Raw genomic sequence first — 57,671 nt, 5'->3', positions numbered from 1 at the left:
AGGAAAAATTGTTGATGTGCTTAGCGCAGGTTATGACCTGATTGCACGTTTCCAGGGCGGGCCAAATGCTGGTCACACTTTGGAGTTCGACGGTAAAAAGTTTGTTTTAAACACCATCCCTTCAGGTATATTTTTTGAAAACACCATCAACCTTATCGGTAATGGTGTGGTGATTGATCCTATCACCCTAAAAAAAGAACTGGATAAATTAAAAGATGCCGGGCATGACCTGCTGGCTAAGAAAAATCTTTTAATTGCTAAAAAAGCGCACCTGATATTGCCAACCCACCAGTTGCTTGATGCCGCTAATGAAAAAAAGATGGGCGAAGGCAAAATTGGTTCAACCTTAAAAGGTATTGGTCCAACGTATATGGATAAAACCGGGCGTAACGGTTTACGAATAGGTGATATTACCCTGCCCGATTTTAAAGAGCGTTATCAGAAACTGGTTGATAAACACGTATCTATGCTGCTGCAGCTTTACGGAGAAGTAGCTGATTTTTCAGAACGCGAGACACTGTTTTTTGAGGCGCTTGACGTTTTGCGCCAATTTCCGCTGGTTGATTCTGAGCATTTGGTTAACAATTATATTAAAGAAGGCAAAAAAGTTTTAGCAGAAGGTGCACAGGGCGCTATGCTTGATATCGACTTTGGTTCATATCCGTTTGTAACTTCATCAAACACTACCGCTGCCGGTGCTTGCACAGGTTTAGGTATCGCCCCACAGCAAATTGGCGACGTAATAGGTATTTTTAAAGCATACTGTACCCGTGTTGGTGGTGGTCCGTTCCCTACTGAGTTAGAGAACGAAACAGGCGAAGAGCTACGCAAAGTTGGTCATGAATTTGGTGCTACCACAGGTAGGCCACGTCGTACCGGGTGGATCGATCTTCCTGCTTTAAAATACGCCATTATGCTTAACGGTGTTACCCAGCTGGTAATGACCAAGGCTGATGTATTAAGCGGTTTTGAAAAAATCTATGCTGCTACTCACTACAATTATTTAGGCGAACAGATTGATTATATGCCTTATGATATTTGCTCGGTAAAACCAGAGCCAGTGTATAAGGAAATTGACGGCTGGAACGAAGATCTGACCGGTATTACTGAATTAACCGAAATCCCGGCTAAGCTGCAGTCATACATTGATTTTCTTGAAGCTGAACTTGGCGTACCGGTAAAATATTTATCTGTAGGGCCAGACAGGAAACAGACTTTAACATTACATTAATAATGTTTTCCGTGGAGACACGGAAAACTGGATGATAATAAGAGGCCGGATAATACCGGCCTTTTTCATTTACCCAAACTTCCCCCGTTTCGTGTAGACACGAAACGAAACCACCAATACAAATCGATTAACATTAAACCAATCTAATTTCATTTACTTGGTTATTTTTGCAGCGTGATTGTACAGGTACAGGATTTGCCGGAATTTAAACAGAAAGCGCTACAATGGGCTTCAACATTTAATGCCGCCTGCTATCTGGATTCCAACGGATTTAACGATCCCTATTCCAAATTTGATACCCTGATAGCGGCAGGTGCGCGCGCTGAACTTACTGTAAACACAGGTAGCGCATTTAATGAGCTTGAACAGTTTAGGGAAAACAACCCCGGCTGGATGACTGGCTTCCTTGGTTATGACCTTAAAAATGAAATTGAGGCGCTTACATCCGCTAATCCTGATGGTTTAAGATTTCCTGATCTGTATTTTTTTGTTCCCCAACATCTTGTTTTGATCAAAGAAAACGAGGTTGCGATCATTTCAGATAAACCTGAATTGGTTATGAAAGCGATAAACGAACAGGAATTAACCATTCCCGGTCAGCCGCCCGTTATAAGTTTAAAGCCCCGCTTTAGCAGGAAGGAATACATTGATACGGTAAATAAAATAAAAGAGCATATCGGCCGTGGCGATATTTATGTCACCAACTTTTGCCAGGAGTTTTTTGCAGAGGGCGTGGTTCTTGCACCTCTGGATATGTTCAGGAGTTTAAATGAAGTTTCACCTAATCCATTCTCTACTTTTTTCAAATGGAATGGAAACTACATCCTCGGCGCCTCACCCGAACGCTTTTTAGCTAAGAGGGGAAACAAGCTTATCTCTCAACCCATAAAAGGTACCGCAAAAAGGCTGAATGATGTTCAGGCTGACGAACAGGCCAAACAAACACTTCGCAATCACCCCAAAGAGTTACAGGAAAACGTAATGGTGGTTGACCTGGTACGTAATGACCTTACCCGCTCGGCTAAACCCGGTACTGTTAAAACTGAAGAGCTTTTTGGCATTTACAGTTTTAAGCAGGTACATCAGATGATCTCTACTGTTGTTTGCGAGTTGCAGGAAGGCTTATCAAATGTACAGGCTATCAAGAATACTTTCCCCATGGGCAGCATGACCGGGGCCCCAAAAGTGAGCTGTATGCAGCTGATGGAACAATATGAGCGCAGTAAACGCGGCGTATACTCAGGCGCAATAGGCTATTTTAGTCCCGATGGCGATTTTGATTTTAACGTAGTGATCCGTTCTTTACTCTATAACTCTTCAACTAAATACCTGTCCTTTCATGCAGGTGGGGCAATTACCTATCATGCCGTTGCCGAAAATGAATATGAGGAATGTTTGTTGAAGGCTGCCGCGGTGATGGAGGTTTTGGGAGGAAATTGATTGTTTTAAGAACCCAAAAATAACCCGTCATTGCGAGGAACGAAGCAATCCCCAACTTTACAGGGCGGATTTGCATAGCTACTCCGCTGATAGGGGATTGCTTCGTTCCTCGCAATGACGCGTGTGTGGTAGTAAATTATCAATTTTCTGCTATATTAGCTGTAAAAGTATCATCACTCTTTTCTTCTTATCATCATTATGTTAAAACCCCTACAAAACATAAAACTGATTCCCGTTACCCTGTTGTTATTTATTAGCAGCATAACACTCGCCCAAACAAAAAACCGCCCTGCTGATCTCTTTCCGGCGCAACCGTTATTACCGCCGGGCAATTCATATCGTACAGCCACCGGCGAACCAGGCCCTGCCTATTGGCAAAACAAGGCCGATTATGCGATTGATGTGGCGCTTGATGATAAAACCAATGTAATCACCGGCACTGCTACCATTACGTATACTAATAATAGCCTGAAGGCACTTTCTGCCTTGTGGTTACAGTTGGAGCAAAATGTGTTTAAAAAAGATTCGCGGGGGATCCAATCCAAATTGTTCCTTTACCAGGATCCTGAAAAAACTACTCCCGACGGCGGATATCAGGTAGAAGGCGTACAACTTGCAGGTAATAAAGGCGGAAATATTAAATATCATATTTATGATACCCGAATGCAGCTTGAACTGGCGCAGCCCCTTTTAAGCGGACAGGCAATCAGTTTCAGTATCCGCTACCGGTATAATTTCCCTGTAAACTATAAAAATGCCGATTTCCTGGTTAACCGTACCGATATCCTCCCTACAAAAAACGGTAATATTTATGCCGTAGCACAATGGTACCCCAGGATGTGTGTGCTGGATGATATAGAAGGATGGAACACGCTGCCGTATTTAGGTAACGGTGAGTTTTACCTGGAGTATGGTAATTTCAGGGTAAACATTACCGTACCATCAGGACTTATTGTAGAAAGCTCAGGCGATCTGCTTAATCCCGAGGAAGTATTAACGCCATCTGCATTAAAACGCTGGCAAGCAGCCAAACAAAGCGATTTGCCGGTACAGATCCGTACGGCAAAGGAAGTAACCGATCTATCATCAAGGCCTGCCAAGGCAACCTGTACCTGGAAATTTAAGCTTGATAACGCAAGGGATTTTGCCTGGACTGCCTCGCGCTCATTTATTTGGGAAGGGTTAAGTTTTAAGCTTGCCGATGGCAGGCGGGTAATGGGAAGTTCGGTGTACCCGGTAGAATCGGAGAAGCAAGGCAGCTGGAAGCGTTCGTCGGAATATATCAAATTCACCTTGCAGCATTTTTCAGAGAAATGGTTTCCGTATCCCTACAATAAAGCAGTTAATGTGGCTTCAAATCTTGATGGTATGGAGTATCCCGGCATGGTTTTCTGTTCGGCAAAAGATACCGGTAATATGTATTTTGCTGTAGTAAACCACGAGTTAGGCCACACCTGGTTCCCGATGGTAGTGGGCAGCAATGAACGCAAATATGCATGGATGGACGAAGGGTTTAATATGTTTATTGACAAAATAGCTGTCAAAGCCTTTAACAAAGGTGAGTTTATAGGTTACGTAGAGATCGATAGTCCGCTTGATTCCCTGTTTTCAGAAAAGTTATTGCCTATTGTTACCCGGCCCGATGCACTGCCCGGCAACCAGGTTTATCCGTTGCAATATCAAAAAGTGGCTTACTCGTTAAACCTTTTACGTAATCAGATTTTAGGCCAGGAGCGCTTTGACCGTGCTTTCATGAAATACATCCGCGACTGGGCTTATAAACATCCAACGCCCTGGGATTTCTTCAGAAGCATAGACAGCTCAACTGGAGAAGACCTTACTTGGTTTTGGAAATCGATGTTTTTGGAAAACTATCGCCTCGATCAAAAGATAACTAAAGTAGAAAGCCCGGCAGGTACCCAACCCAACATCACCATTGAAAATATGGACAAGGCTGCCATGCCATTAGTGGTTGAAATAACCTATGCCGATGGTTCAAAAGAACACCGTGAATTCCCGGTAGAGATTTGGGAGTATAGCAGCATTTATAGTTTTACAGGGGATAAAAAAGCCACTGTTGCCAAAGTTATTATCGACCCGGATAAGATTTATCCTGATGTTGATAGAAGTAATAATAGTTACGAATTGAAAAAGTAAGCATATACTTTCCATTACGTCATTATAAGGAACGAAGCAATCGCGAACTATACAGAGCGGCCCTGTAGGTCGGGGATTGCTTCGTACCTTCGCAATGACGATTTTTATACCTTGATCTTCTCTACCTTCCCTCGTTACTCCTAATGCCTGTATCAGATAACAGATCAATACAGTAAAAGGGAATTTGCAATGCAACAAACTCATATGTATTTGCAACAAATTCGTAAGCACTTCCTTTGCCTATGACGTTTATTTGCCGGGTAATATTTTCGCTGACGATAGCTATATGATTAGCTTTTTAAGCGATTTATAAAACCACAATAAACCAAAAACCTACCTGTAATGAAAACATCTAAAAACCATTTTACATTCAACAACATTGAATACGGATTACCTCATCCCCAAAAAAATAAAAAAGCAAATGCTATTCCTGAGATAAGAAATAGGAGAACTTACCATCCCGTGCTTTCTGCCTTGTTCATGAGCCTCTTGTTAACAGCTTTGTATGGTTGTAGAAAACCATCTAACATCCCTAATCCAATTGTTGTAAATCCCACAGGATGCGCTATAGCAAGTGATATTGACCAGGCACTTGGAGTCCGTAATTTTGAGTATGATGATAAAGGTCTTCTCACCAAAATGACGGGGCCTAATTACTACTACGGGCCATTTGTCAGAACCATTACCTCTGCTAAAGCTGTTGATGCTTATCCTTCAGCATCGGTTGATGGCAACGGAAATCATTACTATGGCAATATTAATATTACCTATAGTTACACTGGCGGAAGCGGAAATCTTTATGATGGCAATCCTGGATTTATGCATGAGTTGTTTGCCGCTACCAATCCGCCTAATACATTTAGAAGAGATTCATTGTATCAATTTTTGTATGACGACGCGAAGAAACACCTTACTACAGTTTTATTGGCAGGAAGCGGTTCCACAGATGCCGACAACTTTATACTTTTCAGATACGAGCTTAATTTTGTTTATGATGCCAATGACAATGTAACACAAGCGAAGATCATATACGATTGGTCAAAAAAGACGACTGTTTACCCCGGAGGCGAGAGCCGGATCGATTACAAACAGACTTCAGACGAGTTACTGACTATAACCTATGATGATAAACCCTCACCATATATGGCTATCTCAAAATATTGGAAATTTATTGGCGAAGATTTCAGTGGTTTCGGTGCGTATAACCTGGACAAGATTCGTTTTTGGGCCGGACGCTGCGCCATCATGAGTAAGAATAATCCGGTTAAAATTACCGGAAAGCTGAGGCAGGTTGCCGGAGGGGCACCTGCGGATGTTAATGCAGCCCTTACCTATGAATACAACGATAAGAATTTGCCGGTTAGCATGGCAATCAATGGTTCGGGCGTAAATGCTTTCACTTACAATTGCAAATAAGTGCCAGAAAAAAACTATGGATTTTAGGCAACACAGATAATCGCCGCTATGTTAAAATGGATTAAAGTGCACCTCGTTCTTATTTAAGATCAGTTAAAAGTTAGTTACATAAAGCGTTGGTATGGTGCAGCCGACGTTTTATTTCCGTTCCGTCCTATTTTCGGGTCCCATCAGGGTCTCTCGCAGAGGACCCTGATGGTCTGCGCTATGCCTGCTCTTAGATAATCTATGTTCTATTACTGATAATTATCAGCCTCGGGTTCATTTTAGAGATCCCAAGGTCGACAATCACAAATCAGCTATAACTTCACTCCCCTCAAAAAATCTTCTATACCCATACGTTTCTTACCCTCTAACTGAATGTCTTTTAACAATACAAAACCATCTTTAGCTGCAAACTTTAAATAAGTTTTGTTGTCGGTTAAAAAGGCCCCGGGTTGTATGTCTGTTTCCGATAGCTGATATTCGGATGCGTAAACTTTTAAATTTTTGCCATTGAGCTCAGTATAAGCGGTTGGCACGGGGCTAAGTCCGCGAATTTTGTTATAGATTGACAAGGCTGGTTGTGTCCAGTCTATCTGGCAATCATCTTTAAAGATCTTTGGTGCGTGTCTTAATTCTGTTCCTTCGGCCAATTGCGATTGTGGATGTTCATTGTAACGGCCGCTCTCAACCGCTTTAACCGTTTTTACCAGTAAGCCGGCCCCTTTGTTCATCAGGCGGTCATGCAGTTCGCCGGCATCTTCATGGCCGGTAAGGGTTATTTTTTCGGTGAACAGGATGTTGCCGGTATCAATGTCATGTTTTAAAAAGAAGGTGGTTACACCGCTTTCCTTTTCGCCATTGATCAGCGCCCAGTTAATGGGAGCAGCGCCACGGTATTGCGGCAAAAGTGAAGCATGTAAATTTATCGTGCCTTTGGCGGGCATGTTCCAAACTACTTCGGGCAGCATTCTGAAGGCTACTACAACCTGCAGCTCGGCCTTAAGTGCTTTCAATTCGGTAATGAAATCTTCGTTTTTAAGTTTTTCGGGTTGCAGCACTTTCAAGCCATTGGCTACAGCATATTGCTTAACGGCCGATTCACTAACTTTTTGCCCCCTTCCGGCCGGTTTATCGGGCGCTGTAACAATAGCAACAATATCACTGCCGGCTTTAATTAAAGCATCTAACGAGGCAACGGCAAATTGGGGGGTACCCATAAATATAATTCTCATAGTATGTTTAGGTATTTAGATGTGCTTTATTCTGTTATTCGTATAGTAAATATTTTTTACGCGTGGCTTTAAACGCAGTAAGCCCCGGTTGCCAGCTGGCACGGATCTCTTCTTCGGTTTTACCCGCTTCAATTTGTTTCCGTAGCTCGGCAGTACCCGCAAGCTTGATAAAATAAGCGTTAAAAAAATGATCCTTATCTGGGAATGCGTTATATAACTCTAAGAGCCACTTCAGGTTGATAGAGCCCACGCTGGTGATGTCATTTGGTGAAATATTTTGCAGATCGACGCCAAAACACTCCTGGTCTTTCTGTGGCGGGTTCTCACTCATGCCGGGGATGCTTTTCGGGGTGAACGAAAAGCTGTATTTACCTTTCAGCGCCGGGTGTCCTAAAACCGCAAAAGGAACAAGCGTACCCCGGCCTAAACTGAAGGTTGTGCCTTCAAACAGGCAGGTGCTTGGGTATAATAAAATTGATATAGGCGTATTTAAATTAGGTGAAGGGTTTACCGGTAAGGTATAAGGCAAATTATGTTTGTAATTGGCCACTTTAATGATCCTTAATTTGCATTTAACCCCGTTTTTTAACCAGCCTTCGCCATTTATCATCTGGGCATATTCGGCAATGGTCATGCCGTGAGCAATGGGTATGGGGTGCATGCCTACAAATGAGCGGTTAACGGTATCCAAAATAGGCCCGTCAATTAAATAACCATTAGGATTGGGGCGGTCAAATATCATCAGCTCTACATTATTTTCGGCACAGGCTTCCATTACATAGTGCAGGGTTGATATGTATGTGTAAAAGCGTACGCCAACATCCTGGATATCAAATATCATCAGGTCGATACCCTTCAGATCGGCCGCAGTTGGTTTGTAGTGTTTGTTACCATAAAGGGATATTACAGGCAATCCGGTTTTAGGATCTTTAGCATCGCCAACGGTAGCGCCGTTGCTGGCATTACCCCTGAAACCATGCTCAGGGCCGAAGATCTTTTTTACGGTTACTCCTAAATGCACCAAACTATCTACACTGGCAGTTAAATTTTTACCAATAACAGAAGTTTGATTAATAACCATCCCTATATTTTTTCCCTTAAGATAGTTAATATACAATGGAATTTGATCGGCTCCGGGAATAATCGGGCCGTTTTTTTGTTTTTTTGGGATAGATGTGGCCTTGCAGCTCTTACAATCCGTTGCATGGCTGCAGGCTGTGTTTGCAAGTAAAACTGTTATGAGGGCAAATCGTAAAAAAGCACAAATCTTATTCATAAAATATTGAGTTGAAACAATTTTAAAAGTAGCAGGTTTAACAGCAAAACCGCATATTTGCGAAGGTACAAAAAATCAGTCTGCCATTGAGTTTCGCCTCCTTTATATCAGCCCGTATAACATTTAAATCAAAACGCACATTTTCAAAACTGATAGTGCGTATTGCAATTATAGGCATTATGCTGGGCCTTGGCGTAATGATACTGTCCCTTGCTATCGTTAAAGGATTTAAACACGAAATCCGCAATAAAGTTCGCGGCTTTGCGGGCGATATCCGCGTAGTTAAGTTCGACCTGAACAATACATATCAAAGTTCTTCATTCCCCGCCGATAGTGAGTTTGTTAAACGTGCGCTCAAAAGCCCTTTTATTACCCATGTAATGCCGGTGGCCACCAAGCCGGGGATTGTTAAGGCTAATAACGAAATTGAAGGCGTTGTACTTAAAGGCGTTGATAAAAACTACGACTGGAGCTACTTTAAAAAAATGATGGTAGCCGGCGATGTGATCAGCTTTGCTGATTCTGTTGAGGCTCAAAAAGAGATCATGATCTCGCAAACAACGGCCGACAGGCTTAAACTTAAAGTAGGGGATAAGCTGCTGATGTATTTTGTGCAGGAGCCATTGCGTAAGCGCCAGTTCAAGATCAAAGGCATATTCAATATCGGGGTTGAAGAGGTAGATAAAACTTTTGTTATAGGTGCGCTATCACTTATTAACCGCCTTAACGACTGGAAGCCGAATGAAATTGGTCAATACGAACTGCGTGTAGTTGATTTTGATCATATCAATGAGGCGGCCAACGCGCTTGATACCGTTTTGCCTGTAAAATTGAAAGAGTACACTATTGAAGAAGATTATCCCACCATATTTGAATGGCTCAACCTGTTGGATGTTAATTCGGTAGTGATGCTGGTACTGATGGTGGCCGTAGCGGTTATTAATATGATATCAGCACTGCTGATCATGATCCTTGAGCGCACGGCCATGATAGGGATGTTCAAAGCCATGGGGGCCTCTAACTGGGCTATCCGTAAGGTATTTCTCATCAATGCCTCATACCTGATTGGTTTAGGCTTGCTGTTAGGTAATTTGCTGGGAATTGGTCTCGGTTACTTCCAGATGTATACCCACTTCTTTAAACTCGACCAGGCATCATATTACATGACCTTTGTGCCTGTTGAGTTTAATATTTTTGATATCGTTGTCCTCAATATCGGTACGCTGATCATTTGTCTGCTGGTGCTTATCATACCATCAACGCTGGTAAGCAGGATCTCGCCGGTAAAAGCTATTCAATTTAAATAAGACAGTTATTTCTAAATCGGTTTTAAATAAAATGGCAAGGAGGTAATGTATTATTTAAGAAAGTTGCAGGCTGTTTCAGTGGACAGTGTTATTAAGTAAAGAGGTGAAATGTTGCACGAGAGGTGCAAAAGGTTTGTAGGAATAAAAACAAATAAATTTTTAGTGTGCCGGAGGTATACAACTCCGGTGTTCCGTACCTCTGGCATGGTTATTTGTGATATATAATGTACTACTACAAACCTGTTCCCGCTCTGGGGGATTTTTCAACTTGATTTCCTGCTCGGCTGAGTAATATGCAATTGCCTAAATTAAAACAACCGATAACTTAATCCCAATCTAAAATATTCGCTATGCGCGTTAAAGGAGGCATCGCCAATATAATTTTTCATGTAATTGGTCAATCCATGGGCAAAGCTGGCATTTAAGCCATAACGGCCGTAACTGGCTACAGCACCGAGGCGTAACCTTACATCGGTTGGTGCTTTACTTCTTTCGCGGTCAACTTTATAAATTTTGCCATCTTTATCTTTTACTTCGCCTTTATCGCGGCTATTCAGTATCAGGCCGATATCCATCCCCGGTAAAATATCAAGTTTAACTTTATTGAGCTGAAAGCGATAGCCGATATATGGATTAAGATTAATACTCTGGCTTTGAAAAGCAACATGTCCGGTTGCCGCGAAACTTGGATCATTTGCCACTATGGGTAAATAGTCATCATATGTAAGATATGTTATTGGACTATACTTATCAATATCAACCTTACTTCTTAATAATTCATAGCCGCCTTGTAAACCCACAATAAACCCACCTTTTGACACCGTTTGAGCCTGGATGCTGCCACCATAACTAAAGCCATTTTTATTGCCATACGGGTTATTAGCATAGTCCATCGCGTTGCCGGTGGTTGAGCCTTGTAATACCTGGGTGGTAGCTGTTGTTGATTTGCCTGCAAAATGAAATAAGCCGGTATTTGCCTGTACAGAAACTTCTAATTTTTGGGCGCAGAGCTGCAGCCCGCTAAGCATCAACGGGGCAAGGATAAGGAGGTACTTTTTCATTTTTTATGTGTTGTAAAGTTCAGTTTCAGGTTTAAACCGCCTGCTCCAAATTTTATCTGCTGTGAGCCAAGGCCATCAAGCGGGTATTTCAAAAAAGGTTCAATTATTAACTTGTTGCTTTTGCCAAGGGGATAACCAACACCAAATGCCACGTTCAGGGTTTTGGCAAAATAAAAGCTGTTAAAGCTTTTATGTGTTGTTTCGTCGGATGTTTGCGCTTGTACACCGGCAGCCTGCGCTAATCCCGGGTAGCTGTAACTTGCCGTGTAGGCTTCATTGATAAATGTGCCCGAACTTAAACCAGCAGAAATATAAGTGTCATTTTTTTGCGGGTTAAATTCATATTTAAGGTTAACCGGGATATCAAGGCCGATTAGGTTAGCATTGTAGTTTTTGAATGAAGGGCTCGATGATACTTTATTAAAATCAGCCATCACACTGTAAGCGGTGCTTAATGATGGTGAAAAGGACACTGCCGCTGCACCATTTGATGGCTGGTTTTTATTATAATTAAGTGTGTTTTGAGCCAAAGCCAAACCTGTTGAAAGTTTAAGGTTTTTACTCAGTTTAATATCAGATGTAAAACCTGCACCGGCGTTTATCTGGTTTTGACTGCCCTTGGCATAATTAAAGAATGTTGCGGCATAAACACTAAATTTAACCCTGCGCTCGTCCGTTTCCATATCAGGTTTCTTAGGTTGATCATGATCACTGGCAAGCAAAGCTTCCATAGAGCTGGTCTTTTGTTTTACTTTTACAACTGATGGAACAGGATTAACAGAAGGTGTTTTTGCCGGGTTGGTGTTAACCGGAGACTGTACAGCTGGGGCATTGGCAAATTGCTGCGTGTTTGTTTGCGATAAAACAGAGTTTACGCTATCTGCTTTTTTGCCAAATGGCACGTTTGAAACATGATTATCCGCAGGCTGAACGGCAGGAGTGATGGTCTTTGCAATACTGTTGACCGGGTTAATGGCAGCAGGCGTTACAGCTACAGGTGTAAATACAGGTACAGTAGTTGCCGGTTTATTTACAATTGCGTTGCCTGCCGGTTTATTCAAGGCATTATTGTTTGCAAGTACATTGGGCTTATTTGCCAATGCACCGCCGGCCGGGTTCAATTTTGTTGCTGACTGCTGTGCACTATTGTTGGCTGCAAGGTTTGTTGCAGGTGACTGCTTAGTTATCACTGGAGCCTGTGACGGAGCGGCGTTTTGAATGGTACTATCAGCGGCGTTGTTTTGCGGCAACACAGGTTTTGCAGGCTTAACAGCAGTGATCTGGGCATGGTCATTCGTGTTACCTTTGTTTGAGGCTATCCATAAGCCTATACTTAAAAACAGCAAAAGGACAGCAGCGGCGCTTGCCCACCATAGGTAAACCGGGCGGCGCTGTTTTTCCTGAACAGGGAATCGCTCCCTGAGCAGCAGCCAGCCTTCATCAGCAGTAGTGTCTTCGTAATTATCAAACACTTCCCTGATGCGGTCTCTTAAGTCGTTATCCAACTGATCATCCATGGTTTTGTGCTTCTTTTCTTAATATAGTTCTCAATCTTTCTTTCGCCCTGCTAAGGTAAACGCGCGATGAGCTTACCGGAATGCCGAGCGTTGTGGCTATTTCGTCATGATCATAGCCGTCTATCTCATACATGTTAAAAATAGTTCGTTGTATAGTTGGGAGCTCAACCATCAGCTTTAAAATATCCTGTGCATTTAAATTATCAACTGGCCCCATATTACTCCTGATGGGGGCAGCATTTTCCAATTCAACATTAAGCTGGAATTTAAGGTCTTTACGCCGGCGGTCGATGGCTGTGTTAACCAAAATAGTGCGGAGCCAGGCTTTGAACGGCTTATCAATGTTGTAGCCGCCAATAGCGTTAAACACTTTTATAAAAGCGTCATTTACAGCTTCAAGGGCATCGTCGCGGTTTAAACTGTAACGCAAACTAATACCCATAGCATAGCCATAGAACTGCTTATACAGCAATTCCTGATGTTTTAAGCTGCCTTGTTTGCATTGCCTTACGATCTCTTCTTCGGTAATGCGAGGGGGTGGATGCATTAAATATACTTAGTTCCGCTAAATGTTGTTTTAAAAGCCTTTACGCAGTAAAAGATTTAAACGATACAAAAATAAATAAAAAAATATGCCGGTATTGTTTGCCTGTTGTAATCAAAAAAGCCGGTACCCATAGATACAGGTACCGGCATCGTAATTAAAACAATTGAACTTTTAGTTAATTAGCTTTTTTCAAGTTGTATTGAACAGTTAATGTATCGCCATTGCTGTTGCGTTGTAGTTGAAATACATTACCGTCATAAAAATACTGGTAAACGCCTTTCAGGTGAAATTTATTAACACCCGGTACTACTGCCGATGAGTCATTGAACTGAATATAGTATCCGTTGTACACAAATCCGCCGTAGCTTGCTACATGCTTCCTGGTATTGGCGGCTACTTTAAATAATGATGCCGCAGTTAGCTTTAAAGCTATTGTATCGCGAATAGTATCATAACCGGCACCGCTTGCTTTTTTAACAAGAGCACCAAATGTTCCGGTGAAATTGCCTTGCGGCTGGGCTACTGGAACAACTTCGTTTTTGGGTGAACAGGCTACACCTAATGTTAACAGTAATGGCAGCAGGTAAAATAAATTACGTTTCATAAATCTTATCTCGTTATCAATTTTTAACCATTACGCATCTTTTTAATAAAACGATACACCAGGCAACAATATTTTTATAGTTTTTTTGCTTCATCCCAAAAAACATCCATCTCGGTCAGGCTCATATCATGTAATTGTTTGCCATTTTCCTGTGCCTTAAGTTCAAGGTACTGAAAACGTTTGATGAATTTTTTATTGGTTTTTTCGAGTGCATTCTCGGGGTTGATATTGATGAACCTGGCGTAATTGATCAAGGAGAACAGCAGGTCGCCAAATTCGGCTTCGGCCCTTTCATGGTCGATGGCGCTTTCGTCTTCGGCATTAAATTCATTTTTAAATTCCTGCAACTCTTCCTCAACCTTAGCCCAAACCTGGCTTTTCTCTTCCCAATCAAACCCTACACCACGTGCTTTTTCCTGTATGCGCGATGCTTTTACCAGTGCCGGCAAGGATGCCGGAACTCCACCCAAAACAGATTTGTTGCCCTCTTTAAGCTTGATTTGCTCCCAGTTGCGTTTTACATCTTCTTCGTTCTGCACTTCCACATCACCGTAAATGTGCGGGTGGCGGTTTATCAGCTTGTCGCAAACGCTATTCAAAACATCAGTAATGGTGAAGTCGTTGGTTTCGGAAGCTATTTTGGCATAAAAAACCAGGTGCAGCATGATATCGCCAATTTCCTTTTTTATTTCGGGCATATCGCCGCCTAAAATGGCATCGCTTAGCTCGTATGTTTCTTCAATGGTAAGGTGGCGCAGGCTTTCCAGCGTCTGCTTTTTATCCCATGGGCAGTTGGCCCTTAGGTCGTCCATGATGATGAGCAGGCGATTGAACGCTATGGTGGCGGTAGGTGCGGTTTCAGGGGCTTTTAAAGGCATAAATTATTTATAATGAATACTTATGCTGCAAAGGTATGATAACATCTTTAATGAAAACTTACTGTATCATTAATTTTAAGCTAACATTAATTAATTTTATTAGCCAATTGTTAATGCCGCTCAAAAGCACATTTTACCATGAAAAAAATTTACCTGTTTATCTTCCTTTTTGTTTCGATATTTAAAGTAAGCCACGCCCAGCAGTTGCCGGCCGGCGATGTGGCAAACAGTACCTTTAGCCAGCCTCAGCCCTTCCTGTTTACCGTAAGCACGCTTAACCCGCAGGGCCGCAACTGGAGTTTAAATTACTCGGGTGGATATGGCCAGCGTACGGTTACCCCGCTCGGGTTTGATGGTGTTGATCAAAATTTTTCGGCTAAGGGGTACCTGGGCAATAAGTTTACCTTAATGGCCATGCTGGGCACCGGTTTTAGTAATAATGGCGGTGTGCGTACGCTGCAACAAGCCGAAGTACTCCGTGATTTTATCGGCGGAAACCAGCCTATGGGCTTCAGGGCAGGGGCAAGCCTCGGCTTCAGGAGGGAGTTTAACAGTGATGGTGTAGCATTTAGCCGTATAACTGCCGCGTACGAAGTAACAAATTGGAAACTTGGTGCCAACGTTAGGTTTGAAAAAGCATTTGCTACTAACCGTGATGGTTTGGATTTGATAACCAGTGTAGGGGTACACCGTCATATCTCCGGACAACTTTTTGGCGGCTTTGAAGCCGTAGGGCAGGATCTTGAAGGCTTTTGGCAAGCTGATGAGGCCGAAGGTGGCGCCCGTTTATTGATAGGCCCGTCGCTTAATTATGCTCCCGTTAATTCGCGCCTGGCATTTTCACTTTGCGGCGGCCCCATTATTTATGCTACCCGCAGCGCAGCAACACAAGGCCAGTTTGCCTACCGCGAATTGCCAACAACCAACGGCTTTACGCTAAAGTTTAATGTAGGGTTCCGGTTCTTATAAAAAGAAAGACTAAAGCTTAACAGCCCTGAGCATTTCGCGTTTACCTGGTGCTCCGGGTGCCTTTTCTACTTTAAAGCCCATGCTTTTGAGCATGCGTTTCAGGTTGCCTGTGATAGCATAGGTAACAAATACACCGCCGGTTTTCAAAAAGCTAACAGTGTGGCCAATGGCTTCCTCGTTCCACATTTCAGGCTGATGGATAGCGGCAAAAGCATCAAAATAGATAATATCAACCTGCTCATCCGTTTTAAAATCCAGGAGTTTGGTATGTGCAATGTGCAATTGTGTGGAGTTATTAACCTCAACCTTACCGGTTAGGGCAGCCGTGTAAGTGTTGTTGAATTGTTCCCATAGCAATCCTGGAATGTATTGCTGATAACCGGTTTGCAGCATCATATCAGCATTTACCGGGTAAGCTTCAATGCCGGTATAATTAAGCTGTATCTGCTTATCGGTACATGCATAGGCAGTTAATAAAAAGTTAAGCCCTGTGCCGAAACCTACCTCCAATATGCTAAGCTCTGTGGTGTCGTTTCGGTCAAGGAAATATTGTAATCCCGATTTAACGAATACATGCAAACTCTCTTGTAACGCCCCGTGGCGCGAGTGGTAATGCTCGCCAACTTCGGCATTGTAAATGGTATTTGAGCCGTCGGCAGTGGGGACTATGGTTAGTTGAGGCATGGAAAGATATTGTATATGCTATTACATAAACGCGTCATTGCGAGGAACGAAGCAATCCTAAACTGTACAGAGTGGCTCTGCTAATCGGGTATTATTAATAATTATAATTTGATTTTATAGGTATTAATGAGTTTCCCTTGGTTGGTTGTGTTCGTTCTTTATAATGATGTAATTGTAAATTATTAGGTGTATTTTTTAGTCGGTTTGTAAATATGGGCGTTGCCTGCGGCCCGGGCTTTCCGTTACAAGTCCTCGCTTTTCCTGCAAACAAACCCACCGCACGCTCCGGGCTTTTCACTGCAATCCCTAACGCGGCCCCCGCGCAACATCCCTAAAATATATTTTACACGTCATCACGATTTTTTTCAGGTTCCCGATGGTTCCTCGCAATGACGTTGTTATTTGATGTTTTTTAGTGTACTTCTTTCATCATCTCCGTCACAACCTCGCCCAAATCATAAACAGGTACACTTGTAACTACAGCCGAAACAATACTTACGCCAGCGGCCGAGCGGTAACCTGCCGCACAATGTACCACGATTGGTTTATCTGAAGGGATTTCGCCAACGCGCTCGCGCAATTCAGGCAGAGGAATGCTGGTAGCGTTTTTAAATACCTTACCAGCGGCAACTTCACCGTGGTTACGTACATCAACTATGGTGTAATTGTCTTCATTTGCCCTGAAGGCATTTAAATCAAGATCGGGAGATACCTCACCTGCGTTTACAGGAGCCAACAACGCGGCTTTGATATTTTTTTCGTAACCAATTTTGGCTGCTTTTTTAATCAGGATGTCAAGCTTGTCCTCGTTTTCGGCAATGAGGTAAAACTGCTCATCTGGACCTATGATGGAACCCAGCCAGGTTTCAAATTTTTCACCGTCCTGCAGATTAATGGCGCCATGCAGGTGGCCGCTCCTGAACTGTGCTTTGGGACGGGCATCAACAATTAAAATGGCTTTTTCCAAAAAGCTGTCTGCTTCTATATGCGGTACAGTGGCAATGCTCTCCTCAAAACCCGAAACCCCGTTTTTGTTCAGCTCAACATCGCGACCGAAGTATTTAGGCATAAAAGGCTGATCGGTAGTAAGGGTTTTAACAAACTCCAGTTCGTCCATCAGCTGTAAAGCATAGTTTTCACGCAGTTCGCGACCGATGGTGCTTTCCAGGTCGGGGCTCATGCTTTTACCGCATAAGGAGCCGGGGCCATGCGCCGGGTAAACCACGACGTTTTTAGGCAGTGTCATGATCTTCTGCCGTGTGCTTTGGAACATCTGGCGGGCAAGTTCCTCTTTTTTAGCGGTGATATTGCCCACGTTTTCCCGTAGGTCCGGCCGGCCTACATCACCTACAAACAGCGTGTCGCCGGTAAAGATGGCTGTTTCGCGCCCTTCTTCATCTACAAGTAAAATACAGATAGAATCGGGCGAGTGGCCGGGGGTATTGATGGCTTTTAGTTTGATATCGTTAAGCTGGATAACGTCGCCGTCATCAAAAGTTTCGTGCGGGTATGTTGCACCGGTAAGTTTGCTGCAATAAATAACAGCGCCGGTGGTTTGGTGTATTTCAAGATGTGAGCTTACAAAATCGGCATGCGGGTGGGTTTCAATAACCCCCACAATATCGGCATCGTGCTGTGCCGCAAAGTCATAGTAAGGCTGCGGATTACGGGCCGGGTCAATAACTATCATTTTGCCCGTGCGGATCACGGCATATGAACCGTGCGCCAGGCCTTTATCGTAAAATTGCTGAATGATCATATTTGCCGCAAAGATAATGCTTCGGCGGAATGTTTTATTCGTGCAATGTTTGAGTGGTGTAAATATTGATCGTTTTTGTGTAAAGCTGTGAAGTGTATTATTGATACGAAATAGCTAAATTTGAATATGACAGTAGCTGAAATAAAAACAGAGATCAACAAGGCAATTGACAATGTTCCTGAAGACGCCTTGGCAGACGTGCTTTCATATTTAAAACATTTGCAGGCAAAAACCACTGATGATATCAAATTAACCGCTCATTTAAGGCAGATTCTTAATGAAGATAGCGAATTATTGGAGAAGCTTGCACAATGATAAGTGTTGCACAAGCCGAACAAATACATAATGTGCTCATTGAAAAGTTTGGCGGACTAACAGGAATACGTGATTTACCGGGATTGGAAGCTGCTCTTGCCCGGCCATATGCCACGTTTGATCAGCATGAACTATATCCCCTGGCTGTGGATAAGGCTGCCGCTGTTTTTGAGAGCCTGGTTATAAACCACCCCTTTATGGACGGTAATAAAAGAATATCTTATGTGTTAATGCGTTTGATTTTACTTGAAAACGGTTTTGACATTACCGCCAACCAGGACGAAAAATATGAGATGGTTATAGCCGCCAGTAAAGGAGAAATACGTTTTGATGAAATAAGAAAATGGATCGGTAGTAAAATGCTGAAAATGGATTAATTACTAAACTGCCTTAAATGATGGTCAACATGCTTATACGCTAATTGCCCCATCTGCTCCCTGGTCATTTTTCCGAAAAAAGTATGTTCAAAATCGGTTTTGGGAGTCTTGCCATATTCCTCTATGAGCTCAATCCATTGTTTTTTCTGAGCTGCTACGTCGCCGCTTTGTTCAGTTACTTTGCATTGCGGAACGGTTGGGTTGTTCCTTGCTAAGGGACTATCATCCTTGAGCATGCTTTTCAGCGCCACTTTGCCAAACAGGCGACCAATGAACGCGCGTTTATAGACCGTTACGCCTAAATACATTTCTTCAGAAAGGGTGCAATGTTTCAGCATTTGATAAACGTTCATTTTGCCCCATTCCGGTTTGCTGTTTTTATCAAGTAAGTTGATCCTGCTGATCAGGCCGTCGCGGGTTTCTTTATCAAATATTGTTTTCATTGTTTTAAAAGGTTTATGCCATAAAGCTACTACGAAATTACAAACAGGCACAGGCGTTTTTGAGCCATAAGCAGGGAGGATTTATGCCAATAGTTTATAAAACAAAACGGGGCCATACCATAAATCAAATTGACCACCCTTGGTGTTGTGTTACCTATGAATTGAAATTTAGCCGATAATATTTATACAAAAAGGGGGTTAACGCGTTTTTTGTATAAAAGACACTCAATTATCTGATTGTTAGTTATATATGTGGATGTTAACCCCGGATTGTGTTAACCCTGTTAACCCCCTTTTGTTAGTAGGATCAACGCAGCCCGAAACTATATTTCGCTTAAGTATCTGCATAAAAAAAGAGGCTGATCATTACAGCCTCTTTTTTTATGAAAACAAAATCTGATTTACCAGATCTTCGTCCTGTCTTCTGGTTTTTTATACATTTTATCGCCGGGTTTTACGTCAAACGCTTTGTACCAGGCATTGATATTGGTTATAGGCGCGTTGGTACGGAACTGCTCGGGCGAGTGCGGATCTGTCAGGATCCTTTGCGCTGCCGATTCGGGAGTTTGCGAAGCACGCCATACCTGTGCCCATGATAAAAAGAAACGCTGGTCGGGAGTAAAGCTGTCAATAGTATTAGCCGACTGGCCCTGTTTGGTTTTACTGAATGCTTCGTAAGCGATGTTCAATCCGCCAAGATCGGCCAGGTTTTCGCCAAGGGTAAGTTTGCCGTTTACATGCAGGGTATCGATAACAGTGAAAGCATCGTATTGCTTAACCACCTGGTCGGCACGTGATTTAAATTTATCGGCATCTTCTTTTGTCCACCAGTCGCGCAGGGTTCCGTCTGCGTCATACTGACGGCCCGAATCGTCAAAACCGTGGGTCATTTCGTGACCTATAACAGCGCCTATACCACCATAATTAACAGCGTCATCGGCTTTAAAATCAAAAAACGGGAACTGCAGGATACCGGCTGGAAACACGATCTCGTTATTGGTTGAATTATAATATGCGTTAACAGTTGGCGGTGTCATTCCCCAGCGGGTTTTATCAACCGGTTTGCCTAAGCGGCTCACGTTAAAATTGTAACGCCATTTGCTTATAGCACGCAGGTTACCGAAATAGTCATCACGGTTAATTACAATGCCATCGTATTTTTCCCAGTTATCCGGGTAACCAATTTTTACAGTAAAAGCATTCAGTTTTTTAAGTGCGCGTTCTTTGGTTGCAGGGCTCATCCAGTCAAGGCGTTTGATACGGTCGCCAAGGGTTCCTTTTAGGTTGTTCACCAAATCAACCATGTATTGTTTTGCGGCAGACGTAAAATATTTTTCAACAAAAAGCTGCCCCAGTAATTCGCCAAGATTGCCATCAACAAGGGCACTCATACGTTCGGCACGCGGGGTTTGTACTTTTTGCCCACTTAACGCGCTGTTGTAAGTAAAGTTTGCATTAACAAAATCAGAGCTTAATTGACTGGCGCAACCTCTTAACATATTCCAGCGCATGTAAATTCTCCATTTGGCAACGGGAGTGGCTGCAAATGTAGAATCCATGGCCCTGAAAAATGACGGCTGACCAACTATTATGCTATCCTGGCCGCCCATGTTAAGGGCCGGGAGTATTTTTGACCATTTTAAGTGCGGGGTTTGCTTTTCAAAATCGGTAACCAGGAACTTATTATAGGTAGCATGCGGGTCGCGCATGGCTACCCGGCTCCATTGCGCTTTGGCCCAGGTATATTCCAGATCATAAACTATGGCGGTATTTTTCGCTGCCTCATCGGCGCTGCTGCCGCTAAGGGTAAACAAAGTTGTGATCAGCTTTTTTAAGGCTTCCTGTGCTTTTTTTGAACGTGGATCGTTTTTGAGATAATAATCCCGGTCGGGGAGGGTAGTGCCGCCCTGGCCAAGGCTTATTACATATTTATTCACGTTTTTGTCATCCTGATCAACTCCCGACCTGAAAATAGGCGAACCTTTTCCGTTAAGGCGCTCATAAATCAGTTCGTTAATAAAATCGTCAAGCGTTTTTATCTTATCAATACGTTCCAAATCGGGTTTGGCAGGATCATAACCACGTTTTTCGATAGTCAGGCTATCCATGCCGCTGGCGTATAGGTCGCCCACACGTTGTTTCAGACTGCCTTTGGGTTGTGATGCCGATACCCGGCTTACCTCGTTCAGCAAACCGATGAGTTTATCAGTATTTTCCTGCCGCAGGATATTGAAGCTGCCCCAGCGGGTTTCTTTAGCGGGGATGCCGTTTTGTTTTAACCAGCCGCCATTGGCATACTCAAAAAAATCATCGCCGGGCTTTACGCTCAGGTCCATGTTGGCGGGATCAATAAATTTTTTAGGAGGAGTAGCAGTTTTATGCTTCGGCTTTACGGGTTTAGGCCCTTCCACAGCGAAAACATTTACTGATATACCGAGACCGGCAACCAGCAACAAATAGTTAAACTTTAATTTCATGTCAATACTTAAAAATTAAAGTTAACAATTAGCAGGTATTAAGCAAAAATGGCCGGGGCGGGCCGTTAGTGATTGAACCAGTTGATAATGGCGTCGAGCTTTGTTTTTTTCAAAATATCAAGCCAGAAACGGTGTAAGGGTATTGTTTTCATGACAATTTGAATGTTACATATATAATAACTGGTTAATTGTAAAAATATTGTGGGAGTAGATTTTGGTGTGTGGGGGGGATTGTTTATGGTTGATAGGTCATAGTTCATAGTTGTATAGTAGTTTATGGTTGATGGATCACATAGGTCATAGTTGATTGGTGTGTAGATTATAGATTATAGTTGTGGAGATAATGATTTTATAGAAGTACATATTTGCATTAGGGATGGTAGTGGAAAGCCCACAGCGCGTGCAGCGATTGCGGGCAGGAAAGGCGAGGACTTGCAACGTACAGCCCGGGCCGCAGGCAACGCTCGTATGGTGATTAGAGGTTAGGGGCGCTGTTTGCTTTTAGACCAGTATTATTACTACCTGAGACTTGATCTGTAGAACTAAGGATTTTACAAATCAAAAATCCTGAAATCAGAAAAATCCGTTTAATCCCGGTTCAGAATATGGGTATTACCTCCGGCCCAGGCTGTACGCTCATACTGCACAAGGCATTGCCACAGGCCGGTATCCGCTACCATCCCTAATGCGGCCTGCGCTCTTATCCGCAGCTATGAATCATGATCTATGAACTAACCACAAAAAAATCCCTCAACCTTTGGCTATGAACCGCTAACTATCGTATTTTTGCGCGTTATGAGTATTGCTAAAACATATATCCCTAAAGAAACCGAAGAAAAATGGTACAGTTACTGGTTGCAGCACGGCTTTTTTAAGTCGGTGCCTGATGAGCGCGAGCCTTATACTATAGTCATTCCGCCGCCAAATGTTACCGGGGTTTTGCACATGGGGCACATGCTTAACAATACTATACAGGATGTGCTGGTTCGCCGTGCCCGTATGAAAGGCAAAAATGCCTGCTGGGTTCCGGGTACCGACCACGCCAGTATTGCCACCGAAGCCAAGGTTGTTGCTATGCTTAAAGAGCGCGGCATTAGCAAAAAAGACCTTACCCGCGAAGAGTTTTTGACCTACGCCTGGGAGTGGAAAGAAAAATACGGCGGCATTATCCTCGAACAGCTTAAAAAATTAGGCGCCTCATGCGATTGGGACCGTACCAAGTTTACCATGGACGAGAACCTGTCCGAAGCGGTTATCGATACCTTTATCCACCTGCATAAAAAGGGGCTGATCTATCGCGGTATCCGCATGATCAACTGGGACCCGCAGGGTAAAACAGCCGTTAGCGATGAGGAAGTTATTCGTAAGGAAGTTAACCAGAAGCTTTATTATATCAGGTATAAAGTGGCTGGTACGGAGTCGGTTTCCGACTTCCTGACCATCGCTACTACCCGCCCGGAAACCATTATGGCCGATGCAGCTATCTGTATCAACCCTAATGACGAGCGTTATCTGCACCTGCATGGTAAAAAGGTATATATCCCGCTTATTGACCGGGAGATCCCGGTGATACTGGATAACTACGTAACCATGGATTTTGGTACAGGTTGTTTGAAGGTTACGCCTGCGCACGATTTGAATGACTACGAACTGGGCCAGCGCCATAACCTGCCGGTTATTGATATTTTGAATGACGATGGCACGCTGAACGAAAAAGCACAGATACTGGTTGGTGAAGACCGTTTTGCTGCCCGTAAAAAGATAGCAGTACTATTGGAAGAAGCCGGCGTACTGGAAAAAGTTGAAGAATATAAATCACAGGTTGGTTTCAGCGAACGTACGAATGCGGTTATTGAGCCTAAACTATCTATGCAATGGTTTTGCAAGATGGGCGAAATGGCGAAACCTGCTTTGGATTATGTGCTGAATGGCGAGATCAAACTGATCCCTGAGAAGTTTGTGAACACCTACCGCCACTGGATGGAGAATGTAAGGGACTGGAACATCAGCCGCCAGTTATGGTGGGGACAACAGATCCCGGCATGGTACCTGCCAAACGGTGAGTTTGTGATTGCTAAAAATGCTGAAGAAGCATTAAAGGAAGCGCAGCTTAAAAATCCTGCATTTACCGCTGCCGACCTTACCCAGGACGAAGATGTGGTTGATACCTGGTTTTCATCATGGTTATGGCCAATTTCGGTATTTGATGGTTTTAAGGATCCTAACAACGCTGATATCAACTATTACTACCCAACTAATGACCTGGTTACCGCGCCGGAGATCTTGTTTTTCTGGGTGGCGCGAATGATCATGGCTGGTCACGAGTTCAGGGGTGAAGTGCCGTTCCGGAACGTATACCTTACCGGTATTGTGAGGGATAAGCAGGGCCGCAAGATGTCAAAATCATTGGGCAACTCGCCCGACCCATTAGATCTGATCGAGACTTACGGTGCCGACGGTGTACGTGTGGGCATGTTGTTATGCTCGCCTGCCGGTAATGACTTAATGTTTGATGAAAGCTATTGCAAACAGGGTAGTGGCTTTGCCAATAAAATATGGAATGCCTTTAAGCTGGTAAAAGGCTGGGAAGTTGATGAAAGCCTTGCTAATCCTAATGCCGTAGCCATTGAATGGTTTAGCAACAGGTTTAACCAGGCGCTTACCGAAATTGAAGCAAACTTTGCCCAGTACCGTTTATCAGAGGCTTTAATGGACACTTACAAGCTGGTATGGGACGATTTTTGCGCATGGTACCTTGAAATGATCAAGCCGGCTTATCAACACCCTATTGATAAGGCGACTTACACGGCTACTATTCAATTCTTTGAGGACATTTTAAAGGTATTGCATCCTTTTATGCCTTTCCTTACCGAAGAGTTATGGCATGATGAGCTGTTTGGCGAACGTACTGAATCAGACTGCTGTATTGTAGCACAATTACCCGTTATTGGGGAAATAAATTCACGCTTACTGGCTGAGGTTGAGATAGTAAAAGATGCTGTTACTTCTATCAGGAATACCCGCAAAACAAAAAAAATTTCAGACAAAGAGCCGCTCGAATTATTTGTTAAATCAAATTCAGGGATCAACTACGGGGATTACGCAGCTATTATTGCCAGGCTTGCCAACATCAGTAAGTTTGAAACCGTAGCTGATAAAGTGGAAGGAGCTATTAATTTCTTAGCTTCAACGGATGAATTTTATATTCCTTTCAGCGAAGAAATTGACCCGGTTGCCGAGTGCGCAAAACTGAAAAAAGAGCAGGAATACCTATTAGGTTTCCTGAAATCAGTTAATGCAAAATTGGGTAACGAACGGTTTATGGCCAATGCAAAACCCGAAGTTATTGAGGTTGAGCAAAAGAAAAAGGCCGATGCCGAAGCTAAATTAACCATCATTGAAGAAAACTTAGCAGCTTTGGCTTGCTAATTGCAGAACTTACCAGCGTTGCATAACAAGCTACCCTACAGTATAGTAGGGTAGCTTGTTGAATTGCATAGCCAATGTTAAGTTCTGAATATGAGTAATAAAGTAAGTTTTTTTAACTTATCGATCTATAAAATTCTGTCGAAGGAGCAATCGTTCCTTGACCAGGCCCGAATCCGTTTATTGTATTATGGGTTCTTCCTTATTTTTGTTGCCCTCGGTGCGCTTTACCTGAGCGTTTATTTCCAAAACCAAAAGATGCTTGCCTATACCGCCCTGTTTTTGATGGGATCTGTGGTAGTACTCTTTAAGTATTTGACCTGGCGGCCCGACTGGCGCGGCGCAGCGCATGCCCTGCTTATCGTGGGCACCCTTGTTAATTCCAGCCTGGTTTATGCCTCAATGCAAACAGTAAACATCATTACTGTGCAGGTAATTATCATTGTTATAGCGTTCAGCTATTATATGCTTGGCCAGCAATGGGGGCTCATGTACTCCCTGCTTAACACGGTACCGGTTTTGGTATTTATGATCATTGAATATAACAGCGGGTACGTTATAGGTATTAAGCCTAACAAAATTGATCAGTCTACCATTATCATCAGCCTGTTTGCCAATTTTATATTGCTCATTTTTATCCATAGTCATTTTTATACTGCTTTCTTAAAAAACATTAAACACCTTAAGGATAGCAGTAAAGAGCAGGCGCGGCTTTATAATCAGATGGAAACGGCGATTGGAAGGGCGGAGAAATCGGCCCAGGTTAAATCCGAGTTCCTGTCAACCATGTCGCATGAGATCCGTACGCCCTTAAATGCGGTTATAGGGATGAGTAATTTGCTGATGATGAGCAATCCGCGGCCCGACCAGCGCGAAAACCTCGAAGTGCTTAAATTCTCGGCCAACAACCTGCTGGCCATCGTTAATGATGTGCTTGACTTCAGCAAAATTGAATCGGGAAAGGTAGTATTTGAAAACATCCGCTTTAACCTTGTTGAGCTGATGAACAATATTTGCGGCGGGCAGATGCTGAAAGCCGAAGAAAAAGGCCTGCTGTTTAAGCTCGACGTTGATAGCTCGTTGAAAAATAAAGTGCTTTTTGGCGATCCTACCCGCATAACCCAGATCATTTTCAACCTGGTTAGTAACGCAATAAAATTTACCCCGCAGGGAAACATATGGGTAAGGGTTACTTGCGTGGAAGACAGGCATAATACCGTTACTGTGAACTTTTCAGTACGGGACACAGGTATCGGTATCGAAAAAGACAACCTGGGCAATATATTTGAACCATTTACGCAGGAGTCATTAGCTACCACACGTGAGTATGGAGGCACAGGCCTTGGGTTGGCTATAGTTAAGCGTTTGCTTGAACTGCAGGACCTGCAAATAACGGTTAACAGTACAATGGGGTATGGGTCTGAATTTTTATTTCATATGGAATTCCCGGTATCAACAGAAGTAGTAGCAGAAGTAGTGACTGCCCCGGAAACTAAAAAACCGGCAGAAAACCCGTTGGCCTGTTTGCGTGTGCTTATTGCCGAAGATAATATGGTTAATGTGATGCTGATGAAGAAACTGCTGAGTAAGTGGAATATAAACCCAACCATTGCCGAAAACGGGGAGCGGGCAGTTGAGTTTATGCAATATGGCAATTTTGATATCATATTAATGGACCTCCAGATGCCGGTGATGAACGGCTTTGACGCATCTAAAGAGATCCGTAAAATGGCCGATCCAAAAAAATCAGGCGTTCCTATTATTGCGCTTACAGCTTCCGCTCTATTTGATATTAAAGAACAAGTGTACGAAGCCGGCATGAACGATTATGTATCCAAACCATTTAAACCGGACGACCTGCTGGAGAAGCTTAATAATTATGCTTTGAAAAAGGTAGTGTAAGGTTGATCGTATCCTTGTAATTTTCAAATCAAGTCATAAGAAAAGAGGTACTCTAGTGCGATTCTCGTTGGTTATTGTATTCTCTCTATTGTTAGTGACAGCTCCATAGGTGTTCGGAAGATTCAAAAAGCAGTGGATTGTACGATTCCTTCCCTTGAGAACGGGGGTAGGGAAGGGTTTGGACGACAGACTTACCTGTGCTTTAATGACGCATAAACCCCTCCCTGCCACTATATAACTCTGCGTTCCTCTCCCCAAGTGTGGAATTAAAAAGTCTTCCAAACACCTGTGGCGACAACACCAATAACGACCATGTATAAATGTATTTCATTATTTATGATAAAACTGCCAACATACTATATTGAAAAACTCAGATATCGTATATGTGCTTTAATCCTATCTTTGCGAGCGTAACTATTAATTTATAACTATTATAGCTAATATATAATGCTAACATTTGAAACAAAAGTTTGGGAGAAAGATTGGGAATACATTCTTAAAGATGGATATCTTGAAACAATGATTTCAAATTGTAATTACAAATTTGAGAAAAAACACCTAATAGTTAACAACGTAAATAACAGATCTGTTGTAGAAAAGCATTGTAAGGAAAAGATACAAACGGGGGTAATTGATGCTTATTTTTTTGTAGAAGATTTTGCCAATGAAGTTTTGACACATTTTGACATATCATTAGACAGTTTTAAAGGGGGGTACTATTACTCAATAGCTGAATTAGTTGGAATTTTTAAATGCAAAACAAAATTTCTATTGCATTTTTCGAGTGATTCCTATATCGAAGATAAGAGCAATTGGATTTCATCTGCTATAGAAATAATGAATGAAGACAAAAATATTTTTGTTGCGAACCCTACATGGAATAAAAGGTATGATGAAGCAGAAAATGAAAAGGTTGGCGAAATAAAGGATTTTTATATTGGTTATGGGTTTTCAGACCAGTGTTATTTAATACGTACAGATGATTTCAACAATGAAATTTATAACGAAAAAAATATTGAATCCAATAGATACCCTCAATATGGCGGGGAACTTTTTGAAAAAAGAGTAGATGCATTCATGAGGAATAATCAAAAGTTTAGGATCACGCATAAACATTCCTCATATATATCGAAAAACTTTCCCAAAAGTTGGATAGTGAGAAAAGTCTTAAGAAAATATATTTCTCGACAACGTTTAAATTTTGCATCGAAATAAATTTTGCAATTTTAGCTAATTAGGTTTCAAAAAGTCTAATTAGCTAAATAAGCGTAAATTAAGTACAAGTATAAAATTAGGATCAAACAAGTTTTATTCGAGCTAATTAAATGTTTCATTTTCCAAGCCTTTACAAATGTCATATAAGATGCGCCCCCTCTATTCGATAGCAAAGTTCATTGTTTTGCCTTTTTTGCACGCTAAAAGTAAGGTAGGACCTATATCGCTATTTTGAACCGCGGTTATCGTTCAGTATTGGCTTCCGGAAATTCCCAACAGATGAGCAGGTCAAGGCTGGTACTTTCTTTGCCATTGGTGCCATCAGTGCCGCAATTAATATCTATTACTGAAAAACCGGTAATGCTCTCTTTCTTCAGTGTCACTTATTATGATACTTCCGCCGGTTGTGGTGAGCTTAACGGCGTTTGGTACTAAAGCAAATCACAAAATCAAAATGATCACGATTCATTAACACAGCGATCGATCCATTTACAACGGGCGGGTTATGGCATTTTTCTTGGTTTTAAAGAATCAAACTTACTTATTCAATTTATCCCCTTCCTTAATCACAGCCTGATTCACCTCCCTTACTCTTTCTATATCCATTTTTTCAACGGCCCTGTCGTAGGTTAAAACACCGTTCACTTCGTGTTCAACGTCGGTGGTTTGGGTGTAGATGGCAACACTTAGCCCTTTGTATTTCATCAGTTGCTCCACTTCGTCGAGCAGAAAAACATAACGGTCGGTAAGCCTCGCTTTGGTTGGTTCATAATCGTAAGCATTGTTGTGTACCGGCCACATATGCCCGCGCACAAACAGGCCGACGCCGCCAAATTCGCCCAGGGAGGCGGCCCGGTGATCATCAGGTACAGAAGCACCGTATGGGCCAACATATATGTGTGTATCTGCATAATCGCCGTTGCCCGGGTCGCCGTAAGGCTTTTGGTAATCGGGATTATTGTTAAAGCCCGAATTGCCGTTAACCAATCGCGAAGGGTCATATTGCTTAACCCAATTGGTGATATTTTTTACATCAAAAGCGCCCCAGTTTTCATTGAAAGGCACCCAGGTAATAATGGAGGGCGAGTTATAATGATCGTCAATGATGGCTTTTAACTCTTGCCGGTAAACTTTCCTGTTTTTAGTGGTATCTTCATTTTGATACCATATGGCAGGCATATCCTGCCATACCAGCAATCCCATTTTATCTGCCCAGTAATAAAAACGCTGCGGTTCGGTTTTCATGTGTTTGCGGATCAGGTTATAGCCTGCTTTTTTGGTGTAGTCTATATCAAATTTAAGGGCTTCTTCTGTTGGAGCTGTTAAAACCCCGTCGGGCCAGTAGCCCTGATCAAGGAGGCCAAGCTGCATGATGAACTTACCATTTATAAGCGGCCTGATCACACCATTAAGTTTACCCAGTTTAATATCACGCATACCGAAATAGCTTTTAACCTCGTCGGCCTCGCTGCCATCGGCATTGTACAATGTAAGCTTCAGATCATATAAAAACGGGGAGTCGGGCGACCATAAAATGGGGTTATCTATAGGCAGATAAAAATATGATCCCCCAGTTGCGCTTGCCTGTGAAATCTCTTTGCCGCTGTTCAAGGCAACTGCTTTGATCTTGCCTGCCCCCTCGGTATTAACAAACACTTTTAACCGCTTGCCTTCCACATCTGGCAGCAGGTGGATATTTTTGATGTATGACTTGTTTACCGGTTCCAGCCAAACGGTTTGCCAGATGCCCGAAGAAAAGGTATAGTCGCCCCGCGGACCGTTTTTGCCTGATGGTGTTTTGCCATCATTAGGGTCGTGGGCTGCAACAACGATGCTATTGCTTCCCTTCTTAAGATATGGGGTAATGTTAAAGCTGAACGAATCATATCCACCGGAGTGTGAGCCTGCTTTTTTACCGTTAACAAAAACGGTGGCATCATGATCAACTGCCCCAAAATGAATAACAACCTGTTTGCTTTGCCATTTTGCAGGGATGTCAAAACTTCGGCGGTACCACATATTGATCTCCTGTTTGCGCTGCACACCGGATAGCACCGACTCAGGGCAATAGGGCACCAGTATTTTATCCGGCTTGCCTTCAAATGATGCAGGTTTTTCCGGGTTTAAGGCGTCGGGTATATCTTTCCCGCCGCGATAATCCCAATGTCCGTTGAGGCAAAGCCAGTCGCTACGTTGTAGCTGCGGCCTCGGGTATTCAGCTAATGGGATCTCAGCTTGTATGGCGGTATTTGTCCATTGTGTAGGGAGTTTGGCTTCCTGGGCAGATGCAATGAAGCTGCATACAATCAATGCTGAGATCAGGGCTATCGCTTTGTTGTAAATGTTCATATTGAGATGTTATAATTGATGAGGTTATGCTGCCAAATTAGGGAATAGATAACTGTTATCATAACATTTTATTGGAAAGGGGATGTTGTCTGAACTCGAATTTATTGAATTTGAAGAATTTATTGAATGTACATAGCATTTTTTGTTCATTCCCTAAATTCAATAAATTCGAGTTCAGACAACCTTACCATTTAACATACACCGGCAATTCTTCAATAAACTGGTAAGTGCATTTTTCGTGATCTATAGTACAGTAGTAATGCTGTAGTCCGTTACTTACTGCCAGCAGGGATACTTTATGCACCATATTATACCGCGCAATCTGGTCGAAGGTTTTTTGATCGATAGTTACTGAGGGGGCTTTGCATTCAACCATTAAAATGCGTTCGCCGCTGGAGTTAAAAATTACAATGTCGGTGCGTTTTTGCAGGGTATTAAGTTTAAGGCCGCCTTCCAGTTTAATTAGCGAGCGGGGGTAGTTTTTTTGTTTGATGAGGTATTGTACAAAATGCTGGCGTACCCACTCTTCTGGTGTAATGATGATGGTTTTTTTACGGATCTCGTCAAAAAGGGTCAATGTGCCGTTATCGTCGCTTATTTTAAAAGGGTAGGGTGGAAGGTTAAGCGGCTGGAGCATTTTTGAGAAGTCTGAAGTATTAAGTTATTAGTCTGAAGTTGGGGTTCAAAATTAATAAATATATCATTGGGCATTGGCTAAATAAAAATACATTCCACTTTTGACTTTCGACTTAGTACTTTTGACTGCGAAATATGACTGCTGCCGAGATATTAAAGGACCTTAAGAACCGTAAGTTTAAACCGCTGTACCTGTTGCATGGTGAGGAACCTTATTTTATTGACCTGGTGAGCAGTTACGTTGAGCACCACGTGCTGCCCGAGCATGAACGCGGCTTTAACCAAACCGTAGTTTACGGTAAAGATACCGATATCATGACCGTGCTCAACGCCGCCAAGCGTTACCCCATGATGGCCGACTACCAAGTGGTACTGGTAAAAGAAGCGCAGGACATGAAATGGGGCAAGGACGATGATAATAAAAAAAGCATCGACCCGGTATTGAGCTATCTCGAAAATCCGCTGCCAAGTACCATCCTTGTTTTTTGCTACAAATACGGCAAGTTTGATAAGCGTAAGAAAACTTATAAGGCCATTGAAAAGAACGGGCTTATCTTTGAATCGGCCACGTTGTATGATAATAAGGTGCCGGCCTGGGTTGAAGGGTTTGTAAGCGATAAAGGCTATAAAATGAACCAACAGGGATCGGCAATGATTGCCGAGTACCTGGGTAACGATCTTTCTAAAATAGCCAACGAACTTGAGAAATTGATGCTGAACGTTAGCGCCGGTCAGGAGATAACCCTAAAGCATATCCAGGATAATATCGGCATCAGTAAAGAGTACAATGTGTTTGAGCTGCAAACCGCGCTTACCAAAAAGGATGCTTACAAGGTAAACCAGATCATCAATTACTTTGAAGCCAACCCAAAATCAAACCCCATAGTGCTGGTGTTAGGCAACCTGAACAATTTTTTCAGCAAGGTGCTGGTGTATCACTATGTAAAGGATAAAACTCCGCAAAACCTTGCCCGCGAAATGGGCGTTAACCCCTACTTTATTAAAGATTATGAGCAGGCTGCCCGTAACTATCCGCTTGGCAAAATTTTCCAGGTGATCAGCTATCTGCGCGAATATGATCTGAAAAGCAAAGGTGTTGAATCAAATGCACCGCACGGCGAGTTGATGAAAGAGCTGATGTTTAAGATATTGCATTGATCCTAAATTTCCTTTAACCTTTATGACCCTATCATCACAATCAAAAGCCAACCTTGTATCCAACCTTATCCGGGCTTCGGCAGTGTTATACCTGGTTGATTACTATTTGGTTGGCGGCGGCGGCACCACTTATTATGCTGCAATTGTTATGTGCATAGCCTTAAGCATTTTGATGGTGCTGGCCATGTTTGTACGTAAGGGTTATAAGTGGGCCAAATGGATATTACTGGGTTTATTGATCTTAACCGTAACACCTGATGCAATAAATCTTCCATCGGCATTCGAGGCAAATATTTATGCAGGCTGCATTGCCATAGTAATTGACCTGTTACAAATAGGGGCGCTTGTTTTACTTTTTATGCCTGATAAAGAAGAGCCGGTTGCTGAGCGTGCTGAATAAGTATTAAAGAAGTCTCCAAAATCATTTCTAATTAATTAAATATCGTAACATTTTTGTTAAGTGTAGCGTTGGTTAGTGTTTGACCGTATCCATGCATTTATTCATTAAAACTTCATTTTTAGCCGGTCTTGGCTGATTTTTAGCCTGACTTTCCATCACCCAGGTTTACATGTAATTGATTATTTACAATGTAACAAAATTCATCAGCCGATTAATTTCCTAAGTTCACTTATCCTAAGTACTATGTTAAGCTGATCAATAAGGCATATTGAATAAAAATTACGGTTATGATACTTTTATTTTGCGGATTATCAGGTGCGGGGAAAACTACTTTGGCAAGAAGTGTTGCTGCCGAATTAACAAGCCTGGGTATTAAAATCGAAATTATTGATGGTGATGAGTACCGCGCAGTACTTTGCCGCGATCTGGGTTTTAGTAAAGAAGACCGGAACGAGAACATTCGCCGCCTGGGTTTTGTAGCCAGTCGCTTCAGCGAACAGGGCATTGTTACTATTGTTAGCGCTATAAATCCATACGATGATATCAGGCAGGAACTTGCCGAAAAATATGATCATGTAAGTATTGTTCATGTTGATTGCCCGCTGAACCAATTGATAAACCGCGATACCAAAGGTTTGTATAAAAGGGCATTACTGCCCGATGGACATCCCGATAAACTAACCAACCTGACAGGTGTTAACGATAGGTTTGAAGTACCCGTTAAGCCCGATCTGTATATTGATACCTGCAATTATACCATACAACAAAGTACCTCTTCACTACTCTATTATATTATAAATAACCTGCATCCTGTTAAGCAGAAGAATAAGATACCAAGCTATTCCTGAAAAAAAAGGGCGCTTATAACTGATTTATGCAAAAAAGAGTACTGATCATTACCGGAATGCACCGTTCCGGCACCTCGCTTATTACCCAATGGTTAAGCAAATGCGGCCTGCAAACAGGTGAAAGACTTGTACCCGGCGGTAACGGCAATGTTGAAGGGCATTTTGAGGATATTGAATTTTTAAAAATGCACGAGGAGATCCTGGCCGGTCACAATTTACCTGCGACAGGGCTTACTACTGAGCATGTGGCACAGTTTAGCATTTACGAAAAGGAAAAGCTTAAAAGTATCATTAAGGTTAAACAACAGTTGTACGATCAATGGGGCTGGAAAGACCCGCGCACCTGTCTGTTTCTGGATGTGTATAAGGAACTGCTGCCCGACGCCTGCTACCTGGTTATCCTGCGGGAGTATCAATCAGTAGTGAGCTCGCTTTTACGGCGCGAATTTAAGTGGCTGGAAAAAAAATACCTGGCTCGTAAATATTTTTCAAGGCTGATATGGAAGACATTCAGGCGGGGGCGCCGTATGGTAAAGTTTTACAATGATCATGCTACCGAATATTTAAAAGTTTGGATAGCTTACAACCAGGATATCCTGAAATGCATTGAAACACTACCTCGCGATGCTTTTATTGTGCTCAATTATTCGATGCTGAACGAAGAGGACGAACAGGTTTTTGAATACCTGAAAAGCAAGTGGAACTTAGCGTTAAAATACTCAAGGTTCAGGGATATTTTTAAAGAACATCTTATTGGTCCCGATGTGGGCTTTGTGCAATATATCACAGATAAAGACCTGATTACCCAGGCCGTAGTATTACAGAACAAGCTTAAGGCATATATGCAAACCGATTAATATTAAATTTCTTTTGCAGTTTGTTATACGTCTTTGCGAAAAAAGTAAACAGATATCTGTGCAATAAAGTGTAAAAGTAGTTCAATTTGCTATACAATCGTTGTTATCATGTGATAATCAGCTGATTATTTCTTCAAATTCGTTTTACGTAACATAATTAAGTATCAGCCATGATGCTTATTTAAGCAACGTAAAACCAGGGAGGAGGGATATGAAAGCTAAGTTTTTTTGCTGCTTGCCCTACAGAGTAGTCACAGGGCTTTTGATCATCATGTGCTTACACTCGCCCGGTTTTTCGCAGGCTGGAAAAGCTGGGTCGCTGGCTTATTTGAAAGCCCGCAACGGTATTGGCGGATTTAATTTGGGAGGCTTCCCGACCGGTGAACAGACGGCAGGTTTAACTTATCTTGACGGCGAAGGCAGCAAGCCTGATGCCGATAGCTGTATCACCTATGAATATCATTCGGATAAACCGCTTGATCTGGAGGGCGGGTTAACAGCAAGTCATATTTGTGTACGGACCTTTCAGGACAAGATCGTGAACATTTATATTTTCTTTAACCGCGACCAGGGATATAAAATGCTTAGTAAATTCCTGCACTGGTATGGTACGTTTACCGCAAAACCCAATGATTACCAGGACGTTTATTTGTGGGAGTCGCGCACGGTAAAACTAATGCTGAGCTATCACCCGGACGACGAACAGGGAATAGCCGTATATACCTCTGTGGCCCTAACCAACGCTATAAATACCCGGAATGCTAAAAGGTTAACGCAGTTGTTGACCAGTAATGATAAATAAAGGGTTTTAAAAGCCCCTACATTACCACTCCAAGCCGTAATCCCCGTGTAACAATACCCTGTAAGCCCTAAGGTACATTTTAGTTTCTCCCGCCTTTTTTACATTTTTACGTTACAAAATTTATATCGTACAAATGCAACATTGGTTAGTTAAGAGTGAGCCCTTTAAATATAGCTGGGAAAAATTTAATAAGGATGGTCGTACCTTTTGGGATGGCGTGCGCAATTACCAGGCACGTAATAACCTGAGGGAAATGAAAGAGGGCGACCTGGTTTTGTTTTACCACAGCAACGAGGGTAAAGAGATAGTGGGCATAGCCAAAGTGGTGAAGGAAGCCTACCAGGACCCTACAACTGATGATACCAATTGGGTAGTTGTTGACCTGGCACCGGTTGAAGCCCTGAAAACCCCGGTAACACTTGAGCAGATCAAGGCTGATCCTAAATTACAGGAGATAGGCCTGGTAAGGCAGGGACGTTTATCAGTAATGGGGGTAAAGCGCGAAGAGTTTGATTATATCTTAGCGCTGGGCAGCAAATGAGATCAATAAGCACCTGTATGAGCCGTTTTATTAAACCGGGAATAGCCGCTGTTTTATTTGCATTGCCCGGGCTGGTGAAAGCACAGGATGTTTTTAAAGAGTTTCCTGATTTATTTACTGTTCCTGAAAGCTATGTTGTAAAACATGTAAAGCAAGCGCCGGTAATTGATGGCAATGTGGAGGATGCCGTATGGCAACAGGCTAAATGGACTAAGGATTTCCAGGATATTGAAGGTCGCCTTAAGCCGCAGCCACCGCTGCAAACTAACATTAAATTGCTTTGGGACGATAGCTGCCTGTACGTTGCAGCACGGATCAAAGACCCGCATGTTTGGGCTACGCTTAAACATCATGATGATATTGTTTACCGCGACAACGATTTTGAGCTGTTTATCGATCCCAGCAATAGCACACATAAATATTTTGAAATCGAGGTAAATGCCCTCAATACCATTTTCGACCTGTTTTTAACCAAACCTTACCGCAACAATGGCGCTGCAGTAACCGGTTGGGATACGCATGGTCTGCGTTCGGCAGTAAAGGTACAGGGTACATTGAATAATCCTTCGGATACGGATAAAGGCTGGACGGTTGAAATGGCTATACCGTTCAAAGCTATTGCGGGTGGTTTTAACCGGGCTGTGATAAAGGATGGTACTTTGTGGCGCATCAATTTTTCGCGCGTGGAGTATGATACCAAAGTGCAGAACGGCAAGTATGTAAAGCTAAAGGATAATGCCGGGCATGATTTGCCGGAGCATAACTGGGTATGGAGCAACCAGGGGCTTATCAATATGCATTACCCCGAGCGCTGGGGCTATCTGCTGTTTAGCGATCACGAGGCTGATGATGTAAAGTTTGAAATGCCTTACGCCGAAGAGCAAAAGAAATACCTTTGGCTGGTTTATTACAAGCAAAAACAGTGGTATAAAGATCATCATGAATACCTGCCTTCGTTAAAAGATTTAGGTATCGAAGATAAAGTAACAGTAACCGGGAACACGAATGAGCTAAAGCTGGAGGCTACTCCTCACCAGTTTATAGCTTATATTAGTGATACTAAAACCAATGCTACCTATACAATTGACCAGGATGGCCTGGTGCAGCAACAGATAATCCCTAAACTCCATGAATAAGCGCGAATTTTTAAAGGCCGGTCTGCTGGCCGGCGTGGCCGCCCAGTTGCCCTTAGTAGGCAATGCCGCTGTTGAAGCTGCCAAAAGCAGCAAGAAAAAGGCCATGAAAAACTGGGTATGGATCAACCCTAACCAGAAAGATACCGATGATGAGCTGGCTACCCGCTACGCTTCCTACAAGGCATCGGGCATAACGGGTATATTTTTCGAGAACGACAGCGAACGCCATTTTCGCGCTGCCAAGGCTAAAGGATTGGAAGCCCACCGCTGGATGTGGACTTTTAACCGTGCCGAACTGGTGAATGATAAGCCCGAATGGTACAGCAAAAACCGCAAAGGCGAATCATGTGCCGATCATCCGCCTTATGTGCAGTATTACCGCTGGCTTTGCCCGTCGCGCCCGGAAGTGCAGGAGTATTTAACCAAAACTGTTGATGATATTTTAGCGAAGGATTATATCGATGGCATCCACCTGGATTATGTGCGTTATTGCGATGTGATCCTCCCTGTAAACCTTTGGGACCATTACAAGATCGATCAAACCAAAGAACTGCCCGAATATGACTTTTGCTACTGCGATGTTTGCAAAGCCAAATTCAAAGAAGAGTATAACCAGGATCTGGATCAGATTCAATATCCTGAAGCCAGCCTTTCATGGCGTTTATTCAGGTACAATAATATAACCCGGGTAGTTAACGGTATTTCGACCGTGGCACATCAGCATAAAAAACAAATAACTGCAGCTGTATTCCCAACACCTGAAGTGGCCCGCCGTAACGTAAGGCAAGACTGGACAAACTGGAACATGGATGGCATTTGCCCCATGATATACCACGGTTTCTACAAAGAGGGCGTAAGCTGGATAGGCAACGCCGTAGCCGAAGGCGTCCATTTCCTGGCCGGAAGGTTCCCGCTGTACGCAGGCCTCTATTTATCTGATTTTAAGAGCGACGATGAAATTCGCACTGGCATCCAGGTGGCGTTGAAAAACGGCGCGATGGGGGTGTCCTTCTTCGGTAATGTAAGGCCGGAGGTATTGGCTATACTGAAGGATGAGGTAGCGGCTTTTAAGGCGTAAAACACCCCTTTGTCTCTCACACCGTCATTGCGAGGCACGAAGCAATCCCCGACTTACAGAGCCGCTCTGCATAGTTTGGGATTGCTTCGTGCCTCGCAATGACGCTTTTAGATATACCATCAATAATGGCAATAAATCTTTCGCATTCTCGACTTATCCCCGCATTTTGTCCAATAAATCGCTTAGAGTTGCGGCTTCATCCTCGGTGAGGTTATTGCTCAGGATCTCTTTGGTTTTAAACTCGGCATCCATTTTTGAAAGGGTTGCAAGTCCTTCGTCGCTGATGCGGATATCAACCGCGCGCCTGTCTTTATTATTGGTGCAGCGAGAAACCAGTCCTTTTTGAACAAGACGATCAACAATGCGCGATGCATCCGACATCTTATCGATCATCCTTTCCTTTAGCAAATTTATAGTGGCCGGTTTAGGATACTGGCCACGCAATATCCTCAATATATTGAACTGCTGCTGGGTAATATTATGTTTTTCAAAATGACAACGAAAATAGTTAGCCAGCCAACCTTGCGTGTATGCCACGTTAATGGCTACTTTGTGGTAGTTGTCTTCAAAATTGGTACTTTGTATTTCGTCTTCTATACGCATAATAGTAGTAATGAATGGGATACAAATATGTTTAATTATTTTTAATTTAACATTGATTTATTTATCGCTATCCGTCGTATCAGAGTCATTTCCAGCCAATTTAGGCTTGCCATAACCCCAGGGACAGTGCAAACACTTATTTTTACAGCAATAGCCACGCTTTAAGTGATAGGCTTCAGTAAAAACAAAATTGCCGTCTTCGTTGATATAATAATCAATGCCTTCCTGCAACATTAATTCAGAATTTTTACAAAGATATCATCTTTAAAGTAAGCTTTCAGATGATCACCTTTGCCGTGAAGTGTCCACACCTGTTTAGGTTTGGTGTTGGCTATAGTTTGCAGGATATCGTTCCAGTCCACGTGGTCGGATATAAAGAGGGTATCCTGGTTATTAACCTGCAGGTTTTTCCATCCCGAGGCAAAAAGACGTTTTACGCCCGTGGCCCTGATGTAGCTATCAAAAGTAAAAGGCGGAACTATATAAACAAACTCATCCTGCACCTTCATCAGCTTGCGCCCGTAAATTTGATACTTGCCGGGAGGGAAGTCCATTTTTTCATAAATAGCATTGATGGGCATTATTTTATGATGCACCAGAATTTTTTTTTGAGGCGCATGCTCGGTAATGAGGTTTATTAACCGCTGACTTTTGCCAAGCGCGTAAGCACCGAGCAAAATGTTGCTTTTAATATCATTGATCTTGCGGATTTCGGCAACAGGATCAGGGTGAATAACCTCAGGGTTGGCGAAGGTGCTTTCAGTGATCAGCACATCGGCTGTAACCCATTCAATAGGCTCACAGGTGGCATCGGGCTGCAGTTTATAATCGCCGGTGTATAAATATCTTGTGCCTTCGTATTCCATCAGTACCTGGGCAGAGCCAAGCATATGCCCTGCCGGGATTAGTGTTACGGTAACCTTACCTATTGTGAATGGCTCATTAAAAGGGACAATATTAAAAACTTTGGCGGCGGTACGGTCATACCGAAGCTGCATAATGCTTGCTGTAGCTCGGGTGCAGTAAACGTTGTTGTTGCCGCTTATGGCATGATCGGCATGGGCGTGGGATATTACAGCCGTTGTTGCAGGCAATTGTGGGTCGATGTGAAAATCGCCGTATTTGCAGTACAGCCCTTTTTCGTCAAAGGAAACAAAATCGTCAAGTATCATTAATTAAGGGCAAGCGATAAGTACAGTTCATGCAAGGCTATTACCTGGGGTATAACCAGCTGTTTACCGTCGTTTATAATTACGTCATTGGCCAGTTTCAGCTTTTCATCCTGCGATAGCTGGCGGGCCTCCCGGTTTTCAACATCGGCCCGGCTTATGCCGTCGCGTTCCATAACACGGGCCATGCGGGTTTCAAGCGGTGCAGTGATCATGATGGCCCTGTCGCACATTTTGTATGAGCCGCTTTCAAATAAAATAGCGGCCTCGCGTATTATATAAGGCGCATCCTCGTGCTGTTGGTCAAAGCTTTCAAAAGCCCTGAACACGGCAGGATGTACCAGGGCATTAAGCTTTTCAAGTTCGGCTTTATTGTTAAAAACTATCCCTGAAATATACTTGCGGTTAAGGCTGCCATCATCAAAATAGGCCTCGGTGCCAAAAGTTTGTTTAATACCTTCAATAAGGAGTTGGTCGGTAACCATTACCTTTTTAGCTTCGTTATCGGCATAAAAAACAGGGATGCCAAGTAATTCAAACACTTTGGCTACAGTTGTTTTACCGCTGCCTATATTACCGGTTAAACCTATTTTTAGCATTATTTTTTTATGTAGAAATCAATATTGGCCGGAGCGATCCTTACCACTTTACAAAAGGGCGGCATGTGGATAAGCTTTACCGGCAGGGCTGTATAACCCTTATCGCGCCAAAGGTTAAGATCGGCAATGGCTTCAAACAGATCTTCATCAATATCGGCATACCGGCTTAAAGAGGTGGTAAAGGTTATTTTAATTTTTTGCGGAAATACTTTTACGTTGTAATAGTTGTTGTTATTGATCAGCTTTACGGGGATCTCCAATGTTTTTTCGGTAAATTCATCAACCGGGATAATGGCCTGTACCGAGCGCGGATAAACATTCAGGTTACCCTCATTGCTGGGCTTTAAATTAACCCTGGTATTAATGGTTTCATTAACGTTATCAAATTTAAGCGAATCTGTTTTCCACGAAGTGATCCCTCTCAAACGTTCAATAGGGCCGCTCACCGTTACGTAAGCCGGCCGTACGGTAATATTACCTGATATGGCAAATTGCTTTTGATAACTAACACCCATGGTAAGCTGAACGGGAACTTTTTTAATAAGGCGGTTGCTAAAATCGAAGTAAAGTGTATCTGGATCAATGGATGAAACCCGGTTGGCCGGATCTTTCCCCATATTGATTTGTTTTAACTGTGTGCTGTCAATAACTACATAATTACGGGTTTCGAGCGAGCGGAGATCAACGGTAAGCGGTTTACTATCGCTATTGAACCGGGAAAACAGCATTTGCCAGCCGTTGCCTTGTATGGTAGCATCAACAGTATCGGGCTGAAGCGAATGGAACGCCCGCCTTTGCGGGGCATTTTTAAAGGTTAAAACCTTTTTTACCTTGTATGGAAGCGGATCGGACAGGGTTGTAAAAATCCAGGCTATGACAGCCAGCGACAAACAGGTAAAAAATACCGAGAGCCGCCTGCGTTCTGTTGCCGATAATTTTACTATTCCCATATTTTAAGCTGAAGGCTTAATGCTAAAAGCTGAAAGCCGAAAAATGTATTACTCATTTCTTAACCTTCAGCTTTTGCTGTTTTGTTATAAATATATTGCTTTAGACTTTAAGCTTAAAGCAATGTTATAGCTTTCGGCCTTAAGCCTTATGCTTACAGAAATTAAGCTTTCTTCTCAACCACCGGTGTGTTCAATGCTTTTGAAGCCTCCAATGATATGGCCGATTTGTCAAAGCGGATCTTACCGTTTTCAACCTCAACCAAAAAGGTGGCATCATTTAAATCAATGATACGGCCATGAATGCCGGCTGTGGTTATAACCCTGTCGCCTTTTTTCAATTCTTCAACGTATTTCTTTTGATCTTTTTGTTTTTTAACCTGTGGGCGGATCATGAAGAAATAAAATACTACGATGATCAGTACCATTGGCACTAATGATCCGTAGCTGCCTAAGCCGCCGCCTGCTGAGGCCTGTAATAAAATAGTAGCTATCATTTGTTTAATTAATTGTTATTTTTTTAAAACCTCGCCAATTAAATGCACCATAGTTTCGGCAGGCTGAGTGTTTGCTGTAACGGTTATTTGTTTATCCTGTAAACCGTTTTTACCGGCACTATTAAAGGTAACGCTGATCACACCGCTCTCGCCAGGCTTAACAGGAGCCTTTGGCCAGGTAGGGGTAGTACAGCCACAAGTAGCACGGGCATTGGTAATAATTAACGGCGATTTACCGGTATTGGTGAACTTGAAATCATATGATACCTTGTCACCTTCTTTGATTTTGCCAAAATCATGGCTTTCCTTTTCAAATTTAGCTACAGGCGCATTGGCTGCAACTGCTGCGCTATCGGCATTGGTTTTTGATGCATTATTAGCTGTGCTGCCATTGCTGCTGTTGCAGGCTGAAAATAACATGCCCGCTGCTACTAAGCTTAAAAATAGTTTTTTCATTTTTTAATATTATTCTATTAAGCCACGGCCTATTTTTTTGATCTTGTTTTCGGCCTTAAGCTCTATTAAAATCTTGTCCAAGATACCGTTTATAAATGAATTACTCTTAGGCGTACTAAACTCTTTTGATATTTCAAGGTACTCGTTTATGGTAACTTTAACGGGGATAGAATTAAAGTTAATAAACTCGGTTATAGCCATTTTCATTAACAGGGTGTCCATCATGGCAATACGCTCCGGCTCCCAGTTTTGGGTTTTGGCGGCTATAAGTTCATGGTAGGCGTCATTATACCTGATGCTTTGCTGAAACAGATTTACCACAAACTCACGGTCTTCAACCCAGTTACCGGTAATTTCGGCAAGTTGGTTTAACTTGTAATCATCATTCGAAAAGTTTTTGAACGTTTTGGCAATAAGTGCCTGAAGTACGTCTTTATCAACAGGCCAAAAAATAAACCTGTCTTCAAAAACCTGCTCGGCAAGTGATGATTTAAGAATAACTTTTTTGAAAATGAATTTAATGATATCCTTATCTGTTTGCAGGGTATCGCCTGTTTTGGCAAGATACTCAGTATACTCAGGTGAGTTTTTGAGGATAATAAAAAGTGATTTTGAAAGCTCAGGCTCAAAGGTCCAGTCAACTTTGTACTTTTTCCAGGCAGTAATGTATTCCTTATTATCATTCAGGCTCAGGATAAACCTGTTGGTGAGTATTTTAAGGTTGGCATTCAAGTCATCGGCGGTGGGGAGGTGTTTGTTGGCGCGTTCCTGTGCGTCATTAGCAGCAAAACTTACTACTTCATTAATTAATGATAGCATCCAGATATACATTTCGTAAACCTGGTCTATGCTGCTTAACATATTCTTTTCGAATAGTTTAACGTCTTTCGTATCTGATTGGTGATACGCGTACAGTGCCTGTAATACCTTTACCCGGAGGTGCCTTCTGTTTAACATTTTGTAAGAACGATTTGGTTTGCTTAGTGCAAACGGTTTATATAAAAATTAATTGTTTTAATAAGATGATTTTACTTTTCTGATGTCTTCAATGCGTTTTTCAGCTATTTTATTGGCCGCGTTGATAGTTGGGATGTTTTCGGCCTTTGAAAGCTTTAACACATTACGCGTAGCTTCGTAAATGTTTTCGGTAAGCTGTAAGGTACGCTTTTTATTAAAATTCATCAACTCCGAATAGCCGGTAATAATACCTCCTGCATTGATCACATAATCGGGGGCAAAAAGTACACCTTTATCAAGCAGCATTTTGCCGTGCACATTTTCATCAAGCAACTGGTTATTGGCCGAACCTGCTATAATGCCGCATTTTAATTTAGCAATGGTTTGTGTATTCACAGTACCACCCATAGCGCATGGGGCATAAATGTCGGCATCTATATCAAAAATATTATTGTTTGATACCGGCTGCGCGCCATATTTTTTGGAGATCTGGCTTACACGCTCTTCATTAATATCGCTGGCGTAAACTTTTACGTTTTCGTCCCTAAGCAGGCGTACCAGGTTTTCACCCACGTGACCGATACCCTGTACAATAACCGATTTGCCTGTTAGGCTGTCGCTGCCGTACATTTCCCTTACGCAAGCCTTAATCCCCATCAAAACACCCAAAGCTGTAATAGGCGATGGATCGCCGCTACCGCCAATGTTTTCAGGAGCGCCGGTAACATGATTGGTTTCCATCTTGATATACTCCATATCGCGCGGGTTGGTGCCCACATCTTCGGCAGCAATAAATTCGCCGTTAAGGTTTTTGATGAACCTGCCAAATTTGCGCAGTAAAGCTTCGTTTTTGTCCTGGCGCGAATCGCCTATGATCACCGAGTAGCCGCCGCCAAGATTAAGACCGGCGATAGCTGCCTTGTAGGTCATGCTTTTGGCTAAACGCAATACATCATTAAGGGCATCGCCTTCGGTTTTGTAAGCCCACATGCGCACGCCACCAAATGCAGGGCCAAGCGTTGTATCGTGGATAGCGATAATAGCTTTCAGATTGGTATCAGGATCGGTGCAAAAAACAACTTTCTTATGCCCAAAAGCGTCAAGCTGGCTAAATATGGATTCCGGTGGATGTTGTTCAGGCATTAGTACTATAAGTAAATGTCTTTAAGCGCACAAAAGTAGAGGTTTTTTTTAATACTGGCAAAGGTAAACGCGTCTTGATTTATAATTGCTTATTGTTTTTGAAAAGATATGGCTTGCTCTTAAACATATTAAAGTAATATTATAGTCTGCACAGCAAATCGGGTAAGAAGCCATATATTAGTTTTATCTTTTATTGCCGATGAAAACCTATACCATTAAAAATACTACCGGGATTACATTGAATGAATTTTACAGAGATTTAGATGCCGGAGGGAAGCTGGTGATTTACGGTTATTGTATCTCTATAATAGCATTAACTTTCAGGCTGATATCTTCGCCTTATTTTATCAGGCCAGGCGAGTCCCAATCAAAATTTAAACGCCGTTATAATACGCTTTCATTAATTTTCGGTTGGTGGGGATTACCCTGGGGACCTATTTATACTATAGATATGATCAAGATCAATTCGAAAAGTGGGGGCGGGGTAGATGTAACCAATGAGTTGATACCTAAATTAACAGAGAAATATATTTATCATGATGCAGAAGAAATATTTACAGAAGGTATTACGATAGACTATAATGATAATGAGTTGACGAGATGATAGGATGTTTATAATACATAGTAAGCCAAAAGTATTATCGCTGATGTCCTGCCGAAGCTATTTTTGACATTCATCCGGAGGACATCTTTTTCGCTCTTCTACTGACATGATCCTGTCAGTGTTCAGTTTTTAAAAAACGGGTGTTCAGCTTTTGATTTTGTGATTTTATAACTAATTGATTATTAGTGCATATGTGTTCATGCTGAGTTTTAAGGTGCTTTGAATTATTTGTAATTTATTGATTATCAATAGTGTTTGTTTTTGAAAAAACTACAAGTGTTCATCCTTTTAAAGTTGAACACTTACAAGATTGTAACAAACGCATCAATGTAACATTCTTACATCCTCCCGACTTTTCCATCCAATCACTCTCCTCAAATTTTAATACTTTTGATTATTATGTCAGGGCTTTCCGACTTTCGGACTTTCCCGACTTCCGGACTATAATAAATGAAAGACCTCGCATACCTTAATAAATTCTTTTACAAATATCGCTGGCGGCTTATTCCGGGTGTGCTGTTTGTAATTATATCCAATGTTTTTGGTGTGCTGCCGGCGCAGGTTATCCGTGTAGCTTTTGATTTGGTTACCGAAAATATAGGCGCCTACCAGCTTTTTTCGGGTTTCGACAGGCAGAGCTTTATTTATGATATTTTCGGTACCAGTTTGTTCCTGTTTGGTACACTGGTATTGGTGCTGGCATTGCTGCGTGGTTTGTTCTTGTTTTTCATGAGGCAAACTATCATCCTGATGTCGCGCCATATTGAGTACGATCTAAAGAATGAGATCTACAATCATTACCAGCAATTGTCACTTGCCTTTTACCGCCGCCACAATACCGGCGACCTTATGAACCGTGTTACGGAAGATGTGAGCCGCGTGCGCATGTACCTCGGGCCGGGAATCATGTACACTATCAATACCGTAGTTTTATTTATTTTGGTGATATATGCCATGCTTACGGTTAACGTGCAGCTGGCTATTTTTTCGGTGTTGCCGCTGCCTATTTTGGCTGGCGTTATCTATTATGTAAATAATGTGATCAATCATCGCAGCGAGCAGATCCAGGAGCGGCTTTCTGCTTTATCCAGCTTTGTGCAGGAAAACTTTTCGGGTATCAGGGTGATCAAATCATACGTGCGGGAAAGCTTTGTGCGCGAAAGTTTTGCAAGGGAGAGTGAAGACTATAAAGTGCACTCCATGGAGTTGGCTAAAGTACAAGCCTTGTTCTTTCCGATCATGTTATTGCTGGTAGGCTTGAGTAACGTAATAACCATGTACGTGGGTGGCGTAGAAGTTATGAAAGGCAACATTACTTCGGGTAATATCGCCGAGTTTATTGTTTATCTAAACATGCTTTCGTTCCCGGTTATTTCGTTGGGCTGGGTTACCTCGCTGGTACAACGTGCCGCCGCTTCGCAAAAGCGCATCAACGAGTTTTTACATGAAAAGCCGGAAATCATTTCACCGGTTGCGGATAAACATCATGTTGACGGGTTAATTAAATTTGATGATGTATCGTTCATTTATCCTGATACAGGTATACAGGCCTTAAAGAATGTTTCATTTACTGTTGAGCCCGGCCAGATGCTGGCCATTATCGGTCGTACTGGGTCGGGTAAATCAACCATTGCCAACCTGGTAATGCGTATGTATGATACCACAGGTGGCGAGATCACGATTGACAGCCGGTCGATAAAATCGCTTGGTCTTGAAAACTACCGCTCGCAAATAGGTTTTGTACCGCAAGAGGTTTTCCTGTTTTCGGATACCATCGCCAATAACATTGCTTTTAGTGCCGATGTGCTGGATATGCCCGTTGTTGAGCAAGCCGCTAAAGACGCCGCGGTATACAATAATATCATTGAACTGGAGGAAGGTTTTACAACCCTCATTGGCGAGCGTGGTGTTACCTTATCTGGCGGCCAAAAGCAACGTGTATCTATAGCGCGTGCCATTTTTAAACACCCGCAGGTTTTAATTTTTGACGATTGCCTTTCGGCAGTTGATACCCGCACGGAAGAAGAGATCCTGAATAACCTTGGCCGGGTAATGCAGAATAAAACCAGTATCATCATAGCCCACCGCATTTCTACCATCAAAAATGCCGATAAGATCCTGGTAATGGATAACGGCCAGATAGTTGAGCAGGGCAACCACGAATACCTGATGCAGCTTAAAGGAACCTACTTTGAGCTTTACGAAAAACAACTGCTGGAAGAAGAGCAGGATGCGTAATAGCGATTAATTATAAAATCTGTTTTTTTAGTTCAAGTTTTGTGCCTGGGGCATAAGCGGCAATAATTTTTGCTTTCTGAAACTTCCCCAACCCTCGTTAAGTAGTCATGCACACAAAAAAATGACACTTTTGTTTCAAAAAACTCAATAATAGCGAATAAAATACTTGCACTTTGAAAATTTATTTATATTTATGCCAACCAAAACTAATTACAGGTAAATATATATGGGAGATTTTGACAATAGAGAGCGTGAAGAGGTTTATTCAAAGAAGGTGAGAGCCGGGAAGCGGACCTATTTTTTTGATGTAAAAGCAACCCGTTCAAACGATTACTATGTTACTATAACTGAAAGCAAAAAACGTTTGGAAGATGGGGTGTTTGTAAAACACAAGATCTTTTTATATAAAGAAGACTTCGAAAAGTTTGCCGAAGGTTTGAAAGATACCATCGATTATATCAAATCAAATCAGGAAGTAGTTGAAAAACGCTACGAGTACAGTGAAAACCCGGAAATTGCCAGGGCTTCTGCCGACGAGGATTTTTCATTCGAGATCTAATACAACAGAACAACACTAAACTAAAATAATTAAAGCCCTGCTCCTTTTTTAGGAAGCAGGGCTTTTTGCGTATCTTTTATTAAAAGCAGCTATTACAATAATATCCCCCGCATAAATAATACTGCTATAGTAAAGTAAATGATCAACCCGGTAACATCCACCAGGGTTGCTACAAACGGAGCTGACGAAGTAGCAGGGTCAGCGCCAAGTTTTTTCAATAGCAGCGGTAGCATGGAGCCAGCTAATGATCCCCATAATACAATTCCCACTAATGAAAAACCTACGGTAAAGCCTACCAATAACCAGTGTGGGCCGTAAATACTGCTGAACATGCTCCATGCGGCTATGCGTAAAAAGCCGATCAGGCCTAAGCAAATTCCCAGCATTAAGCCTGAAAGTATTTCGCGGCGCATAACCCGCCACCAGTCGGTAACAGTAACCTCACCAAGTGCCATCGCTTGTATGATCAGGGTTGAAGCTTGCGAACCGCTATTGCCACCGCTTGAAATAATAAGCGGGATAAAATAAGCCAGTACTACTACTTTAGATATTTCATCGCCAAAATAACCCATGGCCGTGGCGGTAAGCATCTCGCCTAAAAATAAAATGATAAGCCAGCCTACGCGTTTTTTTACCAGCTTAAAGAGGTTGATATCAAGGTATGGTTCATCCAGGGCTTCGGTACCACCTATTTTCTGGATGTCTTCGGTGTATTCTTCGTTAGCTATCCAAAGGATATCATCAACGGTTACGATCCCTAACAGTACGTTGCCGCTATCTACCACAGGGAGGGCGGTACGGTTATTCATCCTGAAAACATTGATGGCCTCCTCCTGCGGGTCGGCAGCGCTTAGGGCAATCAGTCGTCCGTCCATGAGTTCACTCACCTTGGTTTCAGGTTTTACCAATAAGATCTCGCGGATGCGGATGTCATCAAGTAAAACACCGTGCTCATCAATAACATAAATAACATCGATGGTTTCGGAGTTTTTACCGTAACGACGGATATGCGAAAGCACACGGCTTACATCCCAGGTGCGTTTAACGGCGATGTAATCGGGTGTCATCAAGCGGCCAACGCTTTCTTCTTCGTAGCCTAAAAGGATCAGGGCTTCTTTCCGGTTGTCGGGCGAAAGCTTCTGAATGAGTTTTTGAACAGCATCGCCGTGCAGCTCGCTAAAAAGGGCAGTACGGTCATCCGGTGGAAGTTCATTGATCAGATCTTCAACTTTTTGGCCCGAAAGTTTTTTGATGATACGTTCCTGTACCGGGAACTCAAGGATCCGGAATACGTTAATAGCGCGGTTAAGCGAAAGTATTTCGATGAATTTAGGGCCGTGTTCAGGAAGCTCACCGATCAGTTCTTCAACATCCGATATGTTGAGGTTGTTCAAATATTCCTGTAATTGGGTGTCGTCTTGTTTTTCCAGTAACAATTCTACTTGCTCAACCATTTCTTCCATATATAGACCCTCCTTTTTTTACATCGGTGTTTTAATATTTTAGCTTCTTTTTTCCGAGCGCAAAAGTCGTTTATTTTTTCAAATTATAAGGCAAAATTTTCTGTTATCTTTGCGCTTTTTAAAGTGGGTGGTTTATTAGGTTAAATGGTTGATTAGTTTATCAAAATCAAAACTTAATCAACTCAATCAACCATTCACTCAATCAACTAAAAACACAAAAATGGGTTTACAATGTGGTATAGTAGGTTTGCCGAATGTGGGTAAATCGACACTTTTTAATTGCTTATCAAACGCTAAGGCACAGGCGGCTAACTTTCCGTTTTGTACTATTGAGCCAAACGTGGGTGTAATTACAGTGCCGGATGAGCGCTTGACAAAACTTACAGAAATAGTTAACCCTAAAAGTATAGTACCAAATACTATCGAGATAGTTGATATTGCAGGCCTTGTTAAAGGTGCCAGCAAAGGCGAGGGGTTGGGTAACCAGTTTTTAGCTAATATCCGCGCTACAAATGCCATTATCCACGTATTACGTTGCTTTGATAACGATAATGTGATCCACGTTGACGGCTCAGTTGACCCTATCCGCGATAAAGAGATCATTGATACCGAACTACAGCTGAAGGATCTTGAATCTATAGAGAAAAAGATCCAGAAGGTTGAAAAGATGGCTAAAACCGGTGGTGATAAAGAAGCTAAAAAGACCTTTGATGTTTTAACCGTTTATAAAAATCACCTGCTTGAAGGTAAATCGGCCCGTACCGCACCTGTTGAGGAAGAAGATAAAGAATATGTAGCCGATCTTTGGCTGCTGACTGCCAAGCCGGTACTTTACGTTTGTAATGTTGATGAAGCCTCAGTAAATACGGGTAATGCTTACGTTGAGAAAGTAAAAGCTGCTGTTAAAAATGAAAATGCCGAAGTACTGATCATCTCAGCGCAAATTGAATCTGAAATTTCACAACTGGAAACCTACGAAGAGCGCCAGATGTTTTTAGACGATCTGGGTTTAACAGAATCAGGTGTTAACAAATTGATCAAAGCTGCTTACAGGTTATTGAACCTGGCTACTTACTTTACCGCCGGTGTGCAGGAAGTACGTGCCTGGACTATTACCCAGGGTTTCACCGCACCACAGGCCGCTGGTGTTATCCACACCGATTTTGAAAAAGGCTTTATCCGTGCTGAGGTAATTAAATACGACGATTTTGTAAAATTCAATGGCGTTGAGGCTTCTATAAAAGAAAACGGTAAGCTGGGCGTTGAAGGTAAAACCTACATTGTGCAGGATGGCGACATTATGCACTTCAGGTTTAACGTCTAAGGAAAGAGACAAGACTTTAAGAGTCAGGAATTAAGACGATAAGAAAAAAGCCAGGAATAGAGTTGGGGTAATCCTCACTTTTTCCTGGCTTTTTTTATTAGAAGTTGTTTTAAGACAAATAAGAAGATCGTCATTGTGAGGTACGAAGCAATCCCAAACTGTACATGGCCATTTGATTTGCATAGCCTCTCTGTATTTCGGGGATTGCTTCGTGCGTCGCAATGACGATTTTTTAAGCTATATCATTTTGTAACCGTGTTGTTTTTTCTTTCCTATCTTCTTGTTTCTTGAATTTTGATTTCCTGACTCTTCTTTCTTCTCCTGTTTCTTGACTCTTGATTTCTTGGCTCTCTTCCTGATTTCTTGCATCTCTGCCGTTATACCGCCGACGGCGCTACCCCATAAGCCTTTTTAAAGGCGAAAGAAAAGTGGGAGAGGTCTTTAAACCCCACATCCATATACACATCTGATACTTTATGCTTTTTTTCCTTGATCAGGAAATAGGCGTCCTTTAGCCTTTGATTTTGGATCCAGCGGTTGGGTGAGGTATTAAAGATCTGTTCAAAATCGCGCTTAAATGTAGCCAGGCTGCGGCCGGTTAGGTAGGCGAAACGATTAATATCTACATTAAAACGATAGTTTTGGGTCATAAAAGCCTCCAGGTCTATCTTGCCAGGCTCACTGAAATCAAACAGGATATTTTTGAGTTCGGGGTTGGTTTCAAGCAATATCATTACGGCCTCTTTTACCTTGTGCAGGGTAAGCGTTGGATTGATCTCGTCGCTGCTTTTATCCATATAAGGGTTTAGTGACCGGATATAATTGCTGAACAAGTCGTTCGGTTTTAAAAACAATGCGCTTTCACCGGTATAGGGGCCATCGGCGTGTAAATCAAGTTCGGCGCTCATACTTTGCAGCGTGGCCTGATCCATACCAATGGTAATGGTTTTAAATTCGCCGCCGTCAGGTGGATGCTTTACATATTTAGCCAGTTCATTCCGTTTTAGAAAGCGGTAGTCGCCCTGTTTAAAGTAGTAGTTTTTGCCGTTTACATAAAGCTCCGAATCGCCGGAGAGGATATATCCGAAAACATGGTCGGGAATAAATTGCTCGCCGGCCCTGCTTGTATGCGAGTAACAGGAGTAAAGTATGCGAGGCGATGTTTTTGGATTTGATAATGGCATGTTGCTCAAATTTAATAATATTTCCGGCCATGGGGACACGGCCGGAGGAATAATCCCCAAGGGCGTGTCCTCACGCCCGGTTTGTGTTATTGGCGATATTCGCGGTCGTGGGGACACGACCGCGGGGGAGGTATTTCTAAACCGAAAATATATTAGCTTTTTTGAACAGTTATCGATTTCCCAAAATCGGAATTCAGGAAATCATCAGCCTCGTCATGATCAGTTGAATTAGTAACCGGTAACCATTGTTCAAACTCGGCCTTGCGTGCTTCATCGGCAGCTTTTAACAAGCCGGCTGCTTCACTACCTAATACAAGATGCATAGGAGGCTCGGGATGTTCGGCAAGTTCAACCATTACTTTAGCTGCCTTTTCCGGATCGCCAACCGGTACAAATTTTCCGCTTGATATATAATCCACACGGGTATCAACAGTTTGCTCGTAGCCTTCAACCTTTGGTGCATAGCTCATGGAATCGCCGGCCCAATCGGTACGGAAACCTCCAGGCTCAACACAGGTAACCAATATGCCAAGCGGTTTAACTTCTTTTGATAAAGCTTCGGTGAAGCCACTAAGGCCAAATTTAGCCGCCTGGTACATACTTAAACCGGCATTACCAATACGACCGCCAACTGAGCTGATTTGCAGGATACGGCCCGAACGCTGTTTGCGCATATAAGGTAACACCGCGCGGGTGATTTCAATAGGCGCGTATAAGTTAGTTTCCAACTGGCTACGCACCTGTTCGCCGGTAAACGCTTCGGCTGCGCCAATAATACCGAAACCGGCGTTGTTCACCAATACATCAATTTTACCAAAGCGGGTTACTGTATCGGCGACGGCTTTGTGTACACCCGGGTAATCGGTAACGTCTAATTTTATAGGATAGATTTGGCCGGGATATTTATCAGCCAGATCTTTTAATTGTTCGGGGTTACGTGCTGTAGCTGCAACATTATCGCCGGCTGCTAAAACTGCTTCTGTAAGGTTGCGACCTAATCCGCGGGCGCTGCCTGTTATAAACCATACTTTTTTCATAGTGTTATCTTTATTTTGATGACACAAAGTTAGGTTGATGAGAGGATGCGCGTTTTGTTAGAAAGCTCAAATTGCTTTGTTGGAAAGCTCAATGAACTGAACCAAGATTTTCTTGATTAGAGGATTGCTTGATAGGGGGCGATAGATTATCTATCAAGGAAATCCTCTAATCCTAAAAATCATGGTTCCTTAAAAAAAGCTACTCATCTTTTCCATATACTCCTCAATAGGCATGCTATTACGCATGTTCATCAGCATGTTACCCATATTGCCTATTACTGTACGAAATTGATTGCTTTTGCCGGTTGCCAGATCATCGATAGCATTAACGATCAGCGTTGGATCGTCAAGCTGCGATTCATCACGTGAGCCCATCAGGTTTTGTAGTTTGCTGGTAAGTTCGTCGTAAGCGGTTATGTCGGGATTTTGGTTCCAAACTACGCTGTCTACAAAGCTATTATCTTTTGAGCCGCCTTGCTCTATCAACCTTAAGTGGATATTAAGAGGCTTTAATTCGTAGTAAAGTCCCTCGGTAAGGCCTTCCAGCGCAAATTTCGACATGTTGTACAGTGAGCCAAGCGGCACAGCCGTGGTAATACCCATGAACGAACTGATGTTGATGAAGGTACCGCAACCGTTTTGCCTGAAATGCGGCAGAAAAGTGCGGATCACGTTAATTGGTCCACGGGTATTTACTGCAAACTGCCAGTCGATATCTTCTTCTTTGGCAAGCTCCAGTGCGCCATAGGTGCCCATGCCCGCGTTGTTCACCACCACATCAATTTTGCCGAAAGCAGCTATCGCTTGTTCTGTAGCGGTTTTTACCTGTTCAAGGTTGGTTACATCCAGCTTAAAGATTTTGATATTAGGGTATTGTGTAAGTTCGGTTTCTTTTTCGGGGGTACGCATAGTGGCGGCTACGTTCCAGCCTTGTTGTGCAAAATGTTTGGCGGTTAATTTGCCCAGCCCGCTACTGGTTCCGGTTATAAAAATTGTGTTTGACATGTTATTTATTTTGATGATGCAAAATTATAACGGAATTGGTATAATTTTGTAACCAGTTACACAGAGTATACCAGTATGGAAGCAGAAATAGCGTCACACGAGCGTAATCATGCCGATGAACGGCAGGCACTTCAGGACACCATGTATGTTATAGGGGGTAAATGGACGCTGCCAATCATCAATTCTATTTGCAACGGTAACCACCGTTTCAGGGAAATTGAGCGGAGTATCCCCGGCATTACCACGCGGATGTTATCGCGCGAGCTAAAAGCAATGGAGATGAATAAGCTTGTTAGGCGGGTAGTTACGCCTACAAGCCCGGTTTTGATCGAATACCAGTCGACAGAGTATTGCAGGAGTTTTGGCAGTATTATTTTGGAGATGATAAAATGGGGTAAGGAACACCGCGAGATGCTGCGCAGCGAGAATAAGCTTAATTGGTGATTTTAATATAGCCGGTAACTGTTTCATTCCTCATTGTAAAAGTTAAGTTATCTTTAACAGCTCTATCTATGATAAAACCTATTTTCACGGGGAATGAAACACCTAATCAAACAAACCTTTAAAGTCCTTTTACTGCTGGCTTTTATATTTATATCCAGCTATTCATCGGCTCAAAAAAAACAATTGCCCAATATCATTTTTGTTTTGGCTGATGATATGGGTTACTCAGATTTGAGCTGCTATGGCAATCCTGTGATCCGTACACCTTTCCTGGATAAAATGGCGCAAAAAGGGGTGAGGGCTACCAATTATGTGGTGAGCAGCCCGACCTGTACACCATCGCGCGCTTCACTGCTTACCGGGCGTTACGCTTCAAGGATGAATTTGCCCGCGCCGATAGGCCCCGGATCAAAGCTTGGCATCCCTGATCAGGAAGTTACCATTGCAGAGATGTTGAAACAAATCGGATACAAAACTGCCATGATAGGTAAATGGCATCTTGGCGATCATGCACCTTATAATCACCCGATGGCGCAAGGTTTTGATTCGTACTATGGTTTGCTGTACAGCCATGATTATCGTTCACCTTACGTTAAAACCGATACAACTATAAAAGTATTCCGCAACCATAAGCCGGAGATCCTGAAACCGGCCGACTCATCACTGATTGACCTGTACCAGCGTGAAGCCATCCGGTTTATCAAGAAACAGAAAAAGGGGGATAAGCCTTTCTTTTTATACCTCGCTCATAATATGCCGCATTTGCCGGTTGCTTTTGCATCATCGGAAAAAAATAAAAACCGCAGTGATGGCGGGCATTTAGGTGATGTGGTTGAACAACTGGATGAGAGCCTTGGCCAGGTTTGGAGAGAACTGGAAAAACAAGGACTGGCAGATAATACGATATTTATGTTTTCGAGCGATAACGGTCCGTGGATAGAGTTTCCAGACCGGATGCTGGGCGATAATGCTACCAAACACTGGGATGCCGGTACGGCCGGAGTTTTTCATGGCAGTAAAGGGCAATCATACGAAGGTGGTGTGCGTGAACCGTTTATCGTTTACTGGAAAAACCATACCCCGGTTGGCGCAAGCATTACAAGTATGATGAGTAACCTTGATGTATTGCCCACTTTAGCTAATTGGACAGGAGCCCCGTTGCCTAAGGGCAGAACATTGGATGGGCAATCAATAGCTGACGTGCTCACAGGTAAAGCGCCCAAACATCCTGAACACCGGCCAATTTATTATTACAATAACAGCGTTTGCGAAGCTGTACGCCTTGGCGACTGGAAATATCGCGAAGTAAAGGCTAACAATAATATTGGTGGAGTAGCGGGCTCTCCGCTACCTGCCCAAATTGAACTGTTTAACCTGGCCTATGATCCCAGCGAGCGTACCAATGTCATCAAAGAATATCCCGAAATCGCCCAAAAGCTGAAAGCTCTTTTTGACCAGTATCCGGGGATGAAGGAGAATTAGGATAGAAAAAGTAAAAAACGCGTCATTGCGAGGCACGAAGCAATCCCCGATTTGCAGAGAAGCCATTCGAGCGTCTCTGTATAGTTTGGGATTGCTTCGTGCCTCGCAATGACGACTGTTATTATTTAACTCTCCCTTATCGTCGTCTTATCCTCCAGCGCCATCTTCGCAATCTCATCCTTCCGCTTAAAGCTTACGCCTTTATGCTGCTGCATGTATTTAATTAGCTCATTGGCGGCTTTAACCATTTGTGGGGTGCCGCCTATGCGGTCATGGAAGCTGATAGACATTTGGCGGCGCTTAAATTCTGCTTCGGCATACAGTTGGTCGAACTCCATTTTTACCTGGCTCAGGAATTGATCAACAGAGAAGTTTTTGCCTTCTATCAGCACAATATCGTTATTGCGCAGGGTATAGGGTACAACCACAAAATCTTTTTGATTTACCGGGATGATAAAAGGTTCATCGCGGCTCAGGTCGTCAATGTGGTATACGAAGCCAAGCTCCTGTAATATTTTCAGCGTGTTTTCGCCGCGGCGCAGCCAGTTGGCATTGTAGCCTACCGGGGTAAAACCGGTTACTTTTTTAATGGCATCGGCCCCATCTTTTATAAACTGTTTTTCTTGTTCATAGGGCATGGTATATTGGGTAGCCCAGTTCTTGCCATGTGCTGCGGCTTCGTGCCCACGGTCGACAATCTCTTTAGCCAGAGCAGGGTTTTTAAGCGCCGCCGCACCAACCATGTGCGATGTTACTTTTATGCCGAGTTTATCCCAGTTATCCAGCATACGCGGAATACCTTCTTTATAACCATATTGAAACCAGGTGGCACCGGGCAGATCGATATAACCCTTTTGCATATTTTGTGGGAATGGACTTTCGGCATTATCAGGCTGACCGCCAGCCTCAAATTGCATGGATACGGAAACCACCAACCTTGAGCCATCGGCCCATTTTGATGTGCCGGAATTGTTGATGGCTGTGTGTTGTTTAGCAGCTACTAAGTTGCTGCTCACAAGGCCGGCTAAACCTAAAAGGCCACCCTGTTTTACAAATTCTCTTCTTGAGCTCATGATCTTATTTGGTAAAGAAAAGGTTATCTAATGAATAGGTGTTGTTAGCTGCAAACTGAAGCAGTACGGCAAAAAAGGCAGCATGGATCAGTTGTGAAGGCAGGATCTCCCAGTTTTCGATCAAACAGCTGCCCAATATCAATATCATCATTACTGCACCGCCGGCAACTAAAGCAGGTTTGGTAAATAATCCGGATAGCAGCAACACGCCAATGGTAAATTCAGCGATAGGGAGCAGGTAGCTAAAAGGTGTCACCATAAATTTAGGCAGCATTGATTTTTCGAAGGTGCCAACCATCCAGTTGCTGAAAGTATTAAGTTTAGGTAAGCGAACCAGGCCGTGACCAAACATGCTGGCGCCTATGGCCAGTCTTAATATTACAAATGTTAAATCGTTCATGATGTGTTTGTTTTGATAAGTCAAAGTTCTGTATAATCGGGGCCTGAGCCTTGTACATTCCGGGGGATGATCTGTAACTTTACGGGTATGGAAACCAAAAACCTATACCGGCCATATGAGCTGGAACTGCTTGAAACAAGCCAGTATACAGCCAAGCCACATCGTAATACATTTTTTGAGATGGTTTTTACGCTGGAGGGCAGAGGAATCCAGATCATTAACGGGCATGAGCTGCCTTATGCGTCTGATAAGTTCTTTTTGATTTTTCCGGAAGATCATCATGGCTTTGAGGTGCACGAGTTAACGCGGTTTTATTTCATCCGCTTTACAGATAGTTACCTGAAAACCCAAAGCGACCAATGGGTTAAAAAAATGGAGTTCATTTTTCATAATCATAACCATTTGCCGGGCTGTATCCTTAAAACAGTTACCGATAAGCCCTTGGTAAGGGCAATGATTGAGGC

The 57,671-nt window shown here is 42.8% G+C and carries 55 protein-coding genes (2 of these 55 only partly in view); 26 read left to right on the top strand and 29 right to left on the bottom strand.

The features are described from left to right. The 4 genes from AC1DUD_RS10685 to AC1DUD_RS10670 form a co-directional block, all read left to right on the top strand. Positions 1 to 1,231, top strand: the 3' portion of a protein-coding gene (locus AC1DUD_RS10685; protein WP_477374421.1) for an adenylosuccinate synthase. Its footprint begins 47 nt before the window's first position; 1,231 of the gene's 1,278 nt are visible here — the last part of the coding sequence; its start codon lies beyond the left edge, outside the window; it ends in the stop codon at positions 1,229 to 1,231. Positions 1,232 to 1,405: 174 nt separating this feature from the next. Continuing rightward, positions 1,406 to 2,671, top strand: a complete 1,266-nt coding sequence (locus AC1DUD_RS10680; RefSeq protein ID WP_477374419.1) for an anthranilate synthase component I family protein — start codon at positions 1,406 to 1,408, stop codon at positions 2,669 to 2,671. Between the two features lie 198 nt (positions 2,672 to 2,869). Then, positions 2,870 to 4,828: a M1 family metallopeptidase gene (locus tag AC1DUD_RS10675; protein WP_477374417.1), complete on the top strand. Its 1,959-nt coding sequence runs from the start codon at positions 2,870 to 2,872 to the stop codon at positions 4,826 to 4,828. 342 nt (positions 4,829 to 5,170) lie between these two features. Next, a complete protein-coding gene (locus tag AC1DUD_RS10670) occupies positions 5,171 to 6,244 on the top strand; it encodes a hypothetical protein (protein ID WP_477374415.1) in 1,074 nt (357 codons plus the stop codon). Between the two features lie 299 nt (positions 6,245 to 6,543). On the opposite strand, the gene fmt is transcribed toward AC1DUD_RS10670, so the two are convergent. Both fmt and AC1DUD_RS10660 read right to left on the bottom strand, forming a co-directional pair. Next, positions 6,544 to 7,461 carry a methionyl-tRNA formyltransferase gene (gene fmt / locus AC1DUD_RS10665; protein ID WP_477374413.1) on the bottom strand — a complete coding sequence of 306 codons (918 nt, stop codon included), beginning with the start codon at positions 7,459 to 7,461 and terminating at the stop codon, positions 6,544 to 6,546. Between the two features lie 34 nt (positions 7,462 to 7,495). Further along, a complete protein-coding gene (locus AC1DUD_RS10660; protein ID WP_477374411.1) occupies positions 7,496 to 8,737 on the bottom strand; it encodes an exo-beta-N-acetylmuramidase NamZ family protein in 1,242 nt (413 codons plus the stop codon). Positions 8,738 to 8,892: 155 nt separating this feature from the next. Here AC1DUD_RS10660 and AC1DUD_RS10655 point away from each other — a divergent pair, with 155 nt between their 5' ends. Beyond that, positions 8,893 to 10,044, top strand: coding sequence for an ABC transporter permease (locus AC1DUD_RS10655; RefSeq protein ID WP_477374409.1), 1,152 nt, complete (start codon positions 8,893 to 8,895; stop codon positions 10,042 to 10,044). A gap of 308 nt (positions 10,045 to 10,352) precedes the next feature. On the opposite strand, the gene AC1DUD_RS10650 is transcribed toward AC1DUD_RS10655, so the two are convergent. The 5 genes from AC1DUD_RS10650 to mazG form a co-directional block, all read right to left on the bottom strand. Next, positions 10,353 to 11,105: a hypothetical protein gene (locus tag AC1DUD_RS10650; protein WP_477374407.1), complete on the bottom strand. Its 753-nt coding sequence runs from the start codon at positions 11,103 to 11,105 to the stop codon at positions 10,353 to 10,355. Next, positions 11,102 to 12,622: a hypothetical protein gene (locus AC1DUD_RS10645; protein WP_477374405.1), complete on the bottom strand. Its 1,521-nt coding sequence runs from the start codon at positions 12,620 to 12,622 to the stop codon at positions 11,102 to 11,104. The genes AC1DUD_RS10650 and AC1DUD_RS10645 overlap by 4 nt, the downstream gene beginning before the upstream one ends. Further along, positions 12,615 to 13,169: an RNA polymerase sigma factor gene (locus tag AC1DUD_RS10640; RefSeq protein ID WP_477374403.1), complete on the bottom strand. Its 555-nt coding sequence runs from the start codon at positions 13,167 to 13,169 to the stop codon at positions 12,615 to 12,617. The genes AC1DUD_RS10645 and AC1DUD_RS10640 overlap by 8 nt, the downstream gene beginning before the upstream one ends. 175 nt (positions 13,170 to 13,344) lie before the next feature. Then, positions 13,345 to 13,773: a hypothetical protein gene (locus tag AC1DUD_RS10635; RefSeq protein ID WP_477374401.1), complete on the bottom strand. Its 429-nt coding sequence runs from the start codon at positions 13,771 to 13,773 to the stop codon at positions 13,345 to 13,347. A 74-nt stretch (positions 13,774 to 13,847) separates the two neighbouring features. Beyond that, positions 13,848 to 14,651, bottom strand: coding sequence for a nucleoside triphosphate pyrophosphohydrolase (gene mazG / locus AC1DUD_RS10630; RefSeq protein ID WP_477374399.1), 804 nt, complete (start codon positions 14,649 to 14,651; stop codon positions 13,848 to 13,850). A gap of 138 nt (positions 14,652 to 14,789) precedes the next feature. Here mazG and AC1DUD_RS10625 point away from each other — a divergent pair, with 138 nt between their 5' ends. Further along, the gene (locus AC1DUD_RS10625; protein WP_477374397.1) at positions 14,790 to 15,620 is read left to right on the top strand and encodes a hypothetical protein; all 831 of its coding nucleotides are present in this window, start codon (positions 14,790 to 14,792) and stop codon (positions 15,618 to 15,620) included. A 9-nt stretch (positions 15,621 to 15,629) separates the two neighbouring features. Here AC1DUD_RS10625 and mnmC2 read toward each other — a convergent pair whose 3' ends face one another. Together mnmC2 and AC1DUD_RS10615 are read right to left on the bottom strand one after the other, a co-directional pair. Further along, entirely contained in the window at positions 15,630 to 16,304 is a 675-nt protein-coding gene (gene mnmC2 / locus AC1DUD_RS10620; RefSeq protein WP_477374395.1) for a tRNA (5-methylaminomethyl-2-thiouridine)(34)-methyltransferase MnmC2, read from the bottom strand. A gap of 412 nt (positions 16,305 to 16,716) precedes the next feature. Continuing rightward, entirely contained in the window at positions 16,717 to 18,063 is a 1,347-nt protein-coding gene (locus AC1DUD_RS10615; RefSeq protein WP_477374393.1) for an MBL fold metallo-hydrolase, read from the bottom strand. Between the two features lie 126 nt (positions 18,064 to 18,189). Here AC1DUD_RS10615 and AC1DUD_RS10610 point away from each other — a divergent pair, with 126 nt between their 5' ends. Both AC1DUD_RS10610 and AC1DUD_RS10605 read left to right on the top strand, forming a co-directional pair. Continuing rightward, on the top strand, positions 18,190 to 18,378 hold the full coding sequence (locus tag AC1DUD_RS10610) for a hypothetical protein (protein WP_477374391.1): 189 nt from the start codon (positions 18,190 to 18,192) through the stop codon (positions 18,376 to 18,378). Then, complete coding sequence (locus tag AC1DUD_RS10605) at positions 18,375 to 18,755, top strand: type II toxin-antitoxin system death-on-curing family toxin (RefSeq protein WP_477374389.1); 381 nt, start codon at positions 18,375 to 18,377, stop codon at positions 18,753 to 18,755. The genes AC1DUD_RS10610 and AC1DUD_RS10605 overlap by 4 nt, the downstream gene beginning before the upstream one ends. Here AC1DUD_RS10605 and AC1DUD_RS10600 read toward each other — a convergent pair. Both AC1DUD_RS10600 and AC1DUD_RS10595 read right to left on the bottom strand, forming a co-directional pair. Further along, positions 18,752 to 19,198: a DUF1569 domain-containing protein gene (locus AC1DUD_RS10600; RefSeq protein WP_477374387.1), complete on the bottom strand. Its 447-nt coding sequence runs from the start codon at positions 19,196 to 19,198 to the stop codon at positions 18,752 to 18,754. The two genes, AC1DUD_RS10605 and AC1DUD_RS10600, sit on opposite strands and share 4 nt — an antisense overlap. A 401-nt stretch (positions 19,199 to 19,599) precedes the next feature. Continuing rightward, positions 19,600 to 21,675, bottom strand: coding sequence for a M13 family metallopeptidase (locus AC1DUD_RS10595; RefSeq protein ID WP_477374385.1), 2,076 nt, complete (start codon positions 21,673 to 21,675; stop codon positions 19,600 to 19,602). Positions 21,676 to 22,470: 795 nt separating this feature from the next. On the opposite strand from AC1DUD_RS10595, the gene AC1DUD_RS10590 reads away from it, so the two are divergent. From AC1DUD_RS10590 to AC1DUD_RS10580, 3 genes are all read left to right on the top strand, one after another. After that, positions 22,471 to 25,104: a valine--tRNA ligase gene (locus AC1DUD_RS10590; RefSeq protein ID WP_477374383.1), complete on the top strand. Its 2,634-nt coding sequence runs from the start codon at positions 22,471 to 22,473 to the stop codon at positions 25,102 to 25,104. 90 nt (positions 25,105 to 25,194) lie between these two features. Next, a complete protein-coding gene (locus AC1DUD_RS10585) occupies positions 25,195 to 27,003 on the top strand; it encodes an ATP-binding protein (RefSeq protein WP_477374381.1) in 1,809 nt (602 codons plus the stop codon). Between the two features lie 447 nt (positions 27,004 to 27,450). Then, positions 27,451 to 28,218, top strand: coding sequence for a hypothetical protein (locus AC1DUD_RS10580; RefSeq protein ID WP_477374379.1), 768 nt, complete (start codon positions 27,451 to 27,453; stop codon positions 28,216 to 28,218). A gap of 242 nt (positions 28,219 to 28,460) precedes the next feature. On the opposite strand, the gene AC1DUD_RS10575 is transcribed toward AC1DUD_RS10580, so the two are convergent. From AC1DUD_RS10575 to AC1DUD_RS10565, 3 genes are all read right to left on the bottom strand, one after another. Next, a complete protein-coding gene (locus tag AC1DUD_RS10575; protein ID WP_477374377.1) occupies positions 28,461 to 28,601 on the bottom strand; it encodes a hypothetical protein in 141 nt (46 codons plus the stop codon). Between the two features lie 154 nt (positions 28,602 to 28,755). Continuing rightward, positions 28,756 to 30,567 carry a glycoside hydrolase family 2 protein gene (locus AC1DUD_RS10570; RefSeq protein ID WP_477374375.1) on the bottom strand — a complete coding sequence of 604 codons (1,812 nt, stop codon included), beginning with the start codon at positions 30,565 to 30,567 and terminating at the stop codon, positions 28,756 to 28,758. A gap of 184 nt (positions 30,568 to 30,751) precedes the next feature. Continuing rightward, positions 30,752 to 31,204, bottom strand: a complete 453-nt coding sequence (locus AC1DUD_RS10565; protein WP_477374373.1) for a type I restriction enzyme HsdR N-terminal domain-containing protein — start codon at positions 31,202 to 31,204, stop codon at positions 30,752 to 30,754. A 134-nt stretch (positions 31,205 to 31,338) separates the two neighbouring features. Between AC1DUD_RS10565 and holA the strand changes: the two genes are divergently transcribed. From holA to AC1DUD_RS10525, 8 genes are all read left to right on the top strand, one after another. Beyond that, a complete protein-coding gene (holA, locus tag AC1DUD_RS10560) occupies positions 31,339 to 32,361 on the top strand; it encodes a DNA polymerase III subunit delta (RefSeq protein WP_477374371.1) in 1,023 nt (340 codons plus the stop codon). A gap of 22 nt (positions 32,362 to 32,383) precedes the next feature. Further along, positions 32,384 to 32,761, top strand: coding sequence for a hypothetical protein (locus AC1DUD_RS10555; RefSeq protein WP_477374369.1), 378 nt, complete (start codon positions 32,384 to 32,386; stop codon positions 32,759 to 32,761). Between the two features lie 287 nt (positions 32,762 to 33,048). Further along, on the top strand, positions 33,049 to 33,609 hold the full coding sequence (gene cysC / locus AC1DUD_RS10550) for an adenylyl-sulfate kinase (RefSeq protein ID WP_477374367.1): 561 nt from the start codon (positions 33,049 to 33,051) through the stop codon (positions 33,607 to 33,609). 26 nt (positions 33,610 to 33,635) lie between these two features. After that, complete coding sequence (locus AC1DUD_RS10545) at positions 33,636 to 34,466, top strand: sulfotransferase (RefSeq protein ID WP_477374365.1); 831 nt, start codon at positions 33,636 to 33,638, stop codon at positions 34,464 to 34,466. Positions 34,467 to 34,737: 271 nt separating this feature from the next. Beyond that, positions 34,738 to 35,268, top strand: a complete 531-nt coding sequence (locus tag AC1DUD_RS10540; RefSeq protein WP_477374363.1) for a hypothetical protein — start codon at positions 34,738 to 34,740, stop codon at positions 35,266 to 35,268. A gap of 133 nt (positions 35,269 to 35,401) precedes the next feature. Further along, a complete protein-coding gene (locus AC1DUD_RS10535; protein WP_477374361.1) occupies positions 35,402 to 35,809 on the top strand; it encodes an EVE domain-containing protein in 408 nt (135 codons plus the stop codon). 17 nt (positions 35,810 to 35,826) lie between these two features. Continuing rightward, on the top strand, positions 35,827 to 36,945 hold the full coding sequence (locus AC1DUD_RS10530) for a carbohydrate-binding family 9-like protein (protein WP_477374359.1): 1,119 nt from the start codon (positions 35,827 to 35,829) through the stop codon (positions 36,943 to 36,945). Continuing rightward, on the top strand, positions 36,938 to 38,023 hold the full coding sequence (locus AC1DUD_RS10525; RefSeq protein WP_477374357.1) for a family 10 glycosylhydrolase: 1,086 nt from the start codon (positions 36,938 to 36,940) through the stop codon (positions 38,021 to 38,023). The genes AC1DUD_RS10530 and AC1DUD_RS10525 overlap by 8 nt, the downstream gene beginning before the upstream one ends. Positions 38,024 to 38,176: 153 nt before the next feature. Here AC1DUD_RS10525 and AC1DUD_RS10520 read toward each other — a convergent pair whose 3' ends face one another. From AC1DUD_RS10520 to AC1DUD_RS10480, 9 genes are all read right to left on the bottom strand, one after another. Next, complete coding sequence (locus AC1DUD_RS10520; RefSeq protein WP_090528061.1) at positions 38,177 to 38,626, bottom strand: MarR family winged helix-turn-helix transcriptional regulator; 450 nt, start codon at positions 38,624 to 38,626, stop codon at positions 38,177 to 38,179. Between the two features lie 57 nt (positions 38,627 to 38,683). Next, positions 38,684 to 38,860, bottom strand: a complete 177-nt coding sequence (locus tag AC1DUD_RS10515; protein ID WP_477374355.1) for a DUF5522 domain-containing protein — start codon at positions 38,858 to 38,860, stop codon at positions 38,684 to 38,686. After that, on the bottom strand, positions 38,860 to 39,798 hold the full coding sequence (locus AC1DUD_RS10510) for an MBL fold metallo-hydrolase (protein ID WP_477374353.1): 939 nt from the start codon (positions 39,796 to 39,798) through the stop codon (positions 38,860 to 38,862). The genes AC1DUD_RS10515 and AC1DUD_RS10510 overlap by 1 nt, the downstream gene beginning before the upstream one ends. Further along, positions 39,798 to 40,394, bottom strand: a complete 597-nt coding sequence (coaE, locus tag AC1DUD_RS10505; protein WP_477374351.1) for a dephospho-CoA kinase — start codon at positions 40,392 to 40,394, stop codon at positions 39,798 to 39,800. Before coaE ends, AC1DUD_RS10510 begins: the two co-directional genes overlap by 1 nt. Then, the gene (locus AC1DUD_RS10500) at positions 40,394 to 41,344 is read right to left on the bottom strand and encodes a YbbR-like domain-containing protein (protein ID WP_477374349.1); all 951 of its coding nucleotides are present in this window, start codon (positions 41,342 to 41,344) and stop codon (positions 40,394 to 40,396) included. The genes coaE and AC1DUD_RS10500 overlap by 1 nt, the downstream gene beginning before the upstream one ends. Positions 41,345 to 41,505: 161 nt before the next feature. Then, the gene (gene yajC / locus AC1DUD_RS10495) at positions 41,506 to 41,838 is read right to left on the bottom strand and encodes a preprotein translocase subunit YajC (protein WP_477374347.1); all 333 of its coding nucleotides are present in this window, start codon (positions 41,836 to 41,838) and stop codon (positions 41,506 to 41,508) included. 15 nt (positions 41,839 to 41,853) lie between these two features. Continuing rightward, on the bottom strand, positions 41,854 to 42,294 hold the full coding sequence (locus tag AC1DUD_RS10490) for a DUF1573 domain-containing protein (RefSeq protein WP_477374345.1): 441 nt from the start codon (positions 42,292 to 42,294) through the stop codon (positions 41,854 to 41,856). Between the two features lie 9 nt (positions 42,295 to 42,303). Beyond that, the gene (nusB, locus tag AC1DUD_RS10485) at positions 42,304 to 43,251 is read right to left on the bottom strand and encodes a transcription antitermination factor NusB (protein WP_477374343.1); all 948 of its coding nucleotides are present in this window, start codon (positions 43,249 to 43,251) and stop codon (positions 42,304 to 42,306) included. Positions 43,252 to 43,308: 57 nt separating this feature from the next. Beyond that, positions 43,309 to 44,394, bottom strand: a complete 1,086-nt coding sequence (locus AC1DUD_RS10480) for a Glu/Leu/Phe/Val family dehydrogenase (RefSeq protein WP_477374341.1) — start codon at positions 44,392 to 44,394, stop codon at positions 43,309 to 43,311. 199 nt (positions 44,395 to 44,593) lie between these two features. Here AC1DUD_RS10480 and AC1DUD_RS10475 point away from each other — a divergent pair, with 199 nt between their 5' ends. The 3 genes from AC1DUD_RS10475 (at position 44,594) to AC1DUD_RS10465 (ending at position 47,795) form a co-directional block, all read left to right on the top strand. Further along, positions 44,594 to 44,998 carry a hypothetical protein gene (locus tag AC1DUD_RS10475; protein ID WP_477374339.1) on the top strand — a complete coding sequence of 135 codons (405 nt, stop codon included), beginning with the start codon at positions 44,594 to 44,596 and terminating at the stop codon, positions 44,996 to 44,998. 450 nt (positions 44,999 to 45,448) lie between these two features. Beyond that, entirely contained in the window at positions 45,449 to 47,236 is a 1,788-nt protein-coding gene (locus tag AC1DUD_RS10470; RefSeq protein WP_477374337.1) for an ABC transporter ATP-binding protein, read from the top strand. Positions 47,237 to 47,462: 226 nt separating this feature from the next. Continuing rightward, a complete protein-coding gene (locus tag AC1DUD_RS10465) occupies positions 47,463 to 47,795 on the top strand; it encodes a DUF3276 family protein (protein WP_090528014.1) in 333 nt (110 codons plus the stop codon). 92 nt (positions 47,796 to 47,887) lie between these two features. Here AC1DUD_RS10465 and mgtE read toward each other — a convergent pair whose 3' ends face one another. Then, positions 47,888 to 49,258, bottom strand: a complete 1,371-nt coding sequence (mgtE, locus tag AC1DUD_RS10460; RefSeq protein ID WP_477374334.1) for a magnesium transporter — start codon at positions 49,256 to 49,258, stop codon at positions 47,888 to 47,890. Between the two features lie 220 nt (positions 49,259 to 49,478). Here mgtE and ychF point away from each other — a divergent pair, with 220 nt between their 5' ends. Beyond that, positions 49,479 to 50,582 (top strand): redox-regulated ATPase YchF, encoded by a 1,104-nt coding sequence (gene ychF / locus AC1DUD_RS10455; protein WP_477374332.1) that lies wholly within the window; start codon positions 49,479 to 49,481, stop codon positions 50,580 to 50,582. 377 nt (positions 50,583 to 50,959) lie between these two features. On the opposite strand, the gene AC1DUD_RS10450 is transcribed toward ychF, so the two are convergent. The 3 genes from AC1DUD_RS10450 to AC1DUD_RS10440 all read right to left on the bottom strand — a co-directional run bounded on the left by AC1DUD_RS10450 (position 50,960) and on the right by AC1DUD_RS10440 (position 53,808). Then, positions 50,960 to 51,766, bottom strand: a complete 807-nt coding sequence (locus AC1DUD_RS10450) for a helix-turn-helix domain-containing protein (RefSeq protein WP_477374330.1) — start codon at positions 51,764 to 51,766, stop codon at positions 50,960 to 50,962. A 152-nt stretch (positions 51,767 to 51,918) separates the two neighbouring features. Beyond that, positions 51,919 to 52,803, bottom strand: a complete 885-nt coding sequence (locus tag AC1DUD_RS10445) for an oxidoreductase (protein ID WP_477374328.1) — start codon at positions 52,801 to 52,803, stop codon at positions 51,919 to 51,921. Between the two features lie 189 nt (positions 52,804 to 52,992). Beyond that, entirely contained in the window at positions 52,993 to 53,808 is an 816-nt protein-coding gene (locus AC1DUD_RS10440) for an SDR family oxidoreductase (RefSeq protein ID WP_477374326.1), read from the bottom strand. 75 nt (positions 53,809 to 53,883) lie between these two features. On the opposite strand from AC1DUD_RS10440, the gene AC1DUD_RS10435 reads away from it, so the two are divergent. Beyond that, on the top strand, positions 53,884 to 54,252 hold the full coding sequence (locus AC1DUD_RS10435; RefSeq protein WP_477374324.1) for a winged helix-turn-helix transcriptional regulator: 369 nt from the start codon (positions 53,884 to 53,886) through the stop codon (positions 54,250 to 54,252). A 93-nt stretch (positions 54,253 to 54,345) separates the two neighbouring features. Beyond that, complete coding sequence (locus AC1DUD_RS10430; protein ID WP_477374322.1) at positions 54,346 to 55,734, top strand: sulfatase family protein; 1,389 nt, start codon at positions 54,346 to 54,348, stop codon at positions 55,732 to 55,734. Positions 55,735 to 55,859: 125 nt separating this feature from the next. On the opposite strand, the gene AC1DUD_RS10425 is transcribed toward AC1DUD_RS10430, so the two are convergent. Both AC1DUD_RS10425 and AC1DUD_RS10420 read right to left on the bottom strand, forming a co-directional pair. Next, positions 55,860 to 56,807 (bottom strand): polysaccharide deacetylase family protein, encoded by a 948-nt coding sequence (locus tag AC1DUD_RS10425; RefSeq protein WP_477374320.1) that lies wholly within the window; start codon positions 56,805 to 56,807, stop codon positions 55,860 to 55,862. Positions 56,808 to 56,811: 4 nt separating this feature from the next. Beyond that, on the bottom strand, positions 56,812 to 57,207 hold the full coding sequence (locus AC1DUD_RS10420; RefSeq protein ID WP_477374318.1) for a DoxX family protein: 396 nt from the start codon (positions 57,205 to 57,207) through the stop codon (positions 56,812 to 56,814). A gap of 87 nt (positions 57,208 to 57,294) precedes the next feature. On the opposite strand from AC1DUD_RS10420, the gene AC1DUD_RS10415 reads away from it, so the two are divergent. Then, positions 57,295 to 57,671, top strand: the 5' end (the start) of a protein-coding gene (locus AC1DUD_RS10415) for a helix-turn-helix domain-containing protein (protein WP_477374316.1). Its footprint extends 466 nt past the window's final position; 377 of the gene's 843 nt are visible here — the first part of the coding sequence; it begins with the start codon at positions 57,295 to 57,297; its stop codon lies off the right edge, out of view.

This window comes from Mucilaginibacter sp. P4_A11 (genome assembly GCF_056402535.1).
This window is presented reverse-complemented; position numbering and strand designations above follow the sequence as displayed.

Coding starts and splice junctions, on each gene's coding strand:
- AC1DUD_RS10555 (WP_477374369.1), top strand. CDS start 32,384: ATGACCCTATCATCACAATCAAAAGCCAACCTTGTATCCAACCTTATC.
- AC1DUD_RS10610 (WP_477374391.1), top strand. CDS start 18,190: ATGACAGTAGCTGAAATAAAAACAGAGATCAACAAGGCAATTGACAAT.
- AC1DUD_RS10595 (WP_477374385.1), bottom strand. CDS start 21,675: ATGAAATTAAAGTTTAACTATTTGTTGCTGGTTGCCGGTCTCGGTATA.
- AC1DUD_RS10580 (WP_477374379.1), top strand. CDS start 27,451: ATGCTAACATTTGAAACAAAAGTTTGGGAGAAAGATTGGGAATACATT.
- AC1DUD_RS10520 (WP_090528061.1), bottom strand. CDS start 38,626: ATGCGTATAGAAGACGAAATACAAAGTACCAATTTTGAAGACAACTAC.
- fmt (WP_477374413.1), bottom strand. CDS start 7,461: ATGAGAATTATATTTATGGGTACCCCCCAATTTGCCGTTGCCTCGTTA.
- AC1DUD_RS10530 (WP_477374359.1), top strand. CDS start 35,827: ATGAGCCGTTTTATTAAACCGGGAATAGCCGCTGTTTTATTTGCATTG.
- AC1DUD_RS10590 (WP_477374383.1), top strand. CDS start 22,471: ATGAGTATTGCTAAAACATATATCCCTAAAGAAACCGAAGAAAAATGG.
- AC1DUD_RS10645 (WP_477374405.1), bottom strand. CDS start 12,622: ATGGATGATCAGTTGGATAACGACTTAAGAGACCGCATCAGGGAAGTG.
- AC1DUD_RS10585 (WP_477374381.1), top strand. CDS start 25,195: ATGAGTAATAAAGTAAGTTTTTTTAACTTATCGATCTATAAAATTCTG.
- AC1DUD_RS10605 (WP_477374389.1), top strand. CDS start 18,375: ATGATAAGTGTTGCACAAGCCGAACAAATACATAATGTGCTCATTGAA.
- AC1DUD_RS10640 (WP_477374403.1), bottom strand. CDS start 13,169: ATGCATCCACCCCCTCGCATTACCGAAGAAGAGATCGTAAGGCAATGC.
- AC1DUD_RS10670 (WP_477374415.1), top strand. CDS start 5,171: ATGAAAACATCTAAAAACCATTTTACATTCAACAACATTGAATACGGA.
- AC1DUD_RS10435 (WP_477374324.1), top strand. CDS start 53,884: ATGGAAGCAGAAATAGCGTCACACGAGCGTAATCATGCCGATGAACGG.
- AC1DUD_RS10565 (WP_477374373.1), bottom strand. CDS start 31,204: ATGCTCCAGCCGCTTAACCTTCCACCCTACCCTTTTAAAATAAGCGAC.
- AC1DUD_RS10515 (WP_477374355.1), bottom strand. CDS start 38,860: ATGTTGCAGGAAGGCATTGATTATTATATCAACGAAGACGGCAATTTT.
- mazG (WP_477374399.1), bottom strand. CDS start 14,651: ATGCCTTTAAAAGCCCCTGAAACCGCACCTACCGCCACCATAGCGTTC.
- AC1DUD_RS10425 (WP_477374320.1), bottom strand. CDS start 56,807: ATGAGCTCAAGAAGAGAATTTGTAAAACAGGGTGGCCTTTTAGGTTTA.
- AC1DUD_RS10615 (WP_477374393.1), bottom strand. CDS start 18,063: ATGATCATTCAGCAATTTTACGATAAAGGCCTGGCGCACGGTTCATAT.
- AC1DUD_RS10625 (WP_477374397.1), top strand. CDS start 14,790: ATGAAAAAAATTTACCTGTTTATCTTCCTTTTTGTTTCGATATTTAAA.
- AC1DUD_RS10480 (WP_477374341.1), bottom strand. CDS start 44,394: ATGCCTGAACAACATCCACCGGAATCCATATTTAGCCAGCTTGACGCT.
- AC1DUD_RS10545 (WP_477374365.1), top strand. CDS start 33,636: ATGCAAAAAAGAGTACTGATCATTACCGGAATGCACCGTTCCGGCACC.
- ychF (WP_477374332.1), top strand. CDS start 49,479: ATGGGTTTACAATGTGGTATAGTAGGTTTGCCGAATGTGGGTAAATCG.
- AC1DUD_RS10510 (WP_477374353.1), bottom strand. CDS start 39,798: ATGATACTTGACGATTTTGTTTCCTTTGACGAAAAAGGGCTGTACTGC.
- AC1DUD_RS10500 (WP_477374349.1), bottom strand. CDS start 41,344: ATGGGAATAGTAAAATTATCGGCAACAGAACGCAGGCGGCTCTCGGTA.
- AC1DUD_RS10650 (WP_477374407.1), bottom strand. CDS start 11,105: ATGAAAAAGTACCTCCTTATCCTTGCCCCGTTGATGCTTAGCGGGCTG.
- AC1DUD_RS10570 (WP_477374375.1), bottom strand. CDS start 30,567: ATGAACATTTACAACAAAGCGATAGCCCTGATCTCAGCATTGATTGTA.
- yajC (WP_477374347.1), bottom strand. CDS start 41,838: ATGATAGCTACTATTTTATTACAGGCCTCAGCAGGCGGCGGCTTAGGC.
- AC1DUD_RS10540 (WP_477374363.1), top strand. CDS start 34,738: ATGTGCTTACACTCGCCCGGTTTTTCGCAGGCTGGAAAAGCTGGGTCG.
- AC1DUD_RS10440 (WP_477374326.1), bottom strand. CDS start 53,808: ATGTCAAACACAATTTTTATAACCGGAACCAGTAGCGGGCTGGGCAAA.
- AC1DUD_RS10450 (WP_477374330.1), bottom strand. CDS start 51,766: ATGCCATTATCAAATCCAAAAACATCGCCTCGCATACTTTACTCCTGT.
- cysC (WP_477374367.1), top strand. CDS start 33,049: ATGATACTTTTATTTTGCGGATTATCAGGTGCGGGGAAAACTACTTTG.
- AC1DUD_RS10420 (WP_477374318.1), bottom strand. CDS start 57,207: ATGAACGATTTAACATTTGTAATATTAAGACTGGCCATAGGCGCCAGC.
- mnmC2 (WP_477374395.1), bottom strand. CDS start 16,304: ATGCCTCAACTAACCATAGTCCCCACTGCCGACGGCTCAAATACCATT.
- AC1DUD_RS10535 (WP_477374361.1), top strand. CDS start 35,402: ATGCAACATTGGTTAGTTAAGAGTGAGCCCTTTAAATATAGCTGGGAA.
- coaE (WP_477374351.1), bottom strand. CDS start 40,394: ATGCTAAAAATAGGTTTAACCGGTAATATAGGCAGCGGTAAAACAACT.
- AC1DUD_RS10635 (WP_477374401.1), bottom strand. CDS start 13,773: ATGAAACGTAATTTATTTTACCTGCTGCCATTACTGTTAACATTAGGT.
- mgtE (WP_477374334.1), bottom strand. CDS start 49,258: ATGGAAGAAATGGTTGAGCAAGTAGAATTGTTACTGGAAAAACAAGAC.
- AC1DUD_RS10600 (WP_477374387.1), bottom strand. CDS start 19,198: ATGAAAACAATATTTGATAAAGAAACCCGCGACGGCCTGATCAGCAGG.
- nusB (WP_477374343.1), bottom strand. CDS start 43,251: ATGTTAAACAGAAGGCACCTCCGGGTAAAGGTATTACAGGCACTGTAC.
- AC1DUD_RS10675 (WP_477374417.1), top strand. CDS start 2,870: ATGTTAAAACCCCTACAAAACATAAAACTGATTCCCGTTACCCTGTTG.
- AC1DUD_RS10490 (WP_477374345.1), bottom strand. CDS start 42,294: ATGAAAAAACTATTTTTAAGCTTAGTAGCAGCGGGCATGTTATTTTCA.
- AC1DUD_RS10430 (WP_477374322.1), top strand. CDS start 54,346: ATGAAACACCTAATCAAACAAACCTTTAAAGTCCTTTTACTGCTGGCT.
- AC1DUD_RS10465 (WP_090528014.1), top strand. CDS start 47,463: ATGGGAGATTTTGACAATAGAGAGCGTGAAGAGGTTTATTCAAAGAAG.
- holA (WP_477374371.1), top strand. CDS start 31,339: ATGACTGCTGCCGAGATATTAAAGGACCTTAAGAACCGTAAGTTTAAA.
- AC1DUD_RS10475 (WP_477374339.1), top strand. CDS start 44,594: ATGAAAACCTATACCATTAAAAATACTACCGGGATTACATTGAATGAA.
- AC1DUD_RS10525 (WP_477374357.1), top strand. CDS start 36,938: ATGAATAAGCGCGAATTTTTAAAGGCCGGTCTGCTGGCCGGCGTGGCC.
- AC1DUD_RS10660 (WP_477374411.1), bottom strand. CDS start 8,737: ATGAATAAGATTTGTGCTTTTTTACGATTTGCCCTCATAACAGTTTTA.
- AC1DUD_RS10445 (WP_477374328.1), bottom strand. CDS start 52,803: ATGAAAAAAGTATGGTTTATAACAGGCAGCGCCCGCGGATTAGGTCGC.
- AC1DUD_RS10470 (WP_477374337.1), top strand. CDS start 45,449: ATGAAAGACCTCGCATACCTTAATAAATTCTTTTACAAATATCGCTGG.